This is a genomic window from Rhodococcus sp. NPDC003348, assembly GCF_053589375.1.
The window spans coordinates 110,657-166,511 of record NZ_JBSFRT010000005.1 but is presented as its reverse complement, the minus strand read 5'-3'; the positions used below and the strand labels follow the sequence as shown (position 1 = coordinate 166,511).

Sequence of the window (55,855 nt, the reverse complement as noted above, 5' to 3'; positions counted from 1 at the left end):
ACGGTCGCGGCGGGGTCCGACGATGGCAGACTGTGCTTGTCATCACCCACAACCCGGGGACCCGCACTGGGCCTCGAGGCACGAAAGGGACACTGATGTCCGAGAATCCTGCGTCCGCGAACTCTGCGTCCGAGAACGCTCCCGTGTACGGCGGCGCACCGGCCCAACCGGCCAAGCGCACCAAGATCCGCACCCACCACCTGCAGGCGATGAAGGCCGAGGGACAGCGCTGGGCGGAACTGACCGCCTACGACTACTCCACGGCCCGAATCTTCGACGAGGCCGGCATCCCGGTTCTGCTGGTCGGCGATTCCGCCGCAAACGTCGTCTATGGCTACGACACCACGGTCCCGGTCACCGTCGACGAGATGCTCCCCCTGGTCCGCGGCGTGGTCCGCGGCGCCCCGCACGCCCTGGTGATCGCCGACCTGCCGTTCGGCAGCTACGAGGCGTCGCCGCAGCAGGCGCTCGAGACCGCCTTCCGCTTCATGAAGGAGGGACAGGCGCACGCCGTGAAGCTCGAGGGTGGCGAGCGCGTGGCCCCGCAGATCGCGGCACTGACCTCCGCCGGCATCCCGGTCCAGGCGCACATCGGCTTCACCCCGCAGTCCGTGAACAGCCTCGGCGGGTTCCGGGTGCAGGGCCGCGGCGACGGTGCCGAGCAGCTCGTCGCCGACGCGATCGCGGTCCAGGAGGCGGGCGCGTTCTCCGTGGTGATGGAGATGGTGCCCGCCGAGCTCGCCGGGCAGGTCACCCGCAAGCTGACCATCCCGACGGTCGGCATCGGTGCCGGCGTCGAATGTGACGCCCAGGTGCTGGTCTGGCAGGACATGGCCGGCTACACCAGCGGCAAGACCGCGAAGTTCGTGAAGAAGTTCGCCACGGTCGGTGAGACGCTGCGCGGCGCGGCCGCCGCGTACGCCGACGAGGTGCGGGCCGGCACGTTCCCCGCCGCCGAACACAGCTTCTGACCGACACGGCCTCCCCCGGTCGGCGCGGCCCGGTCCCGGGCTCTCCGGGCGGTGGCACACTACGGTGTGGCCGCCACCCGGGGAACCGGGCGCCGTCCGCGTCCGTTGACTGCTCGACGGGTTCCTCTTCGACAGACTGGGGTCACCACATGTCCTTCCGCCGTTACGCTTTCGCCGTCGCCGGTGCCGCCGCCATCCTCGGCCTGACCGCGGGGTGCGCGACCGAGACGACACCGGCCCCCGGCCCGACCTCCGCCGCTCCGGCTCCGGGCACCGGCGCCGCCGCGGCGCCGGGCACGGTGATCCCGGGTGATTCCGGCGGGGTCACGACCACGCAGGCCGAGAAGCTGTGCTCGGACATGGCCGCCCAGCTGCAGAACTGGCGCACCTACACCCCGACGATCGGCAAGGGCGGTCTGAACACCGTCGTGGGCACCTGGGCAGCGCAGAACGGCATCAACATGATCGACCTGGTCGCACACAAGGCCCGGGTCGACGTGATCACCTCCGCACAGTGCCCGGACGTGCGGGAGGGCGCGATGTCCGCGCTCGAGATCCCCGACCTCGCCTCCGGCCTGATCGGCTTCTGATGGAGCACGGTGGCGATGCCGCCCGGGCGATGCGCGGCGGCGGTGCCGCCCAGACGTTGCGCGGTCCGTACCCGCCGATCGAACCGCACCTGACCGGGATGCTCGACGTCGGGGACGGGCAGCGCATCCGCTGGGAGCAGAGCGGCAATCCGGACGGTAAGCCGGTGGTGTTCCTGCACGGCGGCCCCGGCGGCGGCACCACCCCCGACCATCGGCGGTTCTTCGACCCGGCCGCCTACCGCATCGTGCTGTTCGACCAGCGCGGGTGTGGTGGGTCCACCCCGCATGTCGCGGACGGCGCCGACCTGTCGGTCAACACCACCGCCCACCTGATCGCCGACATCGAGAAGCTGCGCGAGCACCTCGGGGTCGAAAGCTGGCAGGTGTTCGGCGGCTCGTGGGGGTCGACGCTGGCACTGGCGTACGCGCAGGCCCACCCGGACCGGGTCACCGAGTTGGTGCTGCGCGGCATCTTCCTGCTGCGCCGCAGCGAGATCGACTGGTACTACAACGGCGGCGCGAGCGCGATCTATCCGGACCGGTGGGAGGAGTTCCTCGCCCCGGTACCGGAAGCCGAACGCGACGGCGACCTGGTGCAGGCGTATCACCGGCTGCTGCACGACCCGGACCCGGACGTCGCGGCGGCCGCCGCGGTCGCGTGGTCGACCTGGGAGGGCGCGACCAGCGAGTTGGTGCCGAAGACCGATCACGTGGAGCGGAATTCGGAGGAGCGGTTCGCGTTGGCGTTCGCGCGGATCGAGAACCACTACTTCGTCAACGACGGATTCCTCGCCGAGAACCAGCTGCTCGACGGCGTGGACGCGATCACCCACATCCCCGCGGTGATCGTGCAGGGCCGCTACGACGTGGTGTGCCCGGTGACGACGGCGTGGGCGCTGCACCGGGCCTGGCCGTCCGCGCAACTGCACATCGTCGACGACGCCGGCCATGCCGCCGGCGAACCCGGCATCACCCATCACCTGGTCGAGGCGACGGACTCGTTCCGGAACCGGTGACACGCACCGCGGGGGCATGCGGCGCCCGCGCAGGTGCGGTAGACCTGTGCTGTGGGCAAGCACAGGCAAGCGGACCGCGCGGCGGTGCTGGAGTACGTCCGTGAGCAGCGGGACCGGCTCACCGGGCTGACCGACGCGGTGCGGGCGGACGAGCCGGACGCCGTGCACCGGATGCGGGTGGCGGCGCGGCGGCTGCGGAGTGTGATCGGAACGTACGGGTCGATCTTCCCGGCGGACGCCGCCGATCCGGTGCGGGACGAATTGCGGTGGCTCGGATCGGTACTCGGCCGCGCACGCGACGCCGAGGTGGTTGCCGACCACTTCGCGACGGTCCTCGACGCCCTGCCGCCGGACGTGCTGCGCGGCCCGGTGCGGTACCGGCTGGTCGACGCGCACCGCGCGGGGTATGCCGCCGCCCATGCCGACGCCGTGGCGGCGCTGGCCGGACCGAGACACCGCGACCTCGTCGCTGCCCTGGACGCCCTGTGCGCCGACCCCGCGAGCACCGGTCGCCCACGCGCCGAGCTGCGCCGGGCTCACCGACGGGTCATGAAGGCGAGCCGGAAGGCCGGACTGCGCGATCGGGACGAGGTGCCGGGCCCGCCGGATGCCCTGCACACCACCCGCAAACGAGCGAAGGCCCTGCGCTACGCGGCGGAGGCGTTCACCGCGTCCCGCCCACGGGCCGAACGCATAGCGGTGGCGGCGGAACGACTGCAGACGGTGCTCGGCGAACACCAGGACGCGGTGGTCGCGCGGGCGGAGGTGATTGCGGCCGCGGACCGCGCCCGGGCGGCGGGCGAGGACACCTTCACCTACGGGGTGGTCGCCGCCGAGGAGACGGCGCGCGCCGACCGGTCGGCGCAGGGCGCGCGGGCGGAAGTGGCTGCGATCAAGGATCGCCGCCGGGACCTGTGAGTGCGGACGCTCAGGCGTCGTAGGCGAAGCGGACCGTCCGCTCCTCGGTGTCCGCCTGATCCAGCCGCACCGACACCCGCTCACCCTCCGGGGGATTGCCTGCGCACCGGGCGATCACCGCAGGATCCTCGACGAACACCTCGGCGTCCCGTTTGCCGTCGGCGCCCCGCAGCACGACCGCGTCGAACCGCTCCCCCTCGCGGCCGGCGAGCACGTTGGCCTCCGTCAGATCCAGACAGGCGCGTTCCACCCTGCCCGCCAGTTGGTCCGATCCGCGCATCAACTCCGGCAGCAGGGGCAGCACCCGCCGAACCCACTGCGGCACTTCGTCTCCCGCGGTGACCGCGAGGCAGATCTCGGTACTGAACCGGTCCGAGAGGCGCCGCAGCGGGGCGGTGACGTGCGCGTACGGGGCACCGATTCCGGCGTGCACCGTCAGCTCCGGGACCTCGCCGTCGAACGCCGCGTAGTCGGCGCCGCGCAGCAGAGCCGTCGCGTCGCTCATCATCGCCAGCGTGTCGGGTGCGTTCGCCTCCAGACCGGCGAGCATCTCGCCGACCGGCATCGCCGCCGGCCAGTCCACTCCGAGTGCCCGCGCCGAGCGGCGCAACGCGAGCACCGCGTCGGCCGGGGCGGGCGGCAGCGTCCGCAGCAGCCCGACCCCCGCGTCCAGCATCAGTCGCGCCGCGCACATCCCGGTCAGCAAGGACGCCTCGGCGTTCCAGTCGTCGACCTCGGTGCGCGGCTCGATGTCCAGCCGCCAGCCGCCGTCGCCGTCGGACACCACCGTCTGCTCCGGAAGCTTCAGCTCGATCGCCCCGCGGTCCACCGCTGACGCCAGCCGCAGCTTGCCGAATTCCGGCAGCGCCGCGATCGAGGGATGCAGCGACCCGGTAGCCGAATCCGCCTGTACCCCCGCATAGTCGAAACGTGCCACCGACCGGACCAACGCCCGGCTCACCCCGAACGTCACCGGCTCCGCGCGATCGTCGAGTTCGATGCGCCACAGCGCCGCCGGCCGCACCCGGTCGGGAAGCAGGCTCGCAGCGTCCTCCGACAGCACCCGCGGGTGCAGCGGCAACGAACCGTCGGGAAGGTAGTAGGTCTGCCCGCGGCGCCGGGTCTCGTGGTCGAGGTGACCGTTCGGCTCGACCACCGCGGCGACGTCCGCGATCGCGTAGTGCAGGACGAACCCGGCCGCGGTCCGCTCCAGATGCAGTGCCTGGTCGAGATCCATCGACCCCGGCGGGTCGATCGTGACCAGCGGCAGGTCGGTGTGGTCGACCCGGTCGGAGGCGAACCGGTCCCGCGCCGACTCGGCCTCGGCGGACGCCGCGGTGGGGAAGTCACCCGGCAGGGAGAAGGCTTCCCTGACCGCTTCGAAGTCGATGCCGCGGGCGGAGATTCGCATGGTCACGAACCGAGCCTAGTGCCCCGTGCCGATACGCCTTCGACAGGCAACGGTCCGCGCGAGACACCACCGTTCAGCCGGCGGTTCGGCCGTCAGTCATCCCAGTCGTGATCGGCCTTGTCCGCGGCCTTGTTCCGTTCGGCCGCGATCTCCAGCGCCCGTTCCGCGGTCGCCCGGTCCGGATACGGTCCCATCCGATCGAGCCCGCGCGCGTCCTTGCCCTGTCGCACCGAACCGTCGGAAACGCAGTAGTACCACTGCTCGTCGTCGCTCATCGGTCCAGTGTGCGCCATGTCCCGTCGTCCGGCCATCAGGTGACGCGCGTGTGAATTCGAGTCCCGGCCGCAACAAATCCGGGACAAGCCTTGAGCGGAAGTGACAAGCATGAGATTCTTACGCCGTAGCGGGCCACGGATCGTCGACTTCCCTCGGCGGATCGTGGCCTTTTGATCTGTCCTGGATCAGCTGCGCTGCAACGACCCCGAACGGAGAACCCCCCAACCATGGAGCCGATGTCCTACCTGCTCTTCGACGCACTGCTTCCGCACCTGGGCGAGAAGGAAGCGAAGCACTGGGCGACCCTTCTCGTGATCAACCCGGTCTAGATTTCCCGCGTCGACAGTGCCCTCGTCCACGGACGGGGGCATTTTCGCGTTTTCGGCACGGCCGGAATCTCCGCCATTCGACACCGCCGGAATCCTCCGCTCTTCGCGTGGGCGGCATCGATGCGTCGGGGCGTTCGCGCCGACGGACCGGTGTGGGCGGACGAGTTGGCCTGTAAGCCGGATCCTGTTCCCGGCGCCGAAACGCCGGGCGGCGACCATCCATCTGGGCACACCGTTGCCGGGTACCTCGAGCGGTCCACCCGCAGGCTCGGGCGAGCAGCCCTCGAACACCTGCGCAGCCGCACCTGTGAAGGTGCGGCCTTCGACCTTGCTCCGGGCGGGGTTTACCTAGCCACCCCGGTCACCCGGGGTGCTGGTGCGCTCTTACCGCACCGTTTCACCCTCACCGACGCCATGGCCTCGAAAGGCCATGGGCCGGCGGTCTGTTTTCTGTGGCACTGTCCCGCGGGTCACCCCGGGTTGCCGTTAGCAACCGCCCTGCTCTGTGGAGTCCGGACTTTCCTCGGCGCCGGGCCTGCACGCTGGCTGCGTACGGTTCCCCTCGCCGCGGCCGCCCGACCAACTCGTCCGCCCGTACAGACTACCCGGCACTAGGGTCTGGGCATGACACGGTACGTGGCCCTGTTGCGGGGTGTGAACGTCGGCGGGATCAACATCAAGATGGCCGACCTGTCGGACACGATCTCCGGCGCCGGGTTCGCGAAGGTGAAGACGGTGCTGGCATCGGGCAACGTCCTGTTCGACTCCGACCGCACCGACGCTGCGGGCATCAAGTCCGACATCGAGGCGGCACTGCGCGACCGGTTCGGCTACGAGGCCTGGATCGTGCTGGTGGATCAGCCGACCCTGGCGAGGATCGTCGAGCGCTTCCCGTTCGATGCCGACCGCGAGGGCTGGCATCCCTACGTGCTGCTCTCGTCCGACCCGGCGGTGCTCGACGACCTGGTCGCCGCCGCCGACGCCCTCGACCTCGGGGACGAGGCCCTGCAGCTCGGCGACGGGGTGCTGTACTGGCATGTCGAACGCGGCCAGACGCTGACGAGCCCGTTCGGCAAGCTCACCGGCAGGGCGAGGTACAAGTCCACCACCACGAACCGAAACCTGCGCACCCTCCGCAAACTGCTGTAGGTGCGCTCGCGGCTCCACCGGTCAGGCGTGAACGGGTTCCCGGTCGCTCGACGGTGTCGCGGATGCGGCGTCCTCGTCCGCGAACGGGTCGCCGTTCCGCTCGGCGTTGTACAACTCCCCGTCGAGGATGCCCTCGCGCTTCGCGACGATCGTCGGCACCAGAGCCTGCCCGGTGACGTTGAGAGCGGTGCGGCCCATGTCGACGATCGGTTCGACCGCCAGCAGCAGGCCGACACCGGCGAGCGGCAGCCCGAGCGTCGAGAGGGTCAGGGTGAGCATCACCGTGGCCCCGGTGGTCCCGGCGGTGGCCGCGGAGCCGATCACCGCGACGACGACGATCAGCAGGTAGTCCGTCAGGGTCAGGTCGAGACCGTAGAACTGGGCGACGAAGATCGCGGCGATCGCCGGGTAGATCGCGGCGCAGCCGTCCATCTTGGTGGTCGCGCCGAGCGGCACCGCGAAAGACGCGTATTCACGGGGCACCCCGAGGTTGCGTTCGGTGACCCGCTCGGTCAGCGGCAGGGTGCCGATCGAGGAACGGGACACGAACCCGAGCTGGGTGGCAGGCCACACCCCGGAGAAGAACCGGCGCACCGACAGCCCGTGCACCCGGATCAGCACCGGGTAGACCACGAAGAACACCAGGGCCAGGCCCAGGTAGACGGCGGCGGTGAACCAGCCGAGCTGGCCCAGTGCGTCCCAGCCGTAGGTTGCGACGGCCTTCGCGATCAGCGCGGCGGTGCCGATCGGGGCCAGGCGGATGATCCACCACAGCACCTTCTGCACGATCGCCAGCAGCGCCGCGTTGAAGTCGAGGAACGGCTGCGCCTTCTCCCCCACCTTCAGCGCTGCGACACCGATCGCGATCGCGATCACCAGCAGCTGCAGCACGTTGAAGCTCAGCGACGTGCTCGCGACGCCGTCGGTGACGGTGGTCTTGGCGCCGAGGGCGAGGAAGTTCTGCGGGACGAGGCCGGTGAGGAACGCCCACCACGACCCGGACGACTTCGGCGCTGCGGCGGCGGCCGCGTCCACGGTGGTGTTGGCACCGGGCTGGACGATCAGGCCGACGACGATGCCGATGACGACGGCGATCAGCGCGGTGATCGCGAACCACAGCAGGGTCTGCACGGCCAGGCGCGCGGCGTTGGCGACCTGTCGCAGGTTCGCGATGGAGCTGACGATCGCGGTGAACACGAGCGGGATCACCGCGACGGTGAGCAGCGCGACGTAGCTGGACCCGATGGTGGTGATCGTGCCGACCAGCCAGTTCGGGTTGCCGTCGTCCGCTTTGGGCATCGAGCGGGCGAGCAGGCCGATCAGGACTCCGGCGACCAGACCGATCACGATCTGGGTACCGAAGGAGGTTGCCCACGCGGGTAGGCGGCGCCCGGTCGGGGCGCTGGAGGGGGCCGACATTCGACGGACCTTTCTGCGGGCGCGCAGCACGGATCACAGGTGTGCGCGGGGGAGGCTGACATTGGAGTGGAATCCGACGGCCGCGGCGAACTGGCGGCCGTCCCGGGACGTGTGCGTCGACCGGGGTCAGCGGGTACAGACGGCGCTCGACTGCAGACAGTTGTCGACGAAGCGTCGGCAGGTCAGCAGCGGGGTCACCCGCGACATGTTACCCCCGCTAAAGAATGCGCTTCGCGCCCGTGCGCCTTTCCGGTGACCGGAGCCACCTGAAAGGCGCACAGGCTGGGGACACCTCCCGCTTGCGGGGGACGCAGCCGCCTACAGGTGCGAGGTGTCGTTGACGAGACGGACGGAGGCGCCGCCGTCGGGGTAGAACTCGGCGATCGAGAGCGACGCGAGGTCCAGGTGCAGCCGGTACAGCAGCGCCGGTCCGGCGTCCAGGGCGAGCTGCAGCAGCGTCTTGATCGGCGTCACGTGCGAGACGACCAGCACGTTCCGGCCGGGATGCTCGCGGGTCAGGTCGTCGCGGACGGCGTCGACGCGGACGCGGACCTCGTCGAAGCTCTCCCCGCCCGGCGGACGCACCGACGTGTCGCCGAGCCAGCGGCGGTGCAGGTCGGGATCGCGCTCGCTCGCCTCCCGGAACGTCAGACCCTCCCACGCGCCGAAGTCGGTCTCGGTCAGACCCTCGTGAACCACGACCTCGAGACCGAGCGCATCCGCGGCCGCCTGCGCGGTCTGCCGGGCCCGGCCGAGCGGCGACGACACCACCGCCTCGATCCCGCCGCGGGACCCGAGGCGCGTCGCGGCGGCCGCCGCCTGCGCCCGCCCGACGTCGGTCAGCTCCGGGTTGCCGCGACCGGAGTACCGCCGCTCCACCGACAGCTCGGTCTGTCCGTGCCGCAACAGCAGCAGGCGGGTCGGTTTGCCGACCGCGCCGGTCCAGCCGGGAGCGGTCGGCGTCTTCTCGGTCGCCGCGGGCACCGGCGCCACCTCGGGGACGTCGGCGGGCACACCGGCGGCGCCGTCCATCGCCTCGTTCGCGAGCCGGTCCGCGTGCGAGTTCTGGGCACGCGGGATCCAGGTGTAGGTGACGACGTCGAACCCCGCGGCCAGCTCCCCTGCGCGCCGCGCGAGCGGAATCATGTCCGGATGCTTGACCTTCCAGCGGCCCGACATCTGTTCGACGACGAGCTTGGAGTCCATCCGCACGTCGACGACGTCGGCACCGAGATCGGCCGCGGCGGTCAGCCCGGCGATCAGGCCGTTGTACTCGGCGACGTTGTTCGTCGCGATGCCGATGTCCTCGTTCCGTTCGGCGAGCACCCGCTCGCGGCCGGCGTCGAAGACGACGGCGCCGTAGCCGGCCGGGCCCGGGTTGCCCCGCGATCCCCCGTCGGCTTCGACGATGACACGAGTGGAGCCCGCGGAACGAGCATCCGCCGCAGTCACAGACCGGATTCCTTGGTGCGCACCATGATTGCGCTGCACTCGGGGCACCGGACGACGACGTCGGGAGCGGTGGCCGCGATCCGGGCGACCTCGCCGCGGTCGATCTCGATGCGGCATGCCCCGCAGCGGCGAGCCTGCAGCAACGCCGCCCCGGCCCCGCCGCCGGAGCGCTGACGCTCGTACACGGCGAGCAGGTCCTCGGGGAATTCGCCGACGAGCGCGGTCCGGTCCGCCTCGCAGCGCTGCTGCGCGGCGTCGAGGTCGGCGAGCGCGTCGTCGCGGCGGCGGCCGGCGTCGACGAGGGCGTCGTCGATCTGGTCGACCTGGCCTCCGGCGTGCTCGTAGTCGGCCTGGGTGGCCTCACGCCGCTCCATCACCTCGAGCAGGTCCTCCTCGAGGGCCTCCTGCCTGCGGGTGAGGCTGGCGAGCTCGTGCTCGAGTTCGGTGAGCTGCTTGGCGCCGACGGTACCGCTCTGGAGCAGCTGCCGGTCCCGGTCCTCACGCTTGCGGACCGCCTCGACCTCGCCCTCGAGCTTGGCGATGTCGCGGTCCAGGTCGTCGAGCACGATCTGCACGGCGACCGCGGCGTCCTTGCGTCCCACCCGGTCGGCTTCGAGGCGCTGCACCTCCTCCTGCTCGGGAAGGGTGCGCCTGCGGTGCGCGATCCGGGTCAGCTCGGTGTCGACCGCGGCGAGGTCGAGCAGCTTGGCCTGGATCCGGGGTTCGACGTTCACGCGGGCTTCGCTCCTGCTTGGTGTTCGGCGGTGGTGGGTATCGCATACCGTACCGCCCGCAGAGCCCCTCCCCGAACGGGTGAAGGGCACCTCTGTCCGGTTCACCCGAACGCAGGTGCCCTTCACCCGGTCTGCGGCGGGGTCAGCCGCCGAGGGTCCAGGGGTCGGTGCGGACGGTGGAGACGGTGGCGGCCCAGCCGTCGCCGCCGCCGAAGCGGGTCTCGAGGAGATCGCGGGCCTGCGCGCACCAGGGCTGCTCGCTGGCCCAGTGTGCGACGTCGACGAGGACCGGTCCCCCGCCGCGCAGGTGTTCGTCGGCGGGATGGTGCCGCAGGTCCGCCGTCACGTAGGCGTCGACGCCGTGGGCCCGGGCCACCCCCAGGTAGGAGTCGCCGGAGCCGCCGCACACCGCGACGGTGCGCACGACCGTGTCCGGGTCGCCGGCGGCACGGACACCCCAGGCCGTCTCCGGCAGCGCGCGGCGCACACGCGCAGCGAACTCCCTCAGCGACTCGGGTTCCGGGAGCTCCCCGACCCGGCCGATGCCGAGCGCGGAGCCGGTGTCGGCGAGTTCGAGGACGTCGAACGCCGGCTCCTCGTACGGGTGCGCCGACCGCAACGCGGCAAGCACCCGCGACCGCAGCGTTCGCCGCGCGACGACCTCCACCCGGTCCTCGGCGACCCGTTCGACTCGTCCGACGGTCCCGAGCGCGGGGTTGGCGTCGGCGCCGGGCAGGAACTGGCCGGTGCCGGGGACGGTCCAGCTGCAGCAGCTGTAGTCGCCGACGTGCCCGGCCCCAGCCGCGAACAGCGCCTCGCGCACGACGGCGGTGTCGGTGCCGGGCACCATCACCACCCATTTGTCGAGCGGCTCGGACGGCGCCGGGTCCAACGGGCCGGTCACGGTCAGCCCGAGCGCGTGCGCGAGCGCGTCGGACACCCCCGGGTCGGCGGAGTCGGCGTTGGTGTGCGCGGTGTACAGCGCGCACCCGCCGCGGATCAGCCGGTGCAGCAGAGCGCCTTTCGGGGTGTGCGCGCCGACGGTGTCGACTCCGCGCAGCAGCAGCGGGTGGTGCACGAGCAGCAGCTGCGCACCCCAGGCGAGGGCCTCGTCGACGACGGCCGCGGTCGCGTCGACGGCGACCATCACGCGGCTCACCGGGTCGGCGGGGTCACCGCACACCAGCCCGACGGAGTCCCAGCTCGCCGCGAGCGCGGGCGGGTACGCCTCCTCGAGCGCCGAGATCACCTCGGCCAGGACAACACTCATGCCAGAACCTCCGTCAGTGCGGTCACCAGGGCGTGCGCCGACGCGGCGGCGCGGACGGCGACACGAATGTGGTCCGGATCCAGTCCGGGGAAAGTGTCGCAACGCCGGACCGCGATCCCCTTCTCCTGCAGTTTCTTCCGAACCAGGTCGGCATCGGGAACCCGGAGCAGCAGGAACGGGGCCCGCGCCGGCCCGACGACGTCCACCCCGGCGGCGCCGAGCATCTCGACCATCGTGGCGCGTTCGTCCTCGATCAGCCGCGCCTCACGTTCCGACCACGCGACCGCCTCCGGTTCGCTGCACGCCCGGATCGCCTCGAGCTGCAGGCTGCCCAACGGCCAGTGCGCCCGACCGACCTGCAGCCGCGCCAGCAACTCCGGCGGACCGAGCACGTAGCCGCAGCGCAGCCCGGCGAGCGCGAAGGTCTTCGTCAGTGACCGCAGCACCAGTACGTCGGGCAACGACCGGCCGGCCAGCGACTCCGGCTCGCCCGGCACCGCGTCTCCGAACGCCTCGTCCACCACCAGGATTCGACCGGGGCGGCGCAGCGCCAGCACCTCGTCCGCCGGGTGCAGCACCGACGTCGGGTTGGTCGGGTTGCCGAGCACCACGAGGTCCGCGTCGTCCGGAACCGCGGCGGCGCCGAGCCGATACGGCGGCGGCAGCACCACCTGGTGCACCGGGACCCCGGCCTCCCGCAGCGCCCACTCGGGTTCGGTGAACGACGGGTGGATCAGCGCCGCCAGCCGCGACCCGAGGCGCGGCAGCATCGCGAACCCCTCCGCGCCGCCGGACAGCAGTAGCACCTCGTCCGGGTGCCGGCCGTGCCGGGCGGCGACCTGCGCGCGGGCGGCGTGGTCCGCGTCGGCCGACGGATACCGCCCGAGGGTCGGCAGCGCCGCGGCGAGGCGGGCCGCGAGCCAGTCCGGGGGGCCGTCCCCGCGGACGTTGACGGCGAAGTCCGACAGCCCGGGCACCGCATCGACGTCGCCGTGGTGGCGCAGGTCGATGCCGCCGGAAGCTGGGGTGTCCACGACCGGCAGTCTATGGCGGTCCGGTGCTCGCCGATCGAGGCAGGCAGGATGGACGAGTGAGTTCCCCCGCGATCACCCTGTTCGACCTCGACGGCACCCTCACCGATTCCGCGCCCGGCATCGTGTCCGGATTCCGGCACGCGTTGGCGTCGGTCGGCGCGCCGGAACCGGACGGCGACCTGGCCCGGCTGATCCTCGGCCCGCCGATGGCGGACACCTTGCGCACGGTCGGTCTCGACGACGCGACCGCGGACCGGGCGCTGGCCGCCTACTTCGACCGCTACGACAGCGTCGGGTGGGCGGAGAACGAGGTGTTCGACGGGATCGCGGACCTGCTCTCCGCGTTGTCGCGGACCGACACCCGGCTGGCGGTGGCGACGTCGAAGTCGGAGCGGTTCGCGGTCCGCATCCTCGACCACTTCGGTCTCGCCGACCATTTCGAGGTGATCGCGGGCGCGTCCGCGGACGGCACCCGGCGGGCGAAGGCGGATGTCATCGAGCACGCGCTGCGCGGACTCGGCGTCGCACCGGTCGCCGGAGGCACCGCCGGGGTGGTGATGGTCGGCGACCGTGTCCACGACGTGCACGGCGCCGCGCACTGGGGCATCCCGACGGTGTTCGTGCACTGGGGATACGGGGCGGACTCGGAGGCCGCGGACGCCGCGTGGTCCGCGGCGACCGTCGCCGATCTGGGGGCGATCCTCCATGCGAGCTGAACGACTCCACGTCACCTTCGTGTGCACCGGGAACATCTGCCGCTCCCCGATGGCGGAGAAGATCCTGCTCGGGTACCTGATCGATGCCGGCCTCGCCGACGCGGTGCGGGTGTCGAGCGCAGGGACCGGCGACTGGCACGTCGGCGACGACGCCGACCACCGGACCACCGAGGTGCTCGCGACGCACGGGTATCCGACCGGGCACCGCGCCGCGCAGGTCGGACGCGATCACCTGGGCGCGGACCTCGTGGTCGCTCTCGACCGCGGCCACGAGCGGGCGCTCGCGCACCTGGGCGTACCGACCGACCGGCGCAGGCTGCTGCGCAGTTTCGACCCGGACGCCGACGGCGACTCGGTGCCGGACCCGTACTACGGCGACCTCGACGACTTCGAGTTGGTGCGTGAGCAGATCGAGGCCGCGATTCCGGGACTGCTGGACTGGGTGCGGGAACGGCTGTGATCCCGCACACGCACATTTCGGGGTCTCCATCCACGCCCAGTACCGTGGTGTCGTGGGAAGGCTGAAGTTTCTGCTGCGTCCGGGCTGGGTCGCGTTGGCTGTCGTCGTCGCCGGATTCGCCTACATGTGCTTCACGGTGCTGGCGCCGTGGCAGCTCGGCAAGAACACCAACACCTCGCACCGCAACACCCTGATCGAGGAGTCGATCGACGCCGACCCCGTTCCGGTCGAGTCGATTCTGCCCATCTCGGGCCCGATCCCGGCGGACGACGAGTGGCGACAGGTCACCGCGACCGGCACCTATCTGCCCGACCACGAGGCGCTCGTGCGGCTGCGGTCCATCGAGGGTGACCCCGCCTACGAGGTGCTCACGCCGATGCGGTTGTCCAGCGGCCCGGTGATCCTGGTCAACCGCGGCTACGTCCGCCCCGTGCAGGGCACGCTCGCACCGCCGATCGACCCGCCCCCGGCCGGAGAGGTGACGGTCACCGCCCGTGCCCGCGCGTCGGAGGGCACCATCGCAGGCAAGGAGCCCCTCACCGAGAACGGCGTCATCCAGGTCTACTACGTCGACGCCGGGCAGGTCGGCGCTGCCGTCGGTCTGCCGCTCGTGGAGGGCTGGTTCCAGCTCGCATCCGACCAGCCCGGGTCGCTGACCCCGATCCCGCTGCCGCAGCTCGACGCCGGGCCGTACCTGTCGTACGGGCTGCAGTGGCTCGCGTTCGGCGTCATGGCGCCGCTCGGGTTGGCCTACTTCGTGCGCGCCGAACTGCGGGAACGGCGACGCGAACGCGAACGCACGGTCGTCGAGCCCGCGGCTCCGGCCGACGAGGTCCCCGCCCCCGCCGAGGACCCGGCCCGGACGGTCGCGGTCACCGTTACCACCGCCGACACCGCGGAGCACGACGACGACATCGTCCTCCCGCGGCGCCGGTTCGGCCGCTCAGCGCCGGCGGAGCCCGAGACGATGACGGCGACGGAGGCGAAGCTCGCCGACCGCTACGGCAAGCGCCGCTGACCCGAGCGCCGCACCGGCCTGCACCGCCGTCGACAGCCGCGCGACCCGCGCGATGTCGGTGACTCGCGGGGCCGGGCCGTCACCGAGGGTCGGCCGTTCCTCGACGCCGTACGGGTATTCGGTGCGGCCGCCGAGCCGCACTCCCAGCGCTCCGGCCATCGACGCCTCCGCGACCCCGGCGTTCGGGCTCGGGTGAGCGCCCGCATCCCGGTGCCACGCGCGCGCCGCCGACCGCGGTGAGCCCCCGACGACCGGGGCGGCGGCGACCGCGAGTAGTCCGGTCACCCGGGCGGGCACCAGGTTCACCACGTCGTCGAGGCGGGCCGCCGCCCAGCCGAAGTGCAGGTACCGCGGCGACCGGTAGCCGATCATCGCGTCGAGGGTGTTGATCGCCCGGTACCCGAGCGCCCCCGGCACCCCGGCGACCGCCGCCCACACGAGCGGGGCGACGGTCGCGTCGGAGGTGTTCTCGGCGAGCGATTCGACGGTGGCGCGGGCGATGCCGTCGGCGTCGAGGGACTGCGGGTCCCGGGCGCACAGTGACGGCACCAGCTCACGTGCCCCGGCGAGGTCGTCGGCCGCGAGCCGGTCGGCCATCCGGTTCCCGACCCGGGTCAGCGACGTGCCGCCGAGCGCGGTCCAGGTCGCCGCCGCGACCGCGGCCGTCTCCCCCGCCCAGCCGAGCCGGCGCGCCACGCGAGACCCGAGCGCCGAGCCACCGACGACGGCACCGACGAGAAGTCCGGTGTGCAGCGCCCCGGCCGCACGCGAGTCGCGGTGGGTGAACCGCTCGAGGGCCGCCGCGGCCGTCCCGAAGCCGGCGACCGGATGCCGGCGCACCGGATCGGCGAAGGCTCGGTCGGCGAGAGCGCCCAGGACGATGCCGGTCGCGCGGGCAGAGATCCTGGGTCGAGTCACACCGGTAGTTGTACCAATCGTGGTCACCCGGGCCGGTGGTGCCCGTCGCACGCCCGGACGCTTCGTCCCTCCCCGGTCCCACACCGGTTCGACGAGATTGTCGTGTCCGTGTCCGATTCACCGCTCGGTGGTGGAAGGATGCCGGAGTCAGTTCAGCGGCGAATGGAGTCGACGGCGGTGGTGGCGACGGTGAAGTCCGCGCGCAAACGGTTGGCATCGCTCATCCGGGACGTCAACGAGAACACGGTCGCGGTGGAGATCGCCGGCAAGAGCAACAGCGCCGTACTCATCTCGCTTGCGCGGTACACCGCGCTGCAGGAGGCGAACTTCCTGCTCCGCTCACCGGAGCTGATGGAGAGCCTGCGGAGGGAGATGGCCCGCTCGCTTGCGCCTGCCCCCGAAGAGCAGGTCACCGAGAGCGGCGATGCGGCCACGCATTCGGCCGAGAAGCGCAAGCGAGGGTCCCGGGCCCAGGCGCGGAAGAAGCGAAAGAAGCGGAAGAAGAAAACCCGGTGATCCTGGCCTCACGGGCCGTCGTCGCCGGTTCGTCCGACCCCGCCCGCGTTGCGGCACGGAACCTCCGTCGTCGCCGGTCGGCCTGCGAGTTCCACATTCGGAAATAAACGTTCGCGAATATGTGAACGCGTATGCGGACGTGCGAATATGGAAATAAATTGACTCTCGTCACACTTGTTTACAAATCACCTCGAATTAGTGGATGCTTCCCCGGGTATTTACGCGGCCATTGCCGCACAAGAAAAGGAGAGCACGCATGGGTTCCGCCGAGATCGTTCCGTTCCTCGACCTCGTCGCCGACTTCGCCGGCGCCACGAGCGATCTGTTCGGGGCGCTGAGCTTCTTCACCGGTTCCGCCGAAACCGTGAGCGAACTGCTCGGATAGCAGCCGCGGTCGGTGTCGAGCGCCGCCCCGCGTGAGCGGCGCTCGACACCACCGGGCGGGGCGGCCGCGACCGCGAGCCCCTCATTCGGGCGGAAACCCCACTCCGCGCAATTTTCCCCACTTCACTTCCCTCGTTCGTTCCGGCCAGGACCCCTGGTTCCCAATTCTCGCCTTTTCCCGGGCGCTTCACCGCAAATAGGCACGTTCGGCATTCGATGGCCGCTCAGCCTGCCGTTCACAGCGCCGGCAGCAAGCTCCGGCGGCACTCCCCCCGAGAGTCCGTTTCCGAGCGGCATGCCCACCCCCGACGGGTCGGAAGTCGATGCCGGCGGCGATGGCGTGTGTCCTCCTCCGGGCGACTGGCGCACGGAAGGCCTTCCGGTCTCGACGGCAGCGGGATCAGACCTGACCATGCATAGGTGCACAGGTGCGCACATAAAGGATATCTTTGGATCGATTCGACAGTCGAACGATCCCGGAGGTCCCGTGTTGATGAGCGTGCTGCGTCACCGCGAATACCGTCGGCTGTTCACCGCGCAGGTCGTCGCACTGGTCGGCACAGGCCTGCTGACGGTCGCACTCGGACTGCTGGCCTACGACATCGCAGGCAGTCAGGCCGGAGCGGTGCTCGGGACGGCGCTGGCGATCAAGATGGTCGCCTACGTCGCGGTCGCCCCGGTGATCACCGCGGCCACCGACCGGGTGCCGCGGAAGTTGCTCCTCGTGTCCGCGGATGTGGTGCGCGCCGCGATCGCGCTGCTGTTGCCGTTCGTCGAGCAGGTGTGGCAGATCTACCTGCTGCTCTTCCTGCTGCAAGCGGCCTCGGCGACCTTCACCCCGACGTTCCAGTCGGTGATCCCCTCCATCCTCGACGACGAGGACGACTACACCCACGGCCTCTCCCTCTCCCGCCTCGCATACGACCTCGAATCCCTGCTCAGCCCCGTGCTGGCCGCCGCCCTGCTGACGGTGATCTCCTACAACCTGCTCTTCCTCGGCACCGTCGCCGGATTCGTCGCCTCCGCCGCCCTGGTCGTCTCGACATCCCTGCCGCGCCTGATCCCCGCCGACCGGTCGATCCCGCTCGTCCACCGCATCACCGGCGGTGCACGCGTGATGCTCTCCCGTCCCGTCCTGCGCGGACTGCTGGCGATGAACCTCGCCGTCGCCGCTGCCACCGGCCTCGTCGTCGTCAACACCGTCGTCTACGTCCGAGACCTCCTCGGCGGCACCAACACCGGCGTCGCGCTCGCCCTCGGCTGCTACGGCGGCGGCTCCATGCTCGTCGCCCTCCTCATCCCCAGGCTGCTCACCCGCGTCGACGACCGGACCGTCATGCTGACCGGTGCCGTGATCCTCCCCATCGGGTTGGCCGCGGTCACCGCTGTCCTGGCCATCGACCCGTCACCCGGCGTGGGGTGGGCGGCGCTCACCGTGCTCTGGATCGTGCTCGGCGCCGGAACGTCGATGATCAACACCCCCTCGGCCCGACTGCTTCGAGCCGAGTCGACCCTCGACACACGCGCCTCGGTGTTCACCGCCCAGTTCTCCCTCTCCCACGCGTGTTTCATGCTCACCTACCCGATCGCAGGATGGGTCGGCGCCCAGACCAGCCAATTCACCGCCGCAGCGGTCCTGACCGCGATCGCTACACTCGCAACAACAACAGCAACGCGGGCATGGCCGAAAAGCGTCGGCCTCGCAGTGCCAGAGATGGTGACGGCCGGAAGGTGACAACGATGGCTGCGGACAGCACGAACACCGGCGCCACACCGGCCACCACCGTGGCCAGCCTCACCCACGCCACCGCACCGGATCAGCCGCGCCTCGACGCCGCGACGAGCACCTTCCGGATGCTCTCCGACCCCACCCGCCTGCACATCCTCTGGATCCTCACCGAAACCGACGCCGACGTCACCGCCCTGACCGACGCCTGCGGCGCCTCCCGCACCGCCGTCAGCCAACACCTCGCCAAACTCCGCTTCACCGGTTTGGTCGACACCCGCAAAGACGGCCGCCGCGTCATCTACAGCATCCGCGACGGCCACCTCACCCGCCTCGTCCGCGAGGGCATGAACCACGCCGACCACGTCGTCACCGGCGAACCCCCACACGAATAGCCCCAGACAAACCTCACACCGGTCCGCTCCAACGAACGAGGGACCAACCAAGCCGAGCCCGAAGACCATCATCCTCCGAGCGGCGATCCAGACTCAGGCAGCAGACTTCGTGATCCGGCCGCACCGACGAGTCGAGCTCCCGTCACCCCGGGATGCCGGATCGCGACGCACCGACCGGCAGGTCCCGCACCCGCCGCGCCGGGTTGCCCGCGTAGAGGCCGTTGGGTTCGCAGTCGCGGGTGACGACGGCACCCGCCCCAACGATGCAACCGGGACCGACCGTCACCCCGGGCAGCACGATCGCGCCCGCGCCGATCCAGCTGCCGTCGCCGATGGTGATCGGCCGGTGGAACACCCGGCCCCCGCGCCCGTCCTCCGGACCGATCTCGTGGCTACTGGTGATGAACTTGGCACCGTGCCCGACAGCCACCTGCCGGCCGAGCGTGATCGGCGCGGTCCCGTCGAACAGCACCCCGCGGTTGACGAAGGTCCCCACCCCCATCCGAATGTCCTTGCCACCGAAGTGGCATCCCGCATAGATGCCCGCGCCCCATACCCGCGCACCCGCGGCGAGCAGCAACAGGATCCGCAGCCACACCGGCACGAACGGGGAGGACTGGATGATCGTGATCAGGCGCATCGCGTCACGATAGCCGCGCGCGCTCTACGCTTGACGCCGCAGCGTCCTGCCGAGACATCCCCCGCCGGAGCACAGATTGCCGAGACCCCTGAGGAGATCGTGATGGAACCCGACCCGATTCCCGTCGTGTTCGTGCACGGTCTGTGGATGCACTCGAGCAGCTGGCAGCCGTGGCGCGACCTGTTCGCCGCCCGGGGGTACGTACCGATCACCCCCGGCTGGCCCGGCGACGGCGACACCGTGGCGGCCACCAGGGAGAACCCCGACGAGCTGAACGGGGTCGGGATCGGGGAGGTCGCCCGGCACTATCGGACCGTCGTCGAGGCGATGCCGACACAGCCGATCGTGGTGGGGCACTCGTTCGGCGGGCTGATCGCGCAGAAGCTGCTCGGCGACGGACTGGTGCGCGGCGCGGTCGCGATCGCACCGGCCCAGTTCAAGGGGGTGCTGCGGCTGCCGCGCACGCAGGTGCAGACCGTCCTGCCGATCCTGAGCCGACCGGGCCTGCGGAAGAAGACGTGGTCGCACACGCCGGAGACGTATCACCGCGGGTACGCCAGCGCGGTGCCGCGGGAGGAGTCGGACCACCTGTTCGAGACCTACACCATCCCGGGTCCGGCGCGGCCGCTGTTCCAGGCGGCGCTGGCGAACATCGCGGGCGGCCCCACCAAGGTCGACACCCGCACCGCCCGAGGCCCGCTGCTGCTGGTCGCCGGCGGTGCGGACCGGACCGTTCCCGAGTCACTGGTCCGGTCGCAGTACAACATTCAGCGTCGCAACACCGGTGCCACCGAGTACTCGGTGCTGCCCGACCGGGGGCACTCCCTCACCGCCGACAACGGGTGGCGCGAGGTCGCGGACCTGGCGCTGGACTTCCTCGATCGCCACGATCTCGGGACACGACACGGCTGAGGGCGCGGGCTCCGAGCGGGCGGCGCGGGTTTCGGACGGTCCACGGGCGGTTCGTCCTCGTGACGCTCACGTTTGCGAAGTTCGAGCAGGAACACCGCACTCAAGGTGAGGTAGACGGCGAGCACCACAATCGGAGCGGCGACGAGGGTCAGGGCTGCGAGGAGTTCCATGAGTACACCTCCCTGGGCAGGCGGACGGAGTGTTCTTCGAGCTCACGCAGTTTCGCGGACCGAGATGCCGTCGACCGGACGCCTCGGTCCCTGACCACGGTAGTGAGATCCGTCGCGGCGCCGGTGAAGGGAAGGTGAACTCTCACTGTGACGTCCGGCACGATTGTCGGGCCGCCCGGTGGCAGTCGCTGCGGACGATCACCGAGACAGCGTCCCCGGGATCTCCAGGCGATTCGGCCGCTGTCCAGGTCCTCCAGCGCATCGTCGGATGTCCTCCCGGTGGCGGGAGGGGCGGACCGGGACGGGTACGGATGCGGACCGGGACCGGCCATCCCACCGGACGTGCGAGCCGGGCGGTGGCACCCTCGAACCGTGCCCGCACCTGTCCCCGAGCTCCCAGCCGTCCTGCTCGTCGAGGACGACACCCACCTGACCGACCTACTCGTCGAACTGCTCACCGACGAGGGGTACCGCGTGGAGACCGCAGGGGACGGCCCGACCGGGCTGCACCTGGGCCTCACACGTCGCTACGACGTCGTGGTTCTCGACCGCGGCCTGCCCGGACGTGACGGCATCGAGGTGCTCCGCGCACTCCGGCGACACGGCATCGACACCCCGGTTCTCGTGCTCACCGCCCGGGGCATGCTCCTCGACCGGGTCGAAGGACTCGACGCCGGTGCCGAGGACTACCTCGTCAAGCCGTTCGAGATCCCGGAGCTGCTTGCCCGGCTGCGCGCGCTGCGCCGCCGCCGGTTCGACGCCGCCGAACTGCTGCCGGTCGCGGGGCGACAACTGGAGCCGGCGAGCCGGACGGTGGTCGGCGAGGACGGCAGGGTCGAGCTGTCGGCGAGCGAGTGCGCACTGTTGGTGGTACTCGCCCGGTCGCCCGGCCAGGTGTTCACCCGCGGACAACTGCTCGACGCCGCGTTCGGCGCGGCAGGCACGCCGGGAACCGTCGACACGTACGTGCACTACCTGCGCCGAAAGCTCGGGCGCGACGTGGTGCGCACCGTCCGGGGCGTCGGGTACCGGATCGGCTCCCGTTGACCACCCGTTCGTTCCGTCGCAGGCCCGCCCTCGCTACCCGCCCGGCCGCGGTGATCGGCGACGAACTGCTGCTGCGGCGCGCCGGTCGCGTCGTGTCGCTGCAAGCGGCGGTCGCCCTCGCCCTCGTCCTGATGGTGGTGGGCGTCGTCGCGTTCCTGGTCGACGGCCGCGCCCAGTCCAGACAGGTGGAGTCGCAGTTGCGGTCCGTCGTCGAGACCGCCGAGGACGTCGACGATCCGCCACCGGGAACGGCACTCGCACTCCGCGGCCCGGACGGGGCGACAGCGGTCAGCGCGGGCGCACCGTCCCGGGCCGTGCAGCTCCTCGACGGTCCGCCCGGTTTCGTGGACGTCCGCGACGGCGACCGGGACTATCGCGGGCTCGTCGCCGACATCCACGGCGGACGCGCAGTCGCGCTCGTGGACCTCGAACCGTTCCACGCCGGCCGGGACCGGCTGCTGTCGGCCCTGCTCCTCGCCGAGATCACCGGTATCGCGGCCTCGACGCTGGTCGTGATCCTGTTGTCCCGCAGATCGATTCGACCATTGGCGCAGGCGTTGACGCTGCAGCGCCGATTCGTCGCGGATGCCTCGCACGAACTGCGGGCACCGCTGACCGTCCTGCACACCCGGGCGCAACTGCTCGCCAGGCGGGCGCAACGGATCGAACCGGCCGAGCTCTCGAAGCAGCTCGACGGCATCGTCGACGACACCCGGGCGTTGACCGAACTCGTCGAGGATCTTCTGCTCTCGGCTTCGCTGGACTCCGGTCCGGCCGCCCGCGAGCCGGTCGACGTGGCCGTCCTGTGCGAGCAGATCGGCGAAAGCATGACGGCCCACGCCCGATCCCTCGGAGTCGCAATCGACGTCGAGTCGGATGCCGACCCGGCCTTCGTGTCCGGCTCGCGGCCGGCGCTCCGCCGCGCGGTGCACGGCCTGGTGGACAATGCCGTCACTCACGTCCGGCCGGGTGGACGGGTGATCGTCCGCATCGGGGTCGGCGCCGGACTCGTCCGTATCGCGGTGACCGACACCGGTGTCGGCGTCTCGCCCCAGCAGTTGCCCCGGCTGTTCGCGAGATTCGCGCACGGGCCCGACCAGCCCTCCGGTCGGCGCGCGCACGGGATCGGCCTCGCACTCGTCCGCGAGGTCGCGCAAGCACACGACGGTGAGGTGCTCGTGGATTCCGTCGAGGGACAGGGCTCCACGTTCACCCTCGTCCTGCCCGCGAACTCCCAGCAGACTCCAAGAATCCGGACCTAGTCTGGCGACGGTCACACACACATCCGACGGAGGCGAGTCACAACATGGGGCCCACAACGTTCAACGGCCTGCCGATCCATCCACTGCTCGTGCACTTCGTGGTGGTCCTGGTCCCGCTTTCCGCACTGCTCCTGCTCCTCTCACTGTGTTGGCCGGCAGCCCGGCGGCGTCTCGGGGCCGTCACCCCCGTGGTGGCGTTCGTGACGCTGGTGCTGGTCCCGCTCACCACCCACGCCGGCGAGTGGCTCGAGCACCGGGTCCCCCGCGATCCGCTGGTGCGGATCCACGCCGAACTCGGTGACCAACTCCTGGTCTGGTCGGTCGGCGTCTTCGCTGTCGCGGCGGCATGGTGGGCGCTACATCGGCCGCGGGTACGGCAGTGGTGGAGCGCGCGCACCGGATCGTCGCAGGGGCGGGCATCCCAGATCGTGGCAATCGCACTGACGGTCCTGGGCATCGCCGTGGCCGTCGGATCGGTGGTCCAGGTCTATCGGATCGGCGACAGCGGCGCGACCGCCGTGTGGCACGACCAGGCAAACGAGTCGGCCGCCGCGCCGCGCTGATCGGTCGGCGCCTCGAACGACCTCGGACTCGCCGCGTCAGACGGTGACCGGCTCGCGGCCCCGCCCGACGATGGCCAGCGACATGACGGCCGCGATCGCGCACAGTCCGCCCGCCACGTAGAACGCGGCGTCGTAGCCGCCGAACCGGTCGCGCACCAGGCCCGCGAGGAATGCGACCAGCCCGGCGCCGATCTGGTGCGAGGCGAGCACCCATCCGAACACGATCGGGGCGTCGGCACCGAAATGCTTGCGGCACAGCGCAACCGTAGGCGGGACGGTCGCGACCCAGTCGAGACCGTAGAAGATGACGAAGGCGATCATCGGCGGGTGCACGGTCTCCGCGAACAGGATCGGTAGGAAGATCAGCGAGAGGCCGCGGAGCAGGTAGTAGGCGCCGAGGAGCTTGCGCGAGTCGAAGCGGTCGGTGAACCAGCCGGACGCGATGGTGCCGGCGACGTCGAAGATGCCGATCACCGCGAGCAGGCTCGCGGCGGCCGTGGTTGGCATGCCGTGGTCGTGGGCGGCGGGCACGAAGTGGGTCCCGACGAGCCCGTTGGTGCTCGCACCGCAGATCGCAAATGTCCCGGCGAGGAGCCAGAACACGCGGGTCCTCGCCGCCGCGGCCAGCACCGCGAGCGCGCGGCGCACCGCTCCGCCGGACTGCGCCGCCGGTTCCGGCTCCACGAAGTCGGGGGCGGCGCCGTACGGAACGGTTCCGACGTCCGAGGGGCGATTGCGCAGGAACAGCAGCACCAGGGGCACGACGGCCAGCGCCGCGAACGACGCCGTCAGCGCGACCGTCCGCCAGGAGTGGGCCTCGGAGACGGCGGCGAGGACCGGTAGGAACACCAGTTGCCCGGCGGCGCCGCCGGCGGTGAGGATGCCGGTGACCAGGCCACGGCGGGCGACGAACCAGCGGTCGACGACGGTCGCGACGAACGCCAGCGCCATCGATCCGGTGCCGAGCCCGACGAGGACGCCCCACAGCAGGACGAGTTGCCACTGGGTGGTCATGAAGACCGTCAGCCCGCTGCCCGCTGCGACGAGCAGCAGCGCCGCCGACACCACCGCGCGCAGGCCGAACCGCTCCATCAGTGCCGCCGCGAAGGGTGCCGTCAGCCCGTACAGGACCAGGTTGATCGACACCGCCGAGGAGATCGAGGCCCGGGACCAGCCGAAGTCGTCGTGCAGTGGGTCGATCAGGATCGACGGTGCCGCCCGGAACGCCGCCGCACCGACGAGCGCGAGGAACGCGACCGCGGCCACCAGCCAGGCGTAGTGCACTCGCGGGGGCGTACCGGCAGCGGCGGGGCGTACGAGCTCAGAAGTCACGGCGACCAGTCTGCGCGATGGTGACCCTCGCGAACCACTGGCGTGAACGCCAACATGTGAAAGAATCCAGCCATGGTGCATCGGGTGGTGGTTCTCGCGCTGGACGGAGTCGTCCCGTTCGAGCTGGGTATTCCCTCGCGGGTGTTCGGGATGGCCGAGGACAGGGACGGCGCGCCGCTGTACGAGGTGCTCACATGCACCGCGGACGGCGCCCCGGTCCGCACGGAGGCCGACTTCACGGTGTCGGTCGACCACGGCCCGGAGCTGCTGGCGACCGCAGACACCGTGGTGATCCCGGCGACGTACGAACTCGGTGCCACCCGCGACGGCCACCTGCCCGAGCACCTGGAGAAGGCGTTCGGCTTCATCCGCCCGGGCACCCGGTACGTGTCGATCTGCATCGCGTCGTACGTCCTCGCCGCCGCGGGCCTGCTCGACGGGTTGCGGGCCACCACCCACTGGCGGCACGCCGAGCACTTCCAGCGCACCTATCCGCAGGTCCGGGTCGACCCCGACGTCCTGTTCGTCGACGAGGGCCACGTGCTCACCTCGGCCGGCGTCGCAGCGGGCATCGACCTGTGCCTGCACATCGTGCGCCGCGACCACGGGTCGGACGTCGCCACCCGCGTCGCGAAACGCTCCGTCGTGCCGGCGTGGCGGGACGGCGGGCAGGCCCAGTTCATCGAGCGGCCGATCCCGGCACACACCACGGAATCGACGGCGGCGACGCGGGACTGGGCCCTGCAACGGCTGGACGAGCCGCTGCAACTCTCCCGGCTCGCCCGGCACGCCAACATGAGCGTGCGCACCTTCACCCGGCGGTTCGGCGAGGAGGTGGGCACCACTCCGGCGCAGTGGCTGATCACCCGCCGCGTCGACCGGGCGCGCCAGCTCCTCGAGACGACCGACCTGCCGGTGGACACCATCGCCGCCGACGTCGGCTTCGGCAGCGCCGCCTCCCTGCGACAGCACATGGCAGCACAGCTGGGGGTCCCCCCGTCCGCGTACCGCCGGACCTTCCGCGGGGAGGCCGGCGCGGCCACGACAGCGCCCGCCACCCCGTAGACACCACCCACCCACGCGCCCTGGACGGCGCGTCGCCGAACACCAGGTGAACGCCGGGGAAAGTCGCACTCACGCACGCCGGACCATGCCTAGAGTCGGCGCTGGAGCACCCGTACCCATCCCTCCGGGTCGGGTCGCGTCCGCCCCGGTCGACCCGACCCGGATCGGCCGGGGCAGCCCGGCTTCCATCGCCCACCACGTCAAGAGGTGCCGTGATGCACGATCACTTCGACAGTTCGGAACCGAGAATCTGGCCCGGCATGCTCCTTGTCGCCGCGGTCGTCGCCCTCGTCCTCACGCTGCTGATGTACCTCATGCAGTGACCAGCAACCGCTGACCGCACCACCGTCGGCCCGGCGGCGCGTTCATTCGCGCCCCAGCCTGTCCAGCAGGTCGACGGCGGCGCGGGTGTACTCGCCGATCCAGCGGTCGTGGATGCGTTTGATCGGCAGGGGTGCGAGCGTCAGGCGTCGCTCCCGCCCCACGCTGCGACCGGTCACCAGTTCGGCGCGCTCGAGCACCTTCAGGTGCTGGAGGACGGTGGTGCGGTCGAGTTCGGGGAATCGCGCGCACAGCTCGCCGGTCGTGCACGACGACTCCCGCAGCACGTCGAGCATCCGCCGCCGCGTCCCGGACGCCAGCGCCTTGAACACCCGGTCGTCGTCCGATTCCTCGCGGCCACCCACAGACATGTTGTAAAATTACAACATGTCTGAGCAGAACACCCTCACCGCACTGACATTCACCGTCTCCGGTCACGTCTCGCGGCCCTGCGCCGAGGTGTACGAGGCCGTCGCCGACCCCGAGCAACTGTCGAAGTACTTCACCACCGGCGGCGCGCGCGGCCGGCTGGAGTCGAACTCCGAGGTCACGTGGGACTTCGCCGACTTCCCCGGCGCCTTCCCCGTCACCGTCGTCGCGGCCGAACCGCCGCGCCGCATCGTCATCGAGTGGGCCGGCACGGCCACCACCTCCGACGCGGGCAGGACCACCACCACATTCGAGTTCGAACCCGTCGACGACGACACCCGGACCCTGGTCACGATCACCGAGTCGGCGTGGCAACCCACCGAGGAGGGCGCGAAGAGCGCCTTCGGCAACTGCCAGGGCTGGACCGGCATGCTCGCGGCGCTCAAGGTGTGGGTCGAGCACGGAATCAACCTGCGCGACGGCTTCTACAAGTGACTTTCGCGTGCAGGGTCGGCCACCGAACCTCGTTCCCGGCTCTCCATCAGAGCGCGCGTCACGGTGCCTGCGTCGAAGAAGGTGCTGTACCGCTCCATCTCGCGACGCTGGTATTGCGCATTCACCCGGCGAACGAACAAGTACGTCACGACCAGTCCCGGCGGAAGCAGAAGAACCACAACAATTGCGAGCACGGCGAGAGCACACTCGACAACCACCTCGACGCCCGGACTCGATCGGTGGTTGCTGCCGTCCGCAGTGCCGGCGAGAACCGCGAACACCGCGAAGGCAACTGACCACGTCAACAGCATCGACCAACGGAATCCGTACCGACGCAACGGATAACCCGAGTCCACGAGTGTTCGATACCGCACCCACCACTCACGACACCAGGCCAGCATCGCCGCGCCACCCAACAATCCGCCCCCGACAACCGCCACCCAAGCCGATGCCGTGAATGCCGACTCGAGCGGTAGCCGGAGAACCATGAGCGCCACTGGCACGATCATCGCCATCAAGAAGACAGCAACGGCCGCCGTCCCGAGTCGCTCGCTCGGCGTTCCGCGCCCGCGACGGATTGCCGATACGGATCGCCACACCACCCACAGCAGTGCCGCGATCAGCAGAACACCACCGATGCTGACGGAAAGCCCGGTGGAAGTGAAACGATCCGTTGCCCTCGCCAGGTACCCCGCCACGCCCGCGGCGGCACCTGAAACTCCACTCAGAAACAAGGCGGACACCACAGCGACGAGTCCGGCACCGGTGAGGACACCTCGACCGGTCCACCGAGAAATCGGGCCCCACCGTAAGACGAGGAGACTGCGCCAGAACTGCGCAATCGCGAACAGTGCACCCAGAAAAGCGCCACACCCGGTGAACTTCGCGACGGTCGTCAGGAGATCCCTGTCCGAGGCGTCGAGCGCCGTACCCACCGTCCACCAGACGACTCCGAGCAATGTCGCACCGAATGCAACCTGCGTCGCGTAATTCCGGATCGCCGCTGATTGCTTGTCGAGACTGAGCCGGCCGAGCCACCAGGCGCCTCGAGCACCGATCTCCAGTTCGTTCAGGAAGCGCTGGAATCGCCACAGACGACTGGCGAGCCGCAGATCGGCGACGTTCTCCACTCGCGCGAACTGACGCCGCACCGCAGTTTCCAGAAAGGCATCGCGCCGAGAATCGAGATCATCGACCATCTCGTCGTCGTCACTCCCGCAGCCCAGAAGACGGATGAGATCGACGATCCCCGAATCCTCATCCTCGTCGGCGGACTGCACCGCTGTCCCGCACATACCGGCCGCGGCGGCGTCCTCGACGGTCGACGTAGGCCTCGCAAAGTACCCTCGGCGGGTCAACTCGACACCGGCAGCACGATGGAGCGTCGGATTCCACGCGGGCGAGCGAAATGCAGCCGCACCGGCAAGCGCAAACGACGCAAGATACATCAGGACGAACAACGAACAGATCCAACCGAACCACAGCCCGATATCCATGCGCGCACCGTAGGCCGCAGCACCGACATCGCCGGACGGCCAGAAGTTGCTTCAAAGCGACCTCGCAGACCACGGATCCGATCGGATTCGTGGACTTGGTGGGCGCGGAGGGTTTCGAACCCCCGACCGCTGGTGTGTAAAACCAGAGCTCTACCACTGAGCTACACGCCCGGAATTCGGCGAACGAGAATTCGTTCGCCGAATTGCACTCAGGAATCTAGCGCGGCGAGCGCTTTCTCCCAAGCTCCCTGGTCACGGGCCTCTCCGGGACCGTTCATCTCGGCGAACCGGATGATTCCCGCCTTGTCGACGACGAAGGTGCCGCGGTTGGGGTAGCCGGCCTTCTCGTTGAACACCCCGTAGGCCTGGGTGATCTCCCCGTGCGGCCAGAAGTCGGACAGCAGCGGGAAGGTGTAGCCCTGTTCCGCCGACCAGATCTTGTGGGTGGGCGGCGGGCCGACCGAGATCGCGACGACGGCGGTGTCGTCGTTCTCGAACGTCGGCAGGGTGTCCCGGACGCGGCACAGCTCGCCCTGGCAGGTGCCGGTGAAGGCGAGCGGGTAGAACACGATCAGGACGTTCTTGCGCCCCCGGTAGTCGGAGAGCGACACGTCCTGGTTGTTCTGGTCCTTGAGCGTGAAGTCGGGCGCGACGGTGCCCACGGCCAACGGCATGACGAACTCCTAGGTCTCGACGGTCTGGGGAGCGCCGCGGAGGCGCCGCTCCCCAGGTTCGGCGGTCAGCGCTTGGCGGGACGTGCCTTCGGCTGCACCAGCCGGCTACCGGACCAGGATCCCAGATTGGCGGCGGAGGTCTGCGTCAGCCCCGCGGTCGGTGCCGATTCGGCGATCTCGCTGGGCTCGACGTGCCCGGGCTGACCGGTCTTCGGGGTCAGCACCCACACGAAGCCCTCGTCGGCGAGCGGCCCGATCGCGTCCATCAGCGCGTCGACCAGGTCACCGTCGCCGTCCCGCCACCACAGCAGGACCACGTCGATCACCTCGTCGGAGTCCTCGTCGAGGAGCTCACCGCCGATGGTCTCTTCGACGGCCGCCCGCAGGTCGTCGTCGGTGTCCTCGTCCCAACCCAGTTCCTGTACAGACATGTCTTGGGTGATGCCCAGTTTCTGGACGTAGTTTTGGGCGTCGGCCGCGGCGACCACGGTGGTGTCCTCCTAAGTGTTCGAGCTGAACCTCCAGCTTCCGATCGGTGGTGATCGGTAGTGAAAGCGAACATGCTCGAAGCCTTCCGCGCAAGCGGACCGGGCCGAATCGCGCGAACAAATATTTCGACGGTGGACGAATGAGACTCGCCCGCACCATTGCCGACGCGGTTTGGCAGGATTGGATTCAGATCACCATCATGAACAAACCGTGTTGCCGTCACAGTTGGCGACGCGGATGGATAGGACGCCACACCGAGCGTCCACCGCGATGAGGAGCAAATGTTGTCCGAGCAGACCCAGGACCCGGTATCTCCCCTGGCGCCCAGTCCCACCCCCGGTTCCGACGGCCGTGTGCGCGTCATCCGTGAGGGCGTCGCGTCCTACCTTCCCGACATCGATCCCGACGAGACCGGCGAGTGGATCGAGAGCTTCGACGACCTGTTGGAGCGTTCGGGGCCGACGCGCGCACGCTACCTGATGCTGCGACTGCTCGAGCGCGCCGGCGAAAACCACGTCGCCATCCCCGCCCTGACCTCCACCGACTTCGTCAACACCATTCCCACCGAGAACGAACCCTGGTTCCCCGGTGACGAGGAGGTCGAGCGTCGCTACCGTGCCTGGATCCGGTGGAACGCTGCGATCATGGTGCACCGCGCACAGCGCCCGGGTGTCGGCGTCGGTGGCCACATCTCGACGTACGCGTCTTCGGCGGCTCTGTACGAGGTCGGGTTCAACCACTTCTTCCGTGGCAAGGATCACCCGGGCGGCGGCGACCACATCTTCGTCCAGGGCCACGCCTCGCCCGGCATCTACGCTCGCGCGTTCCTCGAGGGCCGGATCCCGGCCGAGCAGATGGACGGTTTCCGCCAGGAGGCCAGCCACGCCGAGGGCGGCCTGCCGTCGTACCCGCATCCGCGCCTGCTGCCGGACTTCTGGGAATTCCCCACCGTGTCAATGGGTCTGGGCCCGATGAATGCCATCTACCAGGCACGATTCAACCACTACCTGCACGACCGCGGCATCAAGGACACCTCGCAGCAGCACGTGTGGGCGTTCCTCGGCGACGGCGAGATGGACGAGCCCGAGTCGCGTGGCCTGGCGCACGTCGCGGCCACCGAGGGCCTCGACAACCTCACCTTCGTCGTCAACTGCAACCTGCAGCGCCTCGACGGTCCGGTCCGCGGCAACGGCAAGATCATCCAGGAGCTGGAGTCCTTCTTCCGCGGTGCCGGCTGGAACGTGATCAAGGTCGTGTGGGGCCGCGAGTGGGACGCCCTGCTGCACGCCGACAAGGACGGCGCGCTGGTCAACCTGATGAACGTCACCCCGGACGGTGACTACCAGACCTACAAGGCGAACGACGGCGGCTACGTCCGCGAGCACTTCTTCGGCCGTGACCCGCGCACCAAGGAGCTGGTCAAGGACCTGACCGACCAGGAGATCTGGAACCTCAAGCGCGGCGGCCACGACTACCGCAAGATCCACGCGGCCTACGCCGCGGCGATGGCGCACAAGGGCCAGCCGACGGTGATCCTGGCGCACACCATCAAGGGCTACACCCTCGGCAAGCACTTCGAGGGTCGCAACGCCACGCACCAGATGAAGAAGCTCACCCTCGACGACCTCAAGGCGTTCCGCGACCTGCAGCGGATCCCGATCTCCGATGCGGAGCTCGAGAAGGATCCCTACCTGCCTCCGTACTACCACCCCGGGCCGGACGCCCCGGAGATCCAGTACATGCTCGACCGCCGCAAGCAGCTCGGCGGGTTCCTGCCGTCGCGACGCACCGACGCCGCGCCGCTGCCGGTGCCGGACATCTCCGCCCTCGACCCGATCCGCAAGGGCTCGGGCAAGCAGGAGGTCGCGACCACGATGGCGCTGGTGCGCGTCATCAAGGAACTGTTGCGCGACAAGGAGATCGGCAAGCGGATCGTGCCGATCATCCCCGACGAGGCCCGCACGTTCGGCATGGACTCGTGGTTCCCGTCGCTGAAGATCTACAACCGCAACGGTCAGCTGTACACCTCCGTCGACGCCGAACTGATGTTGGCGTACAAGGAGTCCAGCGTCGGCCAGATCCTGCACGAGGGCATCAACGAGGCGGGCTCGACGGCGTCGTTCACCGCGGTCGGCACCTCCTACGCCACCCACGGCGAGCCGATGATCCCGCTGTACATCTTCTATTCGATGTTCGGGTTCCAGCGCACCGGCGACGGGTTGTGGGCTGCGGCCGACCAGATGGCCCGCGGCTTCGTGCTCGGCGCCACCGCCGGCCGCACCACCCTCACCGGTGAGGGCCTGCAGCACGCGGACGGGCACTCGCTGCTGCTGGCGTCGACGAACCCCGCCGCGGTCACCTACGACCCGGCGTTCTCCTACGAGATCGCCCACATCGTCCGGGACGGTATCCGGCGGATGTACGGCGGTACCGAAGGCGAGGCCGGGTTCGGCGGCGAGAACATCTTCTACTACCTGACGATCTACAACGAGCCGTACGTGCAGCCGGCGGAGCCCGAGAACCTCGACGTCGAGGGCCTGCTCAAGGGCATCTACCTGTACCACCGCGGCACGGGACTCGGCCCGAAGGCGCAGATTCTGGTGTCCGGTGTTGCGATGCCGGAGGGCCTGCGGGCCGCGCAGCTGCTGGCCGACGACTGGGGTGTGTCGGCCGACGTGTGGTCGGTGACCTCGTGGGGCGAGCTGCGCCGTGAGGGCATCGAGTGCGACCGGCAGGCGCTGCACAACCCGGACGTCGCTCCCCCGCTGCCGTACGTGGCCACCGCCCTCTCCGGCGCGGAGGGCCCGTTCGTCGCGGCCTCCGACTGGATGCGCTCGGTTCCGGACCAGATCCGGCAGTGGGTGCCCGGCGACTACACCACCCTCGGCACCGACGGGTTCGGCTTCTCCGACACCCGCACGGCGGCGCGACGTTTCTTCAACGTCGACGCCGAGTCGATTGCGGTCGCGGTGCTGGCCGGTCTCGCCCGCGCGGGCAAGGTCGAGCACAACACCCCGGCGGCGGCCGCCCGGCAGTACCGGATCGACGACGTGCTCGCCGCACCGACGTCGATGAAGGATCCGGGCAGCGCCTAGATCCCCGGCACCCCCGGCCAGCGCCCCGGCACCGACTCGGTGCCGGGGCGTTCGCCGTCCCGACCCTCACCGGGTCGCCGCACCCGTGCATCGCGCCCGGACCTGCGCCGTGGCGTAGGTTTCGGAGTCATGGGTGCACAGGAATCCGGCGAGCCCGGGTCCGGAGAATCAGGAGCCGGAGAGTCGGGAGCCGCGACCACGCCCCGTGTCGAGGGGGCGGATGCGTCGGCGCCGGCCGGCGCCCCGCGTGGAGCGGACCCGACGTCGCCGCCACCGATGATTCCGACCCCCTTCGCCCACCGGCGTGAACCGCGGGCGCCGCTGCCGGACGCACTGCTGCGCCGGGTGAAGCAGTTCTCGGGCAGGCTCTCCACCGAGGCGGTCTCGTCGATGCAGACGCAGTTGCCGTTCTTCGCCGACCTGGACGCGGACCAGCGCGCCAGCGTCCAGTTGCTGGTGCAGACCGCCATCGTCAACTTCCTCGAGTGGCTGCGGAACCCGGAGGACAGCGACGTCCGGTTCAGCCTCGATGCCTTCCAGGTGATCCCCCAGGACCTGGCCCGGCGCCTGACGCTGCGTCAGACGGTCGACATGGTGCGGGTGGCGATGGAGTTCTTCGAGCAGTGGCTGCCCGCGCTCGCCCGCAACGACCAGCAGCTGATCGCGTTGACCGAGGCGGTGCTGAGGTACGGGCGCGAGCTCGGATTCACGGCGGCATCGGTGTATGCCAGCGCCGCCGAGTCGCGCGGCGCCTGGGACACCCGGCTCGAGGCACTGGTGGTGGATGCAGTGGTGCGCGGCGACAGCGGACCCGACATGCTCTCCCGCGCCGCGACGCTGAACTGGGACGCCAACGCGCCGGCCACCGTCCTGGTCGGCACCCCGCCGCCGGACCAGGGCGTCTCGGTGGTCGGCACGGTGCACACCATCGCGCAGCGGCACGGCCGCGCCGCGTTGGCGGTGGTCCAGGGGTCGCGCCTGGTCGCCGTGGTCTCCGGCGACGTGAAGGCGTCGCCGGAGAATCGACCGTTCCTGACCGATCTGCTGGCCGCGTTCTCCCCCGACCCGGTGGTGATCGGCCCGACGACCGGAACCCTGAGCACCGCCCACTTCAGCGCCGTCGAGGCGCTGGCCGGCATGGACGCCGTGACGGGCTGGCGGGGAGCGCCCCGGCCGGTGCACGCGGGTGAGCTGCTCCCCGAACGCGCGCTACTCGGGGACCGCGCCGCCCTCGACGCCCTCAACGACCAGTTGGTGCGTCCCCTCGCCGCGGCGGGGTCCGCGCTGACTGACACCCTCGACACCTATCTGGACTGCGGTGCCGCCGTGGAGACGTGCGCCCGTCAACTGTTCGTCCATCCAAATACTGTGCGGTATCGCCTGAAGAAAATCGCCGAGATCACCCGGCGCGATCCGACCAACCCGCGGGACGCGTACGTACTCCGAATCGCAGCAACAGTAGGAAGGCTGACACGAACCAATCACGAACCCTCCCGTTTAGCCACTTCGGTAACATCAGCAACAGATCACGGGTTCAGGGTGTAACGCACAACGATTGAAGTACGATGCTCACTCCCGACAAGCTGTTTTGTTGGAACCCTACAAAACACTTGTCCAAGGTTCATCGCCAACAACACCCCGCGGAACCCGGCGATCGGTGTTCCCTTATTCCTGTGATTGCGTTGCTCGCCCCGGGTCAGGGGTCCCAAACCCCCGGCATGCTCAGCCCCTGGCTGGAGCTGCCGGGTACCGCCGATCGCATTGCGATCTGGTCCAAGGCCGCCGGCCTGGACCTCGGCCGGCTCGGCACCACCGCGACCGCGGAGGAGATCACCGACACGGCCGTCACCCAGCCGCTCGTCGTGGCGTCCGCGCTGCTGGCATTCGAGGAACTCGAACGCCGCGGTCAGGTTCCGGCCGACCTCGTGGCAGCGGGCCACTCCGTCGGTGAGCTCGCCGCCGCCGCCATCGCCGGCGTCATCTCCGCGGACGACGCGGTCGCGCTCGCCGCACTGCGCGGCTCCGAGATGGCGAAGGCGTGCGCGCTGGAACCGACCGGCATGTCCGCGGTCCTCGGTGGCGACGAGGACGCGGTCCTCGCCCGGCTCGCCGAGCTCGACCTCGAACCGGCCAACCGCAACGCCGCCGGTCAGATCGTCGCCGCCGGCCTGCTCAGCAAGCTCGAGGAACTGGCCGCGAACCCGCCGGAGAAGGCTCGCGTCCGCGCACTGCCCGTGGCCGGCGCATTCCACACCAGGTTCATGGGCCCCGCCCAGGACGCGGTCACCGAGGCGGCATCGCAGATCGCGCCGCAGGAGCCGACGCGCACCCTGCTGTCCAACGCCGACGGTCAGCCGGTCGCCTCCGGCGCCGACGCCCTGACCAAGCTGGCCGCGCAGGTCACCCGGCCCGTCCGGTGGGATCTGTGCAGCGCATACCTCCGCGGCGCCGAAGTGGCCGCGGTCGTCGAACTCCCGCCGGCCGGCACGCTGGTGGGCATCGCCAAGCGCGAAATGAAGGGCACCCCCACGCTCGCCCTGAAGACCCCCGCCGATCTGGACGCGATCGCCCAACTCGGCTGAACCGAACACGGCCCCACGCCGTGACTCGAATGAACACACACACTTGCAGCACTCGACCGATCCGAGGACCGGTCGAACGCAGGACCCGAAAATAACACCATCAAGAAGGGAGCCACCCAGTGGCCACCAGCCAGGAAGAAATCATCGCCGGTCTCGCCGAGATCATCGAGGAAGTCACCGGCATCGAGCCGTCCGAGGTGACCATCGAGAAGTCCTTCGTCGACGACCTCGACATCGACTCGCTCTCCATGGTCGAGATCGCCGTGCAGACCGAGGACAAGTACGGCGTGAAGATCCCCGACGAGGATCTCGCCAGCCTGCGCACCGTCGGTGACGCCGTCACGTACATCCAGAAGCTCGAGGCCGAGGGCGTCCAGACCGGCTCCACCGACAGCGAGTGAGCCTCGACGTGTCTTCCACATCTCCGCGGACGTTGCCCAACGTCGTCGTCACCAGTCTCGCGGCTACGACGTCACTCGCAGGTGACGTGGATGCCACGTGGAAGTCCCTCCTCGCCGGTGAGAGCGGCATCGGCACGCTGACCGGTTTCGTCGACGAGTTCGACCTCCCGGTCCGGATCGGTGGCAAGCTCAAGGTCAGCCCCAACGAGTCGCTCTCCCGGGTCGAGGTCCGGCGGATGAGCTTCGCCGAGCGCCTCGCCCTGACGCTGGGCCGCACGGTGTGGGAGAACGCCGGCAGCCCGGAGGTCGACAAGGACCGCCTCGGTGTCGTGATCGGCACCGGCCTCGGCGGCGGCGAATCGCTCATCGACGCGGTCGACAAGCTGCGGGAGGGCGGGTACCGCAAGGTGTCCCCGTTCGCCGTGCAGATGGTGATGCCGAACGGTCCGTCCGCGACCGTCGGACTCGAACTCGGCGCTCGCGCCGGTGTGATCACGCCCGTCTCCGCCTGCTCGTCGGGTTCGGAGGCCATCGCGCATGCGTACCGGATGATCGCGCTCGGTGACGCCGACATCGTCGTCGCCGGTGGTGTCGAGGGAGAACTCGACGCGGTCGCCACGGCGAGCTTCGCGATGATGCGGGCCTTGAGCACGCGCAACGACGACCCGACGGGTGCGTCGCGGCCGTTCGACAAGGACCGCGACGGATTCGTCTTCGGCGAGGCCGGAGCGATGATGGTCCTCGAGACGGAGGAGCACGCGAAGGCGCGCGGTGCCACCATCCACGCACGACTGCTGGGTGCGGGCATCACCTCGGACGGCTACCACATCGTGGCGCCGCACCCCGAGGGCACCGGAGCGGCGCGGGCGATGACCCGGGCCATCGAAACCGCGGGACTGGCGAAGTCGGACATCTCGTTCGTCAACGCGCACGCCACCGCGACCCCGATCGGCGACACCGCCGAGGCGAAGGCCATCAACGCCGCGGTCGGCAACCACGCCGCGGTGTACGCACCGAAGTCCGCGCTCGGGCACTCGATCGGCGCCGTCGGTGCGCTCGAATCGGTGCTCACGGTCCTGAGTGTGCGTGACGGGGTCATTCCCCCCACGCTCAATCTCGACAATCAGGATCCAGAGATCGACCTGGACGTCGTCAAGGGGGAATCCCGCGCCGGCCAGATCGATTTCGCCATCAACAACTCGTTCGGATTCGGTGGGCACAACGTTGCGCTCGCCTTCGGCCGCGCCTGACGGGTCGGCTCGCAGTTCGACAGGTGAGGGGCCCGGAAGCCGGGCCCCTCACCTCCCCACAGTCAGCGGCTCGCTATGAAGGAGGACCGGCGATGACCATTCTGGATCCAGTCACCAGACCCGATTCGCAGCTCGACCCTCGCGATCCCCTCGCCCGGCTCGAGAAACTGTTCGACGCCGGGACCACCACGACGCTTCATCCCCGCGACAAGTCCGGCGTCCTCGCCGCGTCCGGCGAGATCGACGGCGTCCGCACCATCGCCTACTGCTCCGACGCCACCGTGATGGGCGGCGCCATGGGAGTGGAGGGCTGCAAACACATCGTCGCGGCGATCGACGCCGCGATCGAGGAGCAGGTCCCGATCGTCGGGGTCTGGCATTCGGGCGGGGCCCGGCTGGCGGAGGGCGTCGAAGCCCTGCACGCCGTCGGCCTCGTGTTCGAAGCCATGGTCCGCGCGTCCGGCCTGATCCCCCAGATTTCCGTCGTCCTCGGCTTCGCCGCCGGTGGGGCCGCCTACGGTCCGGCGCTGACCGACGTCGTCATCATGGCGCCCGAGGGCCGCGTGTTCGTCACCGGACCCGACGTGGTGCGTTCGGTGACCGGCGAGCAGGTCGACATGGAGTCGCTCGGCGGCCCCGCGACGCACACCAAGAAGTCCGGTGTCGCGCACATCGCCGCCCACGACGAACTCGACGCGCTGCACCGCGCCCGCCGGCTGGTGTCGATGATCGCCGATCAGGGCGAGTTCGACGTGGACGCCGCCCGCCGCGGCGACACCGACCTCCGGGCCCTGATGCCCGAGTCGGCCAAGCGCGCCTACGACGTCCGTCCGATCGTGCACGAACTGCTCGACAACGTGGACGGCGAGTCCAGCCTCGAAGAGCTGCAAGGCAACTGGGCGCGCAGCATCGTCACCGGCATCGGCCGGCTCGGTGGCCGCACCGTCGGCGTCATCGCGAACAACCCGCTGCGACTGGGCGGCTGCCTGAACTCCGAGAGCGCGGAGAAGGCGGCCCGGTTCGTGCGGCTGTGCGACGCGTTCGGCATCCCGCTCGTCGTCATCGTCGACGTCCCCGGTTACCTGCCGGGCGTCAGCCAGGAATGGGAGGGTGTGGTGCGCCGCGGCGCGAAGCTGCTGCACGCCTTCGCCGAGGCCACCGTTCCCCGCGTCACCCTGGTGACCCGGAAGATCTACGGCGGTGCCTACATCGCGATGAACTCCCGGGCCCTCGGCGCCACCGCGGTGTACGCGTGGCCGGAGGCCGAGGTCGCCGTGATGGGCGCAAAGGCCGCGGTCGGGATCCTGCACAAGCGGGCCCTGGCGGCTGCCCCCGAGGAGGAGCGCGAGGCGCTGCACGACCGCCTGGCCGCCGAGCACGAGGCGATCGCCGGCGGCGTCGGGCGAGCGATGTCCATCGGCGTCGTCGACGAACTGATCGAGCCCGCGCAGACCCGCAGTCTGCTCACCACTGCGCTCGCCGCCGCCCCCGCCCGCCGCGGTCGGCACAAGAACATCCCGCTGTGATCCTCCGCGACATGTGAACGGACGAGGGCCCCGACCGCAACGGTCGGGGCCCTCGTCGTCTCGTGCCGGTGGTTCACCGGCGGGTGGGTGTCAGACCGCGCGGACGCCGGTCGCCTGCGGGCCCTTGGCGCCCTGGGAGATCTCGAACTCCACGCGCTGGTTCTCCTCGAGGTTCCGGAATCCGGAACCGGTGATCTCGGAGTAGTGCACGAACACGTCCGGGCCCCCGTTGTCCTGCGCGATGAAGCCGAAACCCTTCTCCGCGTTGAACCACTTGACTGTTCCCTGAGTCATGGAAACTCCTTTTCAGGGCTGGTCGGACCGCACCTTGCGGACCGGGCCGGTTTTCAGACGCAACGCGCGTCTCCAGACACTGAACGGGATTTCTCAGGTACCTGAAGGGCTGCACGGCGCCCGCAACACTGTTTCCTTGCGAGCGTGCAGTTGGTACACAAACACACAAAAACTACGGCCGACTGCTTCAACGCACCGGCACCCGTAATGATTCCCCGGTGCGTCTATCCGACGTCGCGGCGCAGCCAGGTGACCTCGGCGCCCTCGCTGCCACTGCGGTAGGGCTCGAGTTCGGTGTCCCACTCCGAGCCGAGGGCATGCTGCAGTTCGACCGCGAGCGTGTCGGTGCCGCCGTGCTGGGCGATCAGGGACCGCAACCGCATCTCCCCGACGATCACGTCCCCGTTGGCGCTCATCGAGCCCCGCCACAGGCCGAGGCCCGGTGCGTGGCAGTACCGCTCGCCGTCCACGCCCTCGCTGGCCTCCTCGGTGACCTCGAAGCGCAGCATCGGCCAGGCGCGCAGTGCATGGACGAGCCGGGCCGCCGTGCCGACCGGACCCATCCAGTCGGTGCTGGCCCGCAACTGGCCGGGCGAGGCGGGTTGAGAGGTCCATTTCAGGTTGGCTCGGCAGTCGAGGGTTGCGGCGAGGGCCCATTCGATGTGCGGGCACAGCGCCGCGGGCGACGAGTGCACGTGAAGCACACCGTTCGTCGCGTCGACGAACTCATCCCATTCGCGCACAGGGCACCTCCAGCTTCGACGAGGGTCGTCTTCCCCAACGGCCTCTGTCGTCGCGGTCGTGCCACGGCGCGGTAACAGTGTGCCCCCAGTGGCCAGTGGTACGCCAGTTGAAACCAGAATCCGTCGCGGCGGGATCGTTCAGTGCGTGCCGAACTCGGCGACGACGGCGTCGCTCACCGGAGGCCACGCCTCCTTCGCCCAGTCGCCGAAGGCCCGGTCCGACAGTGCCACACAGGCCAGTGAACGTGCCGGATCGACCCACAGGAACGTGCCGGACTGCCCGAAATGACCGTAGGTGGCAGCCGAGTTCGTGGTCCCGGTCCAGTGCGGTGACTTCTCGGCGCGGATCTCGAAACCCAGGCCCCAGTCGTTGGGTCGCTGCATCCCGTAGCCGGGCAGGAGGCCGCGCAGTCCCGGGTACTGGACCGTGGTCGCCTCGGCCAGGGTCGGCACCGACAGCAGCCGCGGCCGCAGCAACTCCAGCGCGAAGCGGGTCAGGTCGGCGGTGGTGGCGCGGGCGCCGTGCCCGGCCGATCCCTCCAGTGCGGTGTCGGTCATACCGAGAGGCTCGAACACCGCCTGGCGCAGGTACTCCGGGAACGCGATCGCCGTCTCGGCCTCGACCACTTCGGCGAGAACCTCGAACCCGGCGCTCGAGTAGATGCGCTTGGCCCCGGGGGGCGCCTGCACGGTCCGGTCGCCGAACGCGAGACCCGAGGTGTGGGCGAGCAGGTGTCGCACGGTCGCGTCGGGCGGGCCGGCGGGCTGGTCCAATTCGACCGCACCTTCCTCTACCGCGACGAGCACACCGTAGGCGACGAGCGGCTTGGTCACCGACGCCAACGCGAACACCCGGTCCTGCTCCCCCGCCGTGGCGAGCACCCCGTCCGGGCCGATCGCCGCGGCAGCGGCGTGGTCGACGGGCCAGGTGTCGATCGCGGCGAGACTGTGCATCCCGTCAGCCTACGAGGAGGGGTCCCGGACGCGACGACGCCGGGTCGCCCGCGGTGGGCGGCCCGGCGTCGGGTGGTGCAGCGATGTCAGTGTCGCGGAGAGCTCGGTGTTGCGGGGACGTCAGTGGTCGGCGTCCGTGTACTTGATGACGCCGCGCAGGTTCTTGCCGTCCAGCATGTCCTGGTAGCCGTCGTTGATCTGTTCGAGGCTGTAGGTGTTGGAGATCATGTCCTGCAGGTTCAGCTGACCCGACTTGTACAGGTCGAGGAGCATCGGGATCTCGTGGCGCGGGTTGGCACCACCGAAGACGTTGCCCTTGAGGGTCTTCTGCAGCATCGCGAAGAGGAAGAGGTTCATCTTCACGTCCATGTCGGACATGTTGCCCATCGACGTCACGACACAGGTGCCGGCCTTGGCGGTCAGCGTCAGCGCCGGGTCGACCATAGCGCCGTCCATCTCGCCCATGGTGAGGATGACCTTGTCGCACATCTTGCCCCAGGTCAGTTCCATGACCGGGACGATGGCCTCTTCGAGGCTGGCGTAGGCGTGGGTGGCACCGAACTTGAGGGCCCGCTCGCGCTTGGACGCGACCGGGTCGATGGCGATGACATTGCGCGCACCCGAGACCACCGCGCCCTGCAGCGCGGCCATGCCGACGCCGCCGACACCGACGATCGCGACGGAGTCGCCGGGGCGAACCTGCGCGACGTTGGTCGCCGAGCCCCAACCGGTCGTGACGCCGCAGCCGACGAGCGCGGCAACCTCGAACGGGACGTGCTCGTCGATCTTGACCGCGGAGTACTCGTGCACGGTCATGTACGGCGAGAAGGTGCCGAGGAGCGACATCGGGATGACGTTCTGGCCGCGGGCCTGGATGCGGTACGAACCGTCGGAGATGGACTGGCCGGTCAGCAGACCCATGCCAAGGTCGCAGAGGTTCGAGTGACCCTGCGTACACGGATCACAGGTGCCGCAGGCGGGGATGAAGGACAGGACGACGTGGTCGCCTTCCTTCAGCCGCTTGACGTTCGGGCCGACCTTGGTGACGACGCCGGCGCCCTCGTGCCCGCCGAGCACCGGGAAGGACGGCATCGGCGTGGCGCCGGTGACGAGGTGGTAGTCGGAGTGGCACATACCGGCCGCCTCCATACGGATCTGGACTTCGCCCTCTCGGGGATCACCCAGCTCGATCTCCTCGACCGACCACGGCTCGTTGAGACCCCACAGCAGCGCGCCCTTTGTCTTCATTTCGTTCCGGCCTTTCGTCCACGTCAACTACAGGTGATCGAGGTGACGGTGATCACAAGCGCACACGATAGCCCGAAAATCGGCGTTTTGGAACACGTTCTAGAAGAATTCCGTAACAGGCTCTAACGTAGAGGCGTATCGCCAGGTCGGAAGCGGTTACCAGCCGGTCATGTCAGCGTGTCGACGACGCCTCGCGCGGGTGCTCGAAGACCAGGTACCGAGTCCGTCAGCCGTGCACGTCGTGCAGATGATGGACCGGGTCGTGGAGGAAGTACACCGCCAGGGTCCGCACGGTGAACGCCGACCCGTCGCTGCGCAGCCCGCGCCTCCCGAGCGCGTCCTCCGGCACCGCCGCGAACGCGTCGGCGATCGCCCCGGCCGCGGCCGCGAGTCCCGCAGCCACCTCCCGCGGATCCTGCTCGCGGTAGCGCTCGGCGACCGCCGTCGCGTCCTGGTCCCAGTTCGCGAACTCGGGTTCGTCGCGGTCGAGCATCAGGGCCAGACGCTCACGGAAGATCCGGAACACGTCGCGCACGTGTGCGCCGTACTCGAGCGCCGACCACGTGTGCTCGTCGGGACGGACCGCGACGTCAGGGCGGGCGAGCACCGCAGGCCAGCGCTCGGCATTGGCACGGACCAGCTCCGGCAACCGACCGAACTCGACCGCGGACGGGTCGAATCCGCAGTCGGGGCAGGGTCGTTCGACGACCCAGGTCCAGTTCTTGGTGTCCGGAGCGATCGCCATGCGCCCACCCTACGCAGGTGTGCATTCACCGCAAGGACGGTCGGCGAACGCCCCGATCGCCGAATACGAGGCGGTACACGGCAGGTGACAGCCGGGGTGTCCGCTCCCCTCGAACGGACACCCCAACTGTCGGTCAGGGGCGGCGAACGGCCCGTGGTCAGAGATCGACGGTGAAGCTGTTCACCACCCGATCGGCGGCGGCGACGTCCGCCTCGCTGTTCGCCTGGACCGCCACCAGCGCGAGATAGCGGCCGCTGTCCGCCTGCGCCGCCACGAAGATGTACTTCGCCTTCTCCGGTCCGCAGTTCTCCCAGGCCTCGAAGCGGCCGGTGTGCAGGGCGTCGCTGTAGTCCATCCGTCCCCGGGACACGCAGCCGGCCGCCGGCAGGTCCTTGCCCGCCATGTTCAGCAGATCCTCCGGCGTGGAGTTCGCGACCGCCTCCTCGGACCCGAGCACCGTGGCGCCGACCGCCCCCCAGCCGTTCTTGTACTGGTCGAGATTCGAGCTGGCCTCCACCCCGAAGTAGGAGTTGCCCTTGTCGTCCACGAACTGTGTTCCGTCGACCTGGGACCACGACTCGGGCACCTGCACACTGACGACACCGGAATCGTCGGTCACCGTGGTGAACCCGGCGGCGGTCGCCTGAGCGGTCGGCGCCCCGGCGCCCCCGACCAGTCCGGAGCTGACCGTGGTGGTCGCCTCCAGCGGGTCGCCGTTGAACTGGCCGCGCAGGTAGGTGTCGGTGGCCGGCCGGTAGACCTCCACGGACAGGGTGGCGTCCTGGCCGTGGGTTTCGACGACGTTGCAGTACTCGGAGAGAGTTCCGTCGGCGCCGAGGGCGACGCCCTCCATATTGGTGAGGAGGTCGCCCGGTTCCACGCCGGCCTTGTCGGCGGACGATCCCGACGCCACCGAGTTGACCCAGATGCCCAGCCCCTCACCGTCATCGGAGGTCACGGCTTCCCCGTTGATGCCGAGACTGAGCACGTTCTTCCCGTCCCGGAGGTCGTCGACGATCCGGCGCACCTCGTCGCGATGGATCGCGAAGTTGGTGTCGTGCTGCTCGTCGCCCGCATAGTTGACGCCGACGAGGCGACCGTCCGGATCGACGAGTGGTCCACCGGAATTGCCGCTGCGGATCCGGGCGTCGTGCTCGATGACGTGCTCCAGCGACGCCCACGGTGTGTCGGCGGGGGTGTCCGCCTTCGACACGATGCCCTTCGTCATCGTGAATGTCGGATCTCCGAGCGGGTACCCCGCCGCGTACACCTCGTCTGCGGTGGCGACGTCGTCCTCACGAATCCCGATGTACGGCAGGTCGTTTCCGTCGATCTTCACGACGGCCAGGTCGAGGCACTCGGAGGATCCCTTGACCTGGGCGTTGAGCGTCTTGCTCTGGTCGCCGCCCCGCCACACCTTCAGCGTGCCCGCGCCGGTGACCACGTGGTTGTTCGTCAGCGCGTAGCCGTCCGAGGAGATCAGGAAGCCCGATCCGCGTCCGGCCGCCTCGTAGGCACCCTCCTGCGGGGAGACGAAGGTGCCGACCGCCTCGAGTTGGATGGTCGCGGACTGCAGGTCTTCGAACCCGACGCCACCGTCGGCGGCATCGGCGTCGCCCATCGAGAAGGAGAACGAGCAGGAGGACAGCAGCAGCGCGCCGGCCACGAGCCCGGCCGAGGCGCCGACACGCGCTCGGCGTGGGAGTCGGCGGTGGGAAATGTGTTTCATGGTGCTCCTGTGGAGAAAGCGCGGGCGGCGCGGGAAGGTCAGGTGAGCTCGCCCGCGGCGGTGACGCAGGGGTGTCGGTCAGCCTGCCGGGACCGGGTGTCCCGAGGACAGAGTCAGCAGTCCTGATGTTGCGGGAACCATCTCGGCCCACGGGCCGGGACCGGCTCCACGCCGGACGTTGCGGCGGCTGAATTCGTCACCGGCTCAGCGTTCGCGATCCGGCACGGTGGGGCCATCCCAGGTTTCTGGGGAGTTCCCCGGCCGGGAATCTGGGGGGGGTGAGGCGCGGCCGACAGTCGACCCCCTGCGGGCACGGTATCGCGGCGACGACGAGCCGCGGGGCCACTTCGGGCAACGAGGCGGCCGGTCGCGACACCGACATCGCACGCGTCGGCCCTCCGGTTCGAGGCAGCAGTGCGTCCGTCGCCTGCCGTGCGGGAAGCAGGCCACGCGCACGGCAAAGGCAGGTATGTCACCAGGTATTTCCACGCATGCCCCCAGGCGCCGCGCGACCGAAGATGTGCTCTGCCGCACATGTTCAAGCTGGTAGGTGAAGCTCCCGGCATCGCTCGCCGTCCAGTCGGACCGCGCGGACCCTTTGCATCAGCTCCAAAGGAAGGTGCCCGCACCGATGAAGAATCATCTGCTCACCTGCAACGACTATGTCACCGCAGTATTCTCCCGCGACTTCGTTACAGAGGGATTCGTGGACGACACCGTCGAGCGCATCCACCGGGGTGAGATCGGCGACTGGATTCACGCCCTGGCTCGGTCGGGTCTGTTCCCCAACTATGTCGTGGCCTATGCCGCGCACGCCTGGCGTCACAACCCGCGTTGCCTGCTGGACGCTCTGCTCGGGGATGCCGACGAAGTGACCGTCAAACGCTACGACGCCGCCTGGGAAGCACTGAACCGAACTGCGCAATTCCGCTCGACCGCCGCCGCCAACGAGTAGTCGTTCACTCACGCGTTCGTACGGTCCCGCTGCAGATCGATCCATCCGGACGTTGCAATCACTTGCGTGGGGCGGGCGGGGCTCGAACCCGCGACCAATGGATTATGAGTCCACGGCTCTAACCGACTGAGCTACCGCCCCATCCGCCCGCTTGCGGGCGCACCGAATGCTACCGGTGCACCCCCGACGGACCCGCAGCGGGCGGATGTCCAGGTGAGGTGTCGCCCCGTCGACTACGCCATCGCCATCACGAGCAGGACGGCCGATGCGACGACCGCGACCGCGGTGAGCATCGCCAGCACGAACCGCGCCCGCGCCACCCGCTCGTCGGCATCGCGCGGTGCCAGCAGATGTGTGTTGGACAGAGTTCGCGAATTCTGCATCTTCTTCCTCGCCCTTCGTCGACAATGCGAGCGTTCCACCCTCGACACGGCGACAACAGGGGCGAAGGTCCCTGATCGCTCCCGAGGCCGGCATGAGTTGAGTCACGTCCGGCCCCGGGGCGACGCCGCGGACGACGAAGGTCCCCGACCTGCGTACACAGGTCGGGGACCTTTGCCGTTTCCCGTACGCCGCACGGAAACGAAAAAACCCCTCCACATGCGCGAAGCAGATGGAGGGGTTTTCGCGGCTCCCCCGGCTGGACTCGAACCAGCAACCGTTCGATCAGCAGTCCGGCCCGGCAGGCCCATGGAAGCCGGTGGAGAACGACGACCAGCCAGAACAGATCGGTCGGTGCGCCACGACCCGTCACCACCGAAGACGCGCTCGCCTTCGGCTACTACGATCCCAGCGAGGGACAGTCAACCGAGGACGTCAAGTTCGTCAATACGGGATCTGTTCCCCCGCCGGACCAGCTGCTCCCCCCACCGATTGTTCTGCGGCCGCGGCCCATGCGCGAGGGAAGCGTCGTGGCCGTTGATTCAATGCTATTGAAGGACAACGGAATGCGTCGTCAGACTGCATTTCGGGAGTGATCGAGTGAGCTCACCCATACGGTGACACGCGACGCCATCCTCCCCTGACGTCAGGTGGCGCCAACCCGGCCGGTCGCGCCTGTCTTGGCGGCCGGCCTGGGTCACGTCACCAACCCGTTTCGCCCACTGGTCCCGCAGGGGATCTGCCCCGCTGCACGGCGGCCGTCGCACGATCGCACCACACTCGCGGCAGTGGCCGGCGAGGCGCTCATCCGGACCGCACGAGAGGAATGCCTGTACGCTCGTGTGTGTCGGTCGCCCTACGAACTGGAATTGACATATCTCCGGTCTGCGCCGATTGGAACATCACCGGCCGATTCGCGGCCCCAAGGAGAGTCGCAATGACTCGACCGCACATCCCCTCGCATTTCGACATGGGTGCACACGCGCCAACGCCGGGAAACCGGCGACCGTTCGTACACCCGACACGGACGCCCCGGTTGCTGCTCACCCAAACGATCGGATCATCCCGCTCCGGTCGATGGAGTCTGGTGCCCATGGACGACGAACCTGAAAAGCGAACTCCACGACCTGGCCACCGCGCTCACACTGCGAATCGGACCGATCTCGCGCATCACGTTCGACTGGAACGCAGTGAGTTCCAATCAACACCGAGTCGATGATGCAGACGACATCCAGGTGACAGGCCCGCTACCTGACCAACCCGCGAATGTCATGTACGTATTCGGAGAGAACGGAAACCGAATGGTCCTTGTGGTGATCGCCGCCGGCATGACCGCGGAACACGGCTATGACCCGATGCGCGACATCATTCGGAACCAGTAGGTCAGCCACCGAACGAGCGCGGCAGTGACGGGTGCCGAGGGGTGCCACGCGCCACCGGTCGCGCCGATGAGGACACAACCCGGGCCGAGCAGGTGGCGTTTGTGCATGGATTCGGCGCCGGTTCAGAGTAGCCGGCTCCCCGCAGCCCGGAAACGTGTGGGTAACAGCTTTCCTGGCTGTTTCGCAGGCTCGAATTTCACACTCACTCACGAGCCGACGAGATGCTCGACGCGGGCGTGGCGCTGCCGTCGCCCATGCCGCGATCAGACCGACCCAAAGGATCCCGGAGATGATGTCCGAACTCACGATCGCGGTGGCCCGACTCAACTATCGGATACTCCGCATTCAGCTGGAGCTCATCGAGCAGCTCGGCGTCCGCCGCATTCACGCCACGGCCCCGGCGAGACTGACATACGAGCGCATCCTCATCAACTGGGACCGCACCGCATCGCGCGTACTCCACGACGAATCGTCCGCTCGCCGAGCCCGCGCACTACACCTCAAAACAGCCCCAGCGCGCATCAGTGTCGCACTCGAACGACGACGAAACGATCAGCGACTGGAAGCACAGACTGAGGTCGAGACAGAGTTCATGCGGCGGCGACGCGAAGCGCTCCGCCACCAGCGTCACGCCGGAGCCTGAATCAAGCCGGAAGCGCAAATCGATACGCGGCGGCGAGGGAAGCGTCAAACCGCACCGGTTTGTCCGGCCAATGGTCCCTGGCCACCCCGGGCGTCAACTACTCGCGCCGCACCACCACTTGCACGCCCTGCGCGGTAGATTTCGCTCGAGTCGATTCCAGCGACTCGAGTGCGATTTCATGATGCTCGTCACACCCGCGGCCCGCTGATGCACCTGCAAGGGGGATCCGATCGCAGTGATCTCAGCGTGGCTCGGCCACGCGGATTCGTCCTTCGCCCTGAGGACGCGCGCACCCCCCGGGCTGATGCCTTGGCCGTGGCTGCGGCGAGTTTGGGATCGGTTGTGACAATCCGCGACAGGGACGCCGCGAGCTCTTGAAACGGAAAAAGCCCCCCACCCACGCTTCCGCAGGTGAAGGGCTCTCCTGGTTGCTCCCCCGGCTGGACTCGAACCAGCAACCGTCCGATTAACAGTCGGAAGCTCTGCCAATTGAGCTACAGGGGATTACCTTCGGCAGCCGGTGTTTCTCTCTTGGCTGCGGAACAGACTTTAACCCATAGACCCACCCTGGTACCAAATCGCCTGCCCGTGGGCCGGTCAGGCACACTTGGTCAGGCCGTTCGACAGGAGGGAAAGCAGTTCATGATGCGCTTGTTGATCGGGGTCGCGGCGGGATACGTGCTCGGCACGAAGGCCGGCCGCGCCCGCTACGAACAGATCACCCGGACCACGAAGGCGATCATCGAGAGCCCGGCGACGAAGAAGGCGATCGAGGTGGGCAGGCAGAAGCTCTCCGACAGCCTGAACCCGCAGCCGAAGCTCGAGCCTCTCAAGCCGATCGACGAGAACACGCAGATCTACGTGCCCCGCGACCGCCTGTAGGGCGGACCGCGGGCCTCAGAGGTCCTCGGCGTTGTCGCCGACGGCCTGCTCGAGGAGGCTGCGGCGGTACTGCTCGAGCGCGACGAGGTCGCCGAACAGCGACATGTACTCGTCCGGCCGGTCGGCCTGGGACATGCGCTGCAGGCGCGACTTGAGGTCGGCGACCTGCTGACCCACCCAGACCTCCTGCAGGCGCGCGAGGACGCGCGGCACGTAGTCGGGAACGTCAGAGGCCCGGATCGGTTCGACGGCCAGTTCCGTGACCAACGACTGCAACGGATCGGCGAGCTTGGCGACCGCATCCATCCACTCGGCGCCGCCGAGACCTGCGGCGGTGCCGCCCGCGTCGGCCATCGCCTGCCGCACGAGCGCGTACGCCGGGTGGGTGAAGGTCTCCGGCGGCAGCGAGTCGAACACGGACCCGGCGATCTCCGGGTGCTGCAGCGCGGCCTTGAGGGCGTCACGCTGCGGCCACAGCGTCGGGTCGCGGGGGTTGGGGCGCGGCGGCCCGGCGGGCGCCGCCGGCGCCTGCGGTTCCTCCCGGAACCTCTTCTCCGGCTCCGCCTTCCCGCGGTGGGACGCGGCACGACGGGACTCGTCCCGGACCCGCCGCACCACCGCGGAGATGTCGTCCCAGCCGATCCAGCCGGCGAGCTGGCGCGCGTAGTCCTCCCGCAGAGCCGTGTCCTTGATCCGCGCCACCACGGGCACCGTCCGCCGCAGCGCCTGCACCCGACCCTCGGCGGTCTCCAGATCATGTTCGGCCAGTAGCGATTTCACGACGAACCGGAACATCGGGACGCGGCGGGCGACGAGGTCGCGGACCGCGGCGTCACCGGACGCCTGCCGCAGCTCGCACGGATCCATCCCGTCCGGTGCGACGGCCACGAAGGACTGTCCGGCCAACTTCTGGTCGCCCTCGAACGCCTTCATCGCCGCGGCCTGCCCGGCCGCGTCCCCGTCGAATGTGTAGATCACCTCGCCGCGGAAGTAGCTGTCGTCCATCAGGAGGCGACGCAGCATCGCCAGGTGGTCGTCACCGAACGCGGTGCCGCACGCCGCGACCGCGGTCGTGACCCCCGCCAGGTGCATCGCCATCACGTCGGTGTAGCCCTCGACGACGACCGCCTGGTGGCCCTTGGCGATGTCCCGTTTGGCAAGGTCGAGGCCGAACAGCACCTGGGACTTCTTGTACAGCATGGTTTCCGGGGTGTTGATGTACTTGCCCGGCATGGTGTCGTCGTCGAACAGCTTGCGGGCACCGAACCCGATCACGTCGCCGCCCAGGTTGCGGATCGGCCACACGAGGCGGCGCCGGAACCGGTCGATCGGGGTGCCCCGCTTGCCCGGCGTGGCCAGGCCGGCGTCGATGATCTCCTTGGCCTCGAAGCCCTGCGTCAGCAGGTGCTTGGTCAGGGTGTCCCAGCCGTCGGGGGCGTAGCCGCAACCGAACGTCAGCGCCGCCTGACCGTCGAAGTTGCGTTCGGTCAGGTAGTCGCGCGCGGTCTGGGCGTCCGGTTCCCGCAGCCGGGCGGCATAGAACTGCTGCGCGGCCGCGTTCGCCGCGACGAGCCGGGCCCGGGTGCCGCGGTCACGCTGGACGGACGGCCCGCCGCCCTCGTAGGAGATGGTGTAGTTGATCCGGTCCGCGAGCTGTTCGACCGCCTCGACGAACGAGATGTGCTCGATCTTCTGCAGGAACGAGTAGACATCGCCGCCCTCGCCGCAGCCGAAGCAGTGGAAGGTGCCGTGGTTGGGGCGGGCGTGGAACGAGGGGGACTTCTCGTCGTGGAACGGGCACAGGCCCTTCATCGAGTCGCCGCCGCTGTTCTTCAGCGCGACGTACTCCCCCACGATGTCCTCGATGCGGGTGCGTTCCCGAATGGCCGCGATGTCTCGTTCAGGAATTCGGCCGGCCACGAGCACAGTCTAGGTGCACGTTCCGGGAACCCCGCACGGTGGACGACCTAGGATTCGCGCCATGTCGCCTTCCTCACGCCGGTGGGTGCGCCGCACCGCCATCGGCGTCGCCGTCCTCGTCCCCGTCGCCGCGGTCGCGTTCTTCGCGCTCGCGCCCGGAATCGTCGAGCGAGCGCAGAACAAGACCATCGACACGGCACTGCCGGAGATCGCCCCGCAAACCCGCGAACTGCACGACAGCCTGCAGATCGTGGACATGCACTCGGACACCCTGATGTGGGACCGCGACCTGCTCGAGCGGTCCTCCCGCGGCCACATGGACCTGCCGCGCCTGCAGGACGGCAACGTGGCCCTGCAGGTGTTCTCGTCGGTGTCGAAGTCGCCGAAGGGGCAGAACTACGACTCGAACACCGGCGAGACCGACAACATCACCCTGCTGACCATCGCTCAGCTGCAGCCGCCGCGCACGTGGGGGTCGCTGCTGGAACGCTCGCTGTACCACGCGGAGAAGCTGGAGACGGCGGCCGCGGACTCCGACGGGCGGCTGCGGGTCGTGCGCACCCGAGACGACCTCGAGGCGCTGCTCGCGGATCGGGCGGCAGGCCTGGACGTGACCGGCGCGCTGTTCTCGGTCGAGGGCCTGCAGAACCTCGAGGGGCGAATCGAGAACTTCGACCGGCTCTACGACGCGGGCATGCGGATGGCCGGCTTCACTCACTTCTTCGACAACGAGGTCGCAGGCTCGATGCACGGGGTGGACAAGGACGGGTTGACCGACTTCGGACGGCAGGTGTTCGAGCAGATGGAGCAGCGCGGGGTGATCGTCGACATCGCGCACGCGAGCCACCCGGCGATCGCGGAGATGCTGACGAGGGCGACGAAGCCGGTCGTAGCCAGCCACGGTGGCGTCCAGGCCACCTGCGACGTCAACCGCAACCTGACCGACGACGAGATCCGCGGGGTGGCGGCGACCGGCGGCGTCGTCGGCATCGGCTACTGGGACGCCGCGGTGTGCGAGCTGACCCCCGCCGCGGTGGTCGACGCGATCGAGCACGTGATCGCCGTCGGCGGCCTGCAGACCGCCGCGCTGGGCAGTGACTACGACGGTTCCACCACGGTCGCCTGGGACACCGGCGAGATCGCGGTGATCACCCAGGAACTGCGCGATCGCGGGCACAGCGACGACGACATCCGCGCGATCATGGGCGGCAACACGTTGCGGGTGATGGCACAGACGCTGCCCGGTTAGTCGCCTCGCGCCTAACCCCAGGCCGCCTGCGCGCCGAGGCTCTGCTTGTCGACGCGTTCGAGACGGCTCTCGGTGTAGGAGGCGATCTGGTCGACGATCACCCGGGTGCGGGCGCCGTCGTCACCGGCCCGCTCCCACGCCGGCAGCAGGATCGGGTCCAGACAGCTCGGCGCGGTCTGCGTCAGCCACTGCGCGACGCGGTGGATGCGGTCCCGCTGCCGGTCCTGCCGGGTGCGGTGCCCCGCGTCGGACATCACGTACCGCAGCGCGACGGTCTTGAGCAGTGCCACCTCCGCCGCCACGACCGGCGGGATCTCCAGGTCGGCGGCGTACCGGGACAGCGGATCGTCGCCGGCGACCTGCCGGGTCGCGGTGACCGCTGCGGTCGCGAACCGGCCGACCAGCTCGCTGGTGAGGTTCTTCAGCGCCACCGACGAGCCGAGGGTGCCGTCGTAGCGTCCGACCTCGACGACCACCGGCAGCACCGACAGCCGGCTCGCGGCCTCGACCAGGTCGTCGGCCACGAGCCCTCGGAACTCGGCGGCACCCATCTCGGCGAGCGCACGGCGTTCGGCGGGGTCGGCGAGCGCGCGCAGGTCGATCCGGCCGGCGATCACCCCGTCCTCGACGTCGTGCACGGAATACGCGACGTCGTCGGCCCAGTCCATCACCTGCGCCTCGAGGCACCGCCGGATGCCGGGAACGCCGTCCCGCACCCGTGTTGCAGGGTCGCCTTCGCGCACCCAGGCGAGGATCTCGGCGTCGTCGTCGTACGCCCCGAACTTCGCGCCCGGCTCCGGACGGGTCCACGGGTACTTGATCGCGGCGTCGAGGGCGGCGCGGGTCAGGTTCAACCCGACACTGACACCGTCCGGTCCGAGGACCTTCGGTTCCAGACTGGTGAGAATCCTCAGGTTCTGCGCGTTGCCCTCGAAACCGCCGCAGTCGGCGGCCACCTCGTCGAGGGCCTTCTCCCCGTTGTGTCCGTACGGGGGGTGCCCGATGTCGTGGGCGAGGCCCGCCAGGTCCACCAGGTCCGGATCGCAGCCGAGGCCGTCGGCGATGCCCCGGCCGATCTGCGCCACCTCGATCGAGTGCGTCAGCCGGGTGCGCGGGGTGTCACCGTCCCGCGGCCCCACCACCTGCGTCTTGTCCGCCAGCCGGCGCAGCGCGGCGCTGTGCTGCACCCGCGCCCGGTCGCGGGAGAAGTCGCTGCGCGAGGACGAGGTGCCCGGCAGCCCGGCCGTCTTCGGCGCCTCGGCGACACGCCGGTCGAGGTCGTGCTCGGTGTACGCGGACACGGTCACTGCACCGCCGTGTACGGGAAGTCGGCGGAGAAGTGGGTCAGCTGGTACCACAGCAATGCACCTGTCTCCCTGGCGATTCCGTGCAACTGCGACTCCCGGGTGAACACGGCGGGCCCCTGCCGGGTCGGCGCCGTCCACGCCTCGAGGCCGGCGTCCCGGGCCATCGTACGGGTGCGCAACGAATGCCACGGGTCGCTGACCAGGACCGCGGACGTCATCGAGTGCTCCCCCATCACCCGGCTGACGCCCTCGATGCTGCGGAGCGTGTCCGACCCTTCCTCGACCGCGATGATCCGGTCCTCCGGAACGCCCCGGGAGATCAGGTAGTTCTTGCCGGACGCCGCCTCGGTGTACAGGTCACCGACCTGCTTACCGCCGACCGTCACCACCGTCGGCGCGACGCCGCGCTCGAACAGCTTCACGGCCTGCTCGAGCCGGGCCTCGAACACCGACGACGGGGTCCCCGAGTACTGGGCCGCGCCGAGCACCACGATCGCGTCCGCGGACCGGGTGTCGTTGATCCGCGCCACCTGCCACACCCGCACCGCGGTCCCCCCGACCAACAGCAGTCCGATCAGGAGGGCCCCGACCACCGCACGCCGCAGCCACCGGGCCACGGTGCCGGTGAACCCGAGACGCTCGTCGTCGTGGGGGCGTGCTGCTGCGTAACTCACTCCACAAGTCTGCCAGCCTACGGGCGCGACACCGGCCACCGCCGCCCCGGCGGCGCCGCGGCAGGTCGGTGACGAAGGACATGCGGTGACAGCACCGTTCGATGTCACCGCTATCGACGCCGCAACCGATAGATTCGTGATCATGTCACTCGCACACCCCGTCGTTGCCGGTCGACGCAGGGGCGCGGTCGCCGCGGCCTTCGCCTTCGTGGCCACCCTGATCGCCCTGCTCGGTCTGCCCGCCACCGCCGCAGCGGACGCCCCGTCGCGGCTGCCCTCCCAGATCACCGATCCGAACGGGGTGCTCGACGGGTCCGAACGCGCCGACGTCCAGGCCGCGCTGGACAGCCTGTTCGACGAGCACCAGGTGCAGCTGTGGGTGGTGTACGTCGACTCGTTCGACGGCGTGGACGCCGACGCGTGGGCCGGCCGCACGGAGCAGCTGAGCAGCCTCGGCAACGGGACCGCCCTGCTGGCCGTCGCGACCGGGGACCGCGCGTACTCGTTCAGTGTCCCGTCCGGGATCTCCGGAGTGTCCGCGTCCGAGGTCGAGGACATCGAACGGAACGCGATCGTGCCGGCGCTGCGCCAGGAGGACTGGGCAGGCGCCGCGGTGTCCGCGGCCGGCGGGCTGTCCGACGCGATGTCGTCGACCGGATCCGGTTCCGGCGTCAAGTATCTGGTGATCGGCGGCGCGGTCGTCGTGGTCGCGGGTGGCGCGGTGCTCTACACCCGCCGCCGCAAGAGCACGGCGGGACGCGGCAGGTCCGGCAACGCCGAGATCGACTGGACCGACCCGGCCGCGGTGGCGACGCTGCCGATCGCCGCCCTCGACGCCCGCGCCAAGGAGGTCCTCGTCGAGACCGACAACGCGATCCGCACCAGCGAGGAGGAACTGAACCTCGCCCGCGGCGAGTTCGGTGATGCCGCGACCGCCCCGTTCACCGCCGCATACGAGAGCGCCAAGTCGACTCTCGCGTCGGCGTTCACGATCCGGCAGCGGCTCGACGACGACATCCCGGAGACCCCGGACCAGCAGCGCGACATGCTCGTCGAGCTGATCGCCACCTGCAGCCGCGCCGACCGCGAGCTCAACGACCGGGTGACCGAGTTCGACGGCATGCGGGACCTGCTGATCGACGCGCCGGCCCGGCTCGACGCGCTCACCCAGCGGACGGTCGAGATGACGGTCCGGATCCCCGATTCGGAGAAGACCCTGGTCTCGTTGCGCAGCGAGTTCCCCGCTCCCGCACTGGCCTCGGTGGACGGCAACATCGCGCTGGCGCGTGAGCAACTGGCGTACGCCGACCAGAACATCACCGCGGGCCGGGAGGCCGCGAGCAGGCCCGCGGGCAAGCAGGGCCCGGCGGTCGTCGCGATCCGGGCCGCCGAGGGTGCTCTCGACCAGGTCCGGGAACTGCTCGACGGCATCGACCACGCCGCGGAGAACATCCGAACCGCGATGGCGACGCTGCCCGCCGCGATCGAGGACGCCCGCAAGGACATCACCGACGCCGACGCCCTCGCCACGCACGGCGGCGCGGACCTGGCCGCCGCGAAGGCCGCCGCACAGGCGGCTCTCGAGAAGGCGGAGGCCACTCGCGACAGCGACCCGCTCGGTGCGTTCACCGAACTCGCCAAGGCCGACGCCGCGCTCGACGAGGTGATCGCCACCGCGACCGAGGCCAAGGCCACCGCCGAACGGACGGCGCAACGTCTGACGCAGGACATCACCGCTGCGCAGGCCCAGATCACCGCGGCCACCGACTTCATCGCCACGCGGCGCGGCGCGGTCGGCGCAGAGGCCCGCACCCGCCTGTCCGAGGCGCAGCGACACCTCGACGGCGCGCGGCAGCTCGCCCAGTCCGATCCGTCGCAGGCCCTGCAGCACGCGAAGGCCGCAGGCGACCTCAGCGGCCGGGCCCTTCGACTGGCCCAGTCGGACGTGCAGCAGTGGGAGGCCAGCCGGCGGCCGCAGCAACAGCAGTCGAGCATGAACGGAGCGATCCTCGGCGGCATCCTGATCGACTCGATGATGCGCGGCGGCATGAGCGGCGGCTGGGGCAACCGCGGCGGCGGCTACCGGAGCGGCGGCGGCCGGGGGCCCGGATCGTTCGGCGGCCCCAGCAGTTCCGGCCGGATCAGCCGCAGCGGACGGTTCTAGGGACCGATGGGCATGAGTGCGGCCCTCGCTCACCCGGGGATCGCGCTCGCGCTGCTGTGCGCGGCGATGGCGCTCGCCGCGGCCGTGGTGTACCGGGTCGCCGGGCTCGACCGTCCGTGGTCGGTGCCTGCGGCCGCGGCCCGCGGCGCCGCCCAGTTGGCCGCGGTCTCGCTGGTGTTGGCGGCGGCGCTACG

55 protein-coding genes, 3 tRNA genes and 1 other RNA gene (1 of these 59 only partly in view) are annotated in these 55,855 nt (G+C 69.8%); 31 read left to right on the top strand and 28 right to left on the bottom strand.

Annotated elements, in window-relative coordinates; genetic code table 11:
- The first annotated feature begins 95 nt into the window (after positions 1–95).
- The 4 genes from panB to ACWDU4_RS05355 all read left to right on the top strand — a co-directional run bounded on the left by panB (position 96) and on the right by ACWDU4_RS05355 (position 3,495).
- On the top strand, positions 96–971 hold the full coding sequence (gene panB, locus ACWDU4_RS05370) for a 3-methyl-2-oxobutanoate hydroxymethyltransferase (RefSeq protein WP_450112814.1): 876 nt from the start codon (positions 96–98) through the stop codon (positions 969–971).
- Positions 972–1,120: 149 nt separating this feature from the next.
- A complete protein-coding gene (locus ACWDU4_RS05365) occupies positions 1,121–1,561 on the top strand; it encodes a hypothetical protein (RefSeq protein WP_450112813.1) in 441 nt (146 codons plus the stop codon).
- Positions 1,561–2,577, top strand: a complete 1,017-nt coding sequence (pip, locus tag ACWDU4_RS05360; protein ID WP_450112812.1) for a prolyl aminopeptidase — start codon at positions 1,561–1,563, stop codon at positions 2,575–2,577. Before ACWDU4_RS05365 ends, pip begins: the two co-directional genes overlap by 1 nt.
- Before the next feature lie 51 nt (positions 2,578–2,628).
- Complete coding sequence (locus ACWDU4_RS05355) at positions 2,629–3,495, top strand: CHAD domain-containing protein (RefSeq protein ID WP_450112811.1); 867 nt, start codon at positions 2,629–2,631, stop codon at positions 3,493–3,495.
- A gap of 10 nt (positions 3,496–3,505) precedes the next feature.
- Here the strand turns inward: ACWDU4_RS05355 and ACWDU4_RS05350 are convergent, their stop codons facing one another.
- From ACWDU4_RS05350 to rnpB, 3 genes are all read right to left on the bottom strand, one after another.
- Positions 3,506–4,906 carry an RNB domain-containing ribonuclease gene (locus tag ACWDU4_RS05350; RefSeq protein ID WP_450112863.1) on the bottom strand — a complete coding sequence of 467 codons (1,401 nt, stop codon included), beginning with the start codon at positions 4,904–4,906 and terminating at the stop codon, positions 3,506–3,508.
- Between the two features lie 92 nt (positions 4,907–4,998).
- Positions 4,999–5,181 carry a hypothetical protein gene (locus ACWDU4_RS05345; protein WP_450112810.1) on the bottom strand — a complete coding sequence of 61 codons (183 nt, stop codon included), beginning with the start codon at positions 5,179–5,181 and terminating at the stop codon, positions 4,999–5,001.
- Positions 5,182–5,668: 487 nt separating this feature from the next.
- Positions 5,669–6,098: RNase P RNA component class A (gene rnpB / locus ACWDU4_RS05340), an RNA gene on the bottom strand.
- Positions 6,099–6,135: 37 nt separating this feature from the next.
- Between rnpB and ACWDU4_RS05335 the strand changes: the two genes are divergently transcribed.
- Entirely contained in the window at positions 6,136–6,660 is a 525-nt protein-coding gene (locus ACWDU4_RS05335) for a DUF1697 domain-containing protein (protein ID WP_450112809.1), read from the top strand.
- A 21-nt stretch (positions 6,661–6,681) separates the two neighbouring features.
- Here ACWDU4_RS05335 and ACWDU4_RS05330 read toward each other — a convergent pair whose 3' ends face one another.
- The 5 genes from ACWDU4_RS05330 to cobC form a co-directional block, all read right to left on the bottom strand.
- The gene (locus tag ACWDU4_RS05330; RefSeq protein ID WP_450112808.1) at positions 6,682–8,079 is read right to left on the bottom strand and encodes a dicarboxylate/amino acid:cation symporter; all 1,398 of its coding nucleotides are present in this window, start codon (positions 8,077–8,079) and stop codon (positions 6,682–6,684) included.
- Positions 8,080–8,397: 318 nt separating this feature from the next.
- A complete protein-coding gene (locus ACWDU4_RS05325) occupies positions 8,398–9,531 on the bottom strand; it encodes a bifunctional RNase H/acid phosphatase (RefSeq protein WP_450112807.1) in 1,134 nt (377 codons plus the stop codon).
- On the bottom strand, positions 9,528–10,265 hold the full coding sequence (locus ACWDU4_RS05320; RefSeq protein WP_450112806.1) for a zinc ribbon domain-containing protein: 738 nt from the start codon (positions 10,263–10,265) through the stop codon (positions 9,528–9,530). Before ACWDU4_RS05320 ends, ACWDU4_RS05325 begins: the two co-directional genes overlap by 4 nt.
- 142 nt (positions 10,266–10,407) lie before the next feature.
- Positions 10,408–11,535, bottom strand: coding sequence for a Nif3-like dinuclear metal center hexameric protein (locus tag ACWDU4_RS05315; RefSeq protein WP_450112805.1), 1,128 nt, complete (start codon positions 11,533–11,535; stop codon positions 10,408–10,410).
- On the bottom strand, positions 11,532–12,569 hold the full coding sequence (gene cobC / locus ACWDU4_RS05310) for an Rv2231c family pyridoxal phosphate-dependent protein CobC (RefSeq protein WP_450112804.1): 1,038 nt from the start codon (positions 12,567–12,569) through the stop codon (positions 11,532–11,534). Before cobC ends, ACWDU4_RS05315 begins: the two co-directional genes overlap by 4 nt.
- Before the next feature lie 56 nt (positions 12,570–12,625).
- Here cobC and ACWDU4_RS05305 point away from each other — a divergent pair, with 56 nt between their 5' ends.
- The 3 genes from ACWDU4_RS05305 to ACWDU4_RS05295 are packed head-to-tail and all read left to right on the top strand — an operon-like array spanning position 12,626 to position 14,763.
- The gene (locus ACWDU4_RS05305; protein WP_450112803.1) at positions 12,626–13,285 is read left to right on the top strand and encodes an HAD-IA family hydrolase; all 660 of its coding nucleotides are present in this window, start codon (positions 12,626–12,628) and stop codon (positions 13,283–13,285) included.
- A complete protein-coding gene (locus tag ACWDU4_RS05300) occupies positions 13,275–13,745 on the top strand; it encodes a low molecular weight protein-tyrosine-phosphatase (RefSeq protein WP_450112802.1) in 471 nt (156 codons plus the stop codon). The genes ACWDU4_RS05305 and ACWDU4_RS05300 overlap by 11 nt, the downstream gene beginning before the upstream one ends.
- Before the next feature lie 52 nt (positions 13,746–13,797).
- Positions 13,798–14,763: an SURF1 family cytochrome oxidase biogenesis protein gene (locus ACWDU4_RS05295; RefSeq protein WP_450112801.1), complete on the top strand. Its 966-nt coding sequence runs from the start codon at positions 13,798–13,800 to the stop codon at positions 14,761–14,763.
- On the opposite strand, the gene ACWDU4_RS05290 is transcribed toward ACWDU4_RS05295, so the two are convergent.
- Positions 14,689–15,681: a cobalamin biosynthesis protein gene (locus ACWDU4_RS05290; protein WP_450112800.1), complete on the bottom strand. Its 993-nt coding sequence runs from the start codon at positions 15,679–15,681 to the stop codon at positions 14,689–14,691. The two genes, ACWDU4_RS05295 and ACWDU4_RS05290, sit on opposite strands and share 75 nt — an antisense overlap.
- A gap of 138 nt (positions 15,682–15,819) precedes the next feature.
- On the opposite strand from ACWDU4_RS05290, the gene ACWDU4_RS05285 reads away from it, so the two are divergent.
- From ACWDU4_RS05285 to ACWDU4_RS05270, 4 genes are all read left to right on the top strand, one after another.
- Positions 15,820–16,197 (top strand): type II toxin-antitoxin system Phd/YefM family antitoxin, encoded by a 378-nt coding sequence (locus ACWDU4_RS05285; RefSeq protein ID WP_450112799.1) that lies wholly within the window; start codon positions 15,820–15,822, stop codon positions 16,195–16,197.
- Positions 16,198–16,453: 256 nt separating this feature from the next.
- Positions 16,454–16,582 (top strand): hypothetical protein, encoded by a 129-nt coding sequence (locus ACWDU4_RS05280; RefSeq protein WP_450112798.1) that lies wholly within the window; start codon positions 16,454–16,456, stop codon positions 16,580–16,582.
- Between the two features lie 489 nt (positions 16,583–17,071).
- Positions 17,072–18,316: an MFS transporter gene (locus tag ACWDU4_RS05275; RefSeq protein WP_450112862.1), complete on the top strand. Its 1,245-nt coding sequence runs from the start codon at positions 17,072–17,074 to the stop codon at positions 18,314–18,316.
- A gap of 5 nt (positions 18,317–18,321) precedes the next feature.
- Positions 18,322–18,702: an ArsR/SmtB family transcription factor gene (locus ACWDU4_RS05270; protein ID WP_450112797.1), complete on the top strand. Its 381-nt coding sequence runs from the start codon at positions 18,322–18,324 to the stop codon at positions 18,700–18,702.
- A gap of 142 nt (positions 18,703–18,844) precedes the next feature.
- Here the strand turns inward: ACWDU4_RS05270 and ACWDU4_RS05265 are convergent, their stop codons facing one another.
- Entirely contained in the window at positions 18,845–19,342 is a 498-nt protein-coding gene (locus ACWDU4_RS05265) for an acyltransferase (protein ID WP_450112796.1), read from the bottom strand.
- Between the two features lie 102 nt (positions 19,343–19,444).
- Between ACWDU4_RS05265 and ACWDU4_RS05260 the strand changes: the two genes are divergently transcribed.
- The 4 genes from ACWDU4_RS05260 (at position 19,445) to ACWDU4_RS05245 (ending at position 23,296) form a co-directional block, all read left to right on the top strand.
- Complete coding sequence (locus ACWDU4_RS05260; RefSeq protein ID WP_450112795.1) at positions 19,445–20,254, top strand: alpha/beta hydrolase; 810 nt, start codon at positions 19,445–19,447, stop codon at positions 20,252–20,254.
- Between the two features lie 542 nt (positions 20,255–20,796).
- Complete coding sequence (locus tag ACWDU4_RS05255) at positions 20,797–21,471, top strand: response regulator transcription factor (protein ID WP_450112794.1); 675 nt, start codon at positions 20,797–20,799, stop codon at positions 21,469–21,471.
- Entirely contained in the window at positions 21,468–22,733 is a 1,266-nt protein-coding gene (locus ACWDU4_RS05250; protein ID WP_450112793.1) for a sensor histidine kinase, read from the top strand. Before ACWDU4_RS05255 ends, ACWDU4_RS05250 begins: the two co-directional genes overlap by 4 nt.
- A 44-nt stretch (positions 22,734–22,777) precedes the next feature.
- Positions 22,778–23,296 carry a DUF2231 domain-containing protein gene (locus ACWDU4_RS05245; protein WP_450112792.1) on the top strand — a complete coding sequence of 173 codons (519 nt, stop codon included), beginning with the start codon at positions 22,778–22,780 and terminating at the stop codon, positions 23,294–23,296.
- A gap of 36 nt (positions 23,297–23,332) precedes the next feature.
- Here ACWDU4_RS05245 and ACWDU4_RS05240 read toward each other — a convergent pair whose 3' ends face one another.
- Positions 23,333–24,628 (bottom strand): MFS transporter, encoded by a 1,296-nt coding sequence (locus ACWDU4_RS05240; protein WP_450112791.1) that lies wholly within the window; start codon positions 24,626–24,628, stop codon positions 23,333–23,335.
- Positions 24,629–24,700: 72 nt separating this feature from the next.
- Between ACWDU4_RS05240 and ACWDU4_RS05235 the strand changes: the two genes are divergently transcribed.
- Positions 24,701–25,693 (top strand): GlxA family transcriptional regulator, encoded by a 993-nt coding sequence (locus ACWDU4_RS05235; RefSeq protein WP_450112790.1) that lies wholly within the window; start codon positions 24,701–24,703, stop codon positions 25,691–25,693.
- A 365-nt stretch (positions 25,694–26,058) separates the two neighbouring features.
- Here the strand turns inward: ACWDU4_RS05235 and ACWDU4_RS05230 are convergent, their stop codons facing one another.
- Positions 26,059–26,385, bottom strand: a complete 327-nt coding sequence (locus ACWDU4_RS05230; RefSeq protein WP_450112789.1) for an ArsR/SmtB family transcription factor — start codon at positions 26,383–26,385, stop codon at positions 26,059–26,061.
- Between the two features lie 16 nt (positions 26,386–26,401).
- On the opposite strand from ACWDU4_RS05230, the gene ACWDU4_RS05225 reads away from it, so the two are divergent.
- On the top strand, positions 26,402–26,878 hold the full coding sequence (locus tag ACWDU4_RS05225; RefSeq protein ID WP_450112788.1) for an SRPBCC domain-containing protein: 477 nt from the start codon (positions 26,402–26,404) through the stop codon (positions 26,876–26,878).
- Here the strand turns inward: ACWDU4_RS05225 and ACWDU4_RS05220 are convergent.
- The 4 genes from ACWDU4_RS05220 to ACWDU4_RS05205 all read right to left on the bottom strand — a co-directional run bounded on the left by ACWDU4_RS05220 (position 26,869) and on the right by ACWDU4_RS05205 (position 29,536).
- On the bottom strand, positions 26,869–28,374 hold the full coding sequence (locus ACWDU4_RS05220; protein WP_450112787.1) for a hypothetical protein: 1,506 nt from the start codon (positions 28,372–28,374) through the stop codon (positions 26,869–26,871). The two genes, ACWDU4_RS05225 and ACWDU4_RS05220, sit on opposite strands and share 10 nt — an antisense overlap.
- Positions 28,375–28,470: 96 nt before the next feature.
- A tRNA-Val gene (locus ACWDU4_RS05215) sits at positions 28,471–28,545 on the bottom strand.
- 38 nt (positions 28,546–28,583) lie between these two features.
- Positions 28,584–29,048 carry a peroxiredoxin gene (locus ACWDU4_RS05210; RefSeq protein ID WP_450112786.1) on the bottom strand — a complete coding sequence of 155 codons (465 nt, stop codon included), beginning with the start codon at positions 29,046–29,048 and terminating at the stop codon, positions 28,584–28,586.
- Positions 29,049–29,113: 65 nt separating this feature from the next.
- Positions 29,114–29,536, bottom strand: coding sequence for a DUF3052 domain-containing protein (locus tag ACWDU4_RS05205; RefSeq protein WP_450112785.1), 423 nt, complete (start codon positions 29,534–29,536; stop codon positions 29,114–29,116).
- Between the two features lie 282 nt (positions 29,537–29,818).
- Between ACWDU4_RS05205 and aceE the strand changes: the two genes are divergently transcribed.
- The 6 genes from aceE to ACWDU4_RS05175 all read left to right on the top strand — a co-directional run bounded on the left by aceE (position 29,819) and on the right by ACWDU4_RS05175 (position 38,391).
- Entirely contained in the window at positions 29,819–32,632 is a 2,814-nt protein-coding gene (gene aceE, locus ACWDU4_RS05200; protein ID WP_450112784.1) for a pyruvate dehydrogenase (acetyl-transferring), homodimeric type, read from the top strand.
- A 276-nt stretch (positions 32,633–32,908) separates the two neighbouring features.
- Positions 32,909–34,177 (top strand): PucR family transcriptional regulator, encoded by a 1,269-nt coding sequence (locus ACWDU4_RS05195; RefSeq protein ID WP_450112783.1) that lies wholly within the window; start codon positions 32,909–32,911, stop codon positions 34,175–34,177.
- A gap of 128 nt (positions 34,178–34,305) precedes the next feature.
- Positions 34,306–35,214 (top strand): ACP S-malonyltransferase, encoded by a 909-nt coding sequence (locus ACWDU4_RS05190; RefSeq protein ID WP_450112782.1) that lies wholly within the window; start codon positions 34,306–34,308, stop codon positions 35,212–35,214.
- Positions 35,215–35,333: 119 nt separating this feature from the next.
- A complete protein-coding gene (gene acpM, locus ACWDU4_RS05185; protein WP_450112781.1) occupies positions 35,334–35,615 on the top strand; it encodes a meromycolate extension acyl carrier protein AcpM in 282 nt (93 codons plus the stop codon).
- Positions 35,616–35,623: 8 nt separating this feature from the next.
- Positions 35,624–36,865, top strand: coding sequence for a KasA/KasB family beta-ketoacyl-ACP synthase (locus tag ACWDU4_RS05180; RefSeq protein WP_450112780.1), 1,242 nt, complete (start codon positions 35,624–35,626; stop codon positions 36,863–36,865).
- 92 nt (positions 36,866–36,957) lie between these two features.
- Positions 36,958–38,391, top strand: coding sequence for an acyl-CoA carboxylase subunit beta (locus ACWDU4_RS05175; protein ID WP_450112779.1), 1,434 nt, complete (start codon positions 36,958–36,960; stop codon positions 38,389–38,391).
- A gap of 90 nt (positions 38,392–38,481) precedes the next feature.
- Here the strand turns inward: ACWDU4_RS05175 and ACWDU4_RS05170 are convergent, their stop codons facing one another.
- The 6 genes from ACWDU4_RS05170 to ACWDU4_RS05145 all read right to left on the bottom strand — a co-directional run bounded on the left by ACWDU4_RS05170 (position 38,482) and on the right by ACWDU4_RS05145 (position 44,104).
- Entirely contained in the window at positions 38,482–38,685 is a 204-nt protein-coding gene (locus ACWDU4_RS05170) for a cold-shock protein (RefSeq protein ID WP_450112778.1), read from the bottom strand.
- Between the two features lie 224 nt (positions 38,686–38,909).
- Positions 38,910–39,428, bottom strand: a complete 519-nt coding sequence (locus ACWDU4_RS05165) for a DUF3145 domain-containing protein (RefSeq protein WP_450112777.1) — start codon at positions 39,426–39,428, stop codon at positions 38,910–38,912.
- A 138-nt stretch (positions 39,429–39,566) separates the two neighbouring features.
- On the bottom strand, positions 39,567–40,382 hold the full coding sequence (locus ACWDU4_RS05160; protein ID WP_450112776.1) for a serine hydrolase domain-containing protein: 816 nt from the start codon (positions 40,380–40,382) through the stop codon (positions 39,567–39,569).
- Between the two features lie 120 nt (positions 40,383–40,502).
- Positions 40,503–41,630 (bottom strand): NDMA-dependent alcohol dehydrogenase, encoded by a 1,128-nt coding sequence (locus ACWDU4_RS05155; RefSeq protein WP_450112775.1) that lies wholly within the window; start codon positions 41,628–41,630, stop codon positions 40,503–40,505.
- A gap of 226 nt (positions 41,631–41,856) precedes the next feature.
- A complete protein-coding gene (locus tag ACWDU4_RS05150) occupies positions 41,857–42,375 on the bottom strand; it encodes a DinB family protein (RefSeq protein WP_450112774.1) in 519 nt (172 codons plus the stop codon).
- Positions 42,376–42,532: 157 nt separating this feature from the next.
- A complete protein-coding gene (locus ACWDU4_RS05145) occupies positions 42,533–44,104 on the bottom strand; it encodes a S1C family serine protease (RefSeq protein ID WP_450112773.1) in 1,572 nt (523 codons plus the stop codon).
- Between the two features lie 631 nt (positions 44,105–44,735).
- Between ACWDU4_RS05145 and ACWDU4_RS05140 the strand changes: the two genes are divergently transcribed.
- Entirely contained in the window at positions 44,736–45,059 is a 324-nt protein-coding gene (locus ACWDU4_RS05140; RefSeq protein ID WP_450112772.1) for a hypothetical protein, read from the top strand.
- Between the two features lie 67 nt (positions 45,060–45,126).
- Here ACWDU4_RS05140 and ACWDU4_RS05135 read toward each other — a convergent pair.
- Positions 45,127–45,200: transfer RNA gene (locus ACWDU4_RS05135), tRNA-Ile, on the bottom strand.
- A 92-nt stretch (positions 45,201–45,292) separates the two neighbouring features.
- Positions 45,293–45,442: a hypothetical protein gene (locus tag ACWDU4_RS05130; RefSeq protein WP_450112771.1), complete on the bottom strand. Its 150-nt coding sequence runs from the start codon at positions 45,440–45,442 to the stop codon at positions 45,293–45,295.
- A gap of 972 nt (positions 45,443–46,414) precedes the next feature.
- Between ACWDU4_RS05130 and ACWDU4_RS05125 the strand changes: the two genes are divergently transcribed.
- Complete coding sequence (locus tag ACWDU4_RS05125; RefSeq protein ID WP_450112770.1) at positions 46,415–46,822, top strand: DUF5994 family protein; 408 nt, start codon at positions 46,415–46,417, stop codon at positions 46,820–46,822.
- A gap of 289 nt (positions 46,823–47,111) precedes the next feature.
- Positions 47,112–47,465 (top strand): hypothetical protein, encoded by a 354-nt coding sequence (locus ACWDU4_RS05120; protein WP_450112769.1) that lies wholly within the window; start codon positions 47,112–47,114, stop codon positions 47,463–47,465.
- A gap of 431 nt (positions 47,466–47,896) precedes the next feature.
- Here the strand turns inward: ACWDU4_RS05120 and ACWDU4_RS05115 are convergent.
- Positions 47,897–47,969, bottom strand: a tRNA-Asn gene (locus tag ACWDU4_RS05115).
- Positions 47,970–48,107: 138 nt separating this feature from the next.
- On the opposite strand from ACWDU4_RS05115, the gene ACWDU4_RS05110 reads away from it, so the two are divergent.
- A complete protein-coding gene (locus tag ACWDU4_RS05110) occupies positions 48,108–48,347 on the top strand; it encodes a hypothetical protein (RefSeq protein WP_450112768.1) in 240 nt (79 codons plus the stop codon).
- Positions 48,348–48,362: 15 nt separating this feature from the next.
- On the opposite strand, the gene dnaG is transcribed toward ACWDU4_RS05110, so the two are convergent.
- Positions 48,363–50,267 (bottom strand): DNA primase, encoded by a 1,905-nt coding sequence (gene dnaG, locus ACWDU4_RS05105; RefSeq protein ID WP_450112767.1) that lies wholly within the window; start codon positions 50,265–50,267, stop codon positions 48,363–48,365.
- Positions 50,268–50,328: 61 nt separating this feature from the next.
- Between dnaG and ACWDU4_RS05100 the strand changes: the two genes are divergently transcribed.
- On the top strand, positions 50,329–51,516 hold the full coding sequence (locus ACWDU4_RS05100; protein ID WP_450112766.1) for a dipeptidase: 1,188 nt from the start codon (positions 50,329–50,331) through the stop codon (positions 51,514–51,516).
- 11 nt (positions 51,517–51,527) lie between these two features.
- Here the strand turns inward: ACWDU4_RS05100 and ACWDU4_RS05095 are convergent, their stop codons facing one another.
- Together ACWDU4_RS05095 and ACWDU4_RS05090 are read right to left on the bottom strand one after the other, a co-directional pair.
- On the bottom strand, positions 51,528–52,823 hold the full coding sequence (locus ACWDU4_RS05095; RefSeq protein ID WP_450112765.1) for a deoxyguanosinetriphosphate triphosphohydrolase: 1,296 nt from the start codon (positions 52,821–52,823) through the stop codon (positions 51,528–51,530).
- Positions 52,820–53,497 carry a YdcF family protein gene (locus ACWDU4_RS05090; protein WP_450112764.1) on the bottom strand — a complete coding sequence of 226 codons (678 nt, stop codon included), beginning with the start codon at positions 53,495–53,497 and terminating at the stop codon, positions 52,820–52,822. The genes ACWDU4_RS05095 and ACWDU4_RS05090 overlap by 4 nt, the downstream gene beginning before the upstream one ends.
- Positions 53,498–53,639: 142 nt before the next feature.
- Between ACWDU4_RS05090 and ACWDU4_RS05085 the strand changes: the two genes are divergently transcribed.
- Together ACWDU4_RS05085 and ACWDU4_RS05080 are read left to right on the top strand one after the other, a co-directional pair.
- Complete coding sequence (locus ACWDU4_RS05085) at positions 53,640–55,661, top strand: TPM domain-containing protein (protein WP_450112763.1); 2,022 nt, start codon at positions 53,640–53,642, stop codon at positions 55,659–55,661.
- Positions 55,662–55,673: 12 nt separating this feature from the next.
- On the top strand, positions 55,674–55,855 hold the 5' portion of the coding sequence (locus ACWDU4_RS05080; RefSeq protein WP_450112762.1) for an ABC transporter permease. Its footprint extends 559 nt past the window's final position; 182 of the gene's 741 nt are visible here — the first part of the coding sequence; the start codon lies at positions 55,674–55,676; the stop codon falls past the right edge of the window.

Bases quoted from the DNA above. Each gene is read 5' to 3' on its own strand.
- ACWDU4_RS05085 (WP_450112763.1), top strand. From the start codon at position 53,640: ATGTCACTCGCACACCCCGTCGTTGCCGGTCGACGCAGGGGCGCGGTC.
- ACWDU4_RS05120 (WP_450112769.1), top strand. From the start codon at position 47,112: ATGATGTCCGAACTCACGATCGCGGTGGCCCGACTCAACTATCGGATA.
- ACWDU4_RS05300 (WP_450112802.1), top strand. From the start codon at position 13,275: ATGCGAGCTGAACGACTCCACGTCACCTTCGTGTGCACCGGGAACATC.
- ACWDU4_RS05350 (WP_450112863.1), bottom strand. From the start codon at position 4,906: ATGCGAATCTCCGCCCGCGGCATCGACTTCGAAGCGGTCAGGGAAGCC.
- ACWDU4_RS05170 (WP_450112778.1), bottom strand. From the start codon at position 38,685: ATGACTCAGGGAACAGTCAAGTGGTTCAACGCGGAGAAGGGTTTCGGC.
- ACWDU4_RS05110 (WP_450112768.1), top strand. From the start codon at position 48,108: ATGATGCGCTTGTTGATCGGGGTCGCGGCGGGATACGTGCTCGGCACG.
- ACWDU4_RS05195 (WP_450112783.1), top strand. From the start codon at position 32,909: ATGATTCCGACCCCCTTCGCCCACCGGCGTGAACCGCGGGCGCCGCTG.
- aceE (WP_450112784.1), top strand. From the start codon at position 29,819: ATGTTGTCCGAGCAGACCCAGGACCCGGTATCTCCCCTGGCGCCCAGT.
- ACWDU4_RS05225 (WP_450112788.1), top strand. From the start codon at position 26,402: ATGTCTGAGCAGAACACCCTCACCGCACTGACATTCACCGTCTCCGGT.
- ACWDU4_RS05285 (WP_450112799.1), top strand. From the start codon at position 15,820: ATGCCGGAGTCAGTTCAGCGGCGAATGGAGTCGACGGCGGTGGTGGCG.
- ACWDU4_RS05330 (WP_450112808.1), bottom strand. From the start codon at position 8,079: ATGTCGGCCCCCTCCAGCGCCCCGACCGGGCGCCGCCTACCCGCGTGG.
- ACWDU4_RS05230 (WP_450112789.1), bottom strand. From the start codon at position 26,385: ATGTCTGTGGGTGGCCGCGAGGAATCGGACGACGACCGGGTGTTCAAG.
- ACWDU4_RS05155 (WP_450112775.1), bottom strand. From the start codon at position 41,630: ATGAAGACAAAGGGCGCGCTGCTGTGGGGTCTCAACGAGCCGTGGTCG.
- ACWDU4_RS05270 (WP_450112797.1), top strand. From the start codon at position 18,322: ATGGCTGCGGACAGCACGAACACCGGCGCCACACCGGCCACCACCGTG.
- ACWDU4_RS05245 (WP_450112792.1), top strand. From the start codon at position 22,778: ATGGGGCCCACAACGTTCAACGGCCTGCCGATCCATCCACTGCTCGTG.
- ACWDU4_RS05130 (WP_450112771.1), bottom strand. From the start codon at position 45,442: ATGCAGAATTCGCGAACTCTGTCCAACACACATCTGCTGGCACCGCGC.
- ACWDU4_RS05315 (WP_450112805.1), bottom strand. From the start codon at position 11,535: ATGAGTGTTGTCCTGGCCGAGGTGATCTCGGCGCTCGAGGAGGCGTAC.
- ACWDU4_RS05365 (WP_450112813.1), top strand. From the start codon at position 1,121: ATGTCCTTCCGCCGTTACGCTTTCGCCGTCGCCGGTGCCGCCGCCATC.
- ACWDU4_RS05345 (WP_450112810.1), bottom strand. From the start codon at position 5,181: ATGAGCGACGACGAGCAGTGGTACTACTGCGTTTCCGACGGTTCGGTG.
- panB (WP_450112814.1), top strand. From the start codon at position 96: ATGTCCGAGAATCCTGCGTCCGCGAACTCTGCGTCCGAGAACGCTCCC.
- ACWDU4_RS05280 (WP_450112798.1), top strand. From the start codon at position 16,454: ATGGGTTCCGCCGAGATCGTTCCGTTCCTCGACCTCGTCGCCGACTTC.
- ACWDU4_RS05260 (WP_450112795.1), top strand. From the start codon at position 19,445: ATGGAACCCGACCCGATTCCCGTCGTGTTCGTGCACGGTCTGTGGATG.
- ACWDU4_RS05150 (WP_450112774.1), bottom strand. From the start codon at position 42,375: ATGGCGATCGCTCCGGACACCAAGAACTGGACCTGGGTCGTCGAACGA.
- ACWDU4_RS05140 (WP_450112772.1), top strand. From the start codon at position 44,736: ATGAAGAATCATCTGCTCACCTGCAACGACTATGTCACCGCAGTATTC.
- ACWDU4_RS05160 (WP_450112776.1), bottom strand. From the start codon at position 40,382: ATGCACAGTCTCGCCGCGATCGACACCTGGCCCGTCGACCACGCCGCT.
- ACWDU4_RS05175 (WP_450112779.1), top strand. From the start codon at position 36,958: ATGACCATTCTGGATCCAGTCACCAGACCCGATTCGCAGCTCGACCCT.
- ACWDU4_RS05145 (WP_450112773.1), bottom strand. From the start codon at position 44,104: ATGAAACACATTTCCCACCGCCGACTCCCACGCCGAGCGCGTGTCGGC.
- ACWDU4_RS05220 (WP_450112787.1), bottom strand. From the start codon at position 28,374: ATGGATATCGGGCTGTGGTTCGGTTGGATCTGTTCGTTGTTCGTCCTG.
- ACWDU4_RS05335 (WP_450112809.1), top strand. From the start codon at position 6,136: ATGACACGGTACGTGGCCCTGTTGCGGGGTGTGAACGTCGGCGGGATC.
- ACWDU4_RS05210 (WP_450112786.1), bottom strand. From the start codon at position 29,048: ATGCCGTTGGCCGTGGGCACCGTCGCGCCCGACTTCACGCTCAAGGAC.
- ACWDU4_RS05265 (WP_450112796.1), bottom strand. From the start codon at position 19,342: ATGCGCCTGATCACGATCATCCAGTCCTCCCCGTTCGTGCCGGTGTGG.
- pip (WP_450112812.1), top strand. From the start codon at position 1,561: ATGGAGCACGGTGGCGATGCCGCCCGGGCGATGCGCGGCGGCGGTGCC.
- ACWDU4_RS05100 (WP_450112766.1), top strand. From the start codon at position 50,329: ATGTCGCCTTCCTCACGCCGGTGGGTGCGCCGCACCGCCATCGGCGTC.
- ACWDU4_RS05235 (WP_450112790.1), top strand. From the start codon at position 24,701: ATGGTGCATCGGGTGGTGGTTCTCGCGCTGGACGGAGTCGTCCCGTTC.